General features: G+C 73.3%; 50 protein-coding genes and 2 tRNA genes (1 of these 52 cut by a window edge). 27 read left to right on the top strand and 25 right to left on the bottom strand.

What is annotated here, in order from left to right:
* Positions 1–33: the 5' end (the start) of a LacI family DNA-binding transcriptional regulator gene (locus ACIO3O_RS19115; RefSeq protein WP_401747090.1), read on the bottom strand. It extends 1,047 nt beyond the left edge of the window; only the first 33 of its 1,080 coding nucleotides appear in the window; its start codon is at positions 31–33; its stop codon lies beyond the left edge, outside the window.
* A gap of 186 nt (positions 34–219) precedes the next feature.
* Between ACIO3O_RS19115 and ACIO3O_RS19110 the strand changes: the two genes are divergently transcribed.
* From ACIO3O_RS19110 to ACIO3O_RS19090, 5 genes are all read left to right on the top strand, one after another.
* Complete coding sequence (locus ACIO3O_RS19110) at positions 220–1,569, top strand: ABC transporter substrate-binding protein (protein WP_401747088.1); 1,350 nt, start codon at positions 220–222, stop codon at positions 1,567–1,569.
* A 66-nt stretch (positions 1,570–1,635) separates the two neighbouring features.
* Entirely contained in the window at positions 1,636–2,634 is a 999-nt protein-coding gene (locus tag ACIO3O_RS19105) for a carbohydrate ABC transporter permease (RefSeq protein WP_401747086.1), read from the top strand.
* A complete protein-coding gene (locus tag ACIO3O_RS19100) occupies positions 2,634–3,533 on the top strand; it encodes a carbohydrate ABC transporter permease (RefSeq protein ID WP_401747083.1) in 900 nt (299 codons plus the stop codon). The genes ACIO3O_RS19105 and ACIO3O_RS19100 overlap by 1 nt, the downstream gene beginning before the upstream one ends.
* 45 nt (positions 3,534–3,578) lie before the next feature.
* Positions 3,579–4,988 carry a GH1 family beta-glucosidase gene (locus ACIO3O_RS19095; protein WP_401747080.1) on the top strand — a complete coding sequence of 470 codons (1,410 nt, stop codon included), beginning with the start codon at positions 3,579–3,581 and terminating at the stop codon, positions 4,986–4,988.
* 561 nt (positions 4,989–5,549) lie between these two features.
* Positions 5,550–5,987, top strand: a complete 438-nt coding sequence (locus tag ACIO3O_RS19090) for an SRPBCC family protein (RefSeq protein ID WP_401747077.1) — start codon at positions 5,550–5,552, stop codon at positions 5,985–5,987.
* A gap of 68 nt (positions 5,988–6,055) precedes the next feature.
* On the opposite strand, the gene ACIO3O_RS19085 is transcribed toward ACIO3O_RS19090, so the two are convergent.
* Both ACIO3O_RS19085 and ACIO3O_RS19080 read right to left on the bottom strand, forming a co-directional pair.
* A complete protein-coding gene (locus tag ACIO3O_RS19085) occupies positions 6,056–7,480 on the bottom strand; it encodes an ATP-binding protein (protein ID WP_401747074.1) in 1,425 nt (474 codons plus the stop codon).
* Positions 7,477–8,166, bottom strand: a complete 690-nt coding sequence (locus ACIO3O_RS19080; protein WP_401747072.1) for a response regulator transcription factor — start codon at positions 8,164–8,166, stop codon at positions 7,477–7,479. Before ACIO3O_RS19080 ends, ACIO3O_RS19085 begins: the two co-directional genes overlap by 4 nt.
* A gap of 123 nt (positions 8,167–8,289) precedes the next feature.
* Here ACIO3O_RS19080 and ACIO3O_RS19075 point away from each other — a divergent pair, with 123 nt between their 5' ends.
* Positions 8,290–8,835 carry a hypothetical protein gene (locus tag ACIO3O_RS19075; protein ID WP_401747069.1) on the top strand — a complete coding sequence of 182 codons (546 nt, stop codon included), beginning with the start codon at positions 8,290–8,292 and terminating at the stop codon, positions 8,833–8,835.
* Positions 8,836–8,895: 60 nt separating this feature from the next.
* Here the strand turns inward: ACIO3O_RS19075 and ACIO3O_RS19070 are convergent, their stop codons facing one another.
* A complete protein-coding gene (locus ACIO3O_RS19070; RefSeq protein WP_401747158.1) occupies positions 8,896–9,756 on the bottom strand; it encodes a spermidine synthase in 861 nt (286 codons plus the stop codon).
* 233 nt (positions 9,757–9,989) lie between these two features.
* A complete protein-coding gene (locus tag ACIO3O_RS19065; RefSeq protein ID WP_401747066.1) occupies positions 9,990–10,508 on the bottom strand; it encodes a hypothetical protein in 519 nt (172 codons plus the stop codon).
* A 266-nt stretch (positions 10,509–10,774) separates the two neighbouring features.
* Here ACIO3O_RS19065 and ACIO3O_RS19060 point away from each other — a divergent pair, with 266 nt between their 5' ends.
* Entirely contained in the window at positions 10,775–12,232 is a 1,458-nt protein-coding gene (locus ACIO3O_RS19060; protein ID WP_401747063.1) for a tetratricopeptide repeat protein, read from the top strand.
* 19 nt (positions 12,233–12,251) lie between these two features.
* Here ACIO3O_RS19060 and ACIO3O_RS19055 read toward each other — a convergent pair whose 3' ends face one another.
* Complete coding sequence (locus tag ACIO3O_RS19055; protein WP_401747062.1) at positions 12,252–12,854, bottom strand: histidine phosphatase family protein; 603 nt, start codon at positions 12,852–12,854, stop codon at positions 12,252–12,254.
* 139 nt (positions 12,855–12,993) lie between these two features.
* On the opposite strand from ACIO3O_RS19055, the gene ACIO3O_RS19050 reads away from it, so the two are divergent.
* The 6 genes from ACIO3O_RS19050 (at position 12,994) to ACIO3O_RS19025 (ending at position 19,341) form a co-directional block, all read left to right on the top strand.
* Entirely contained in the window at positions 12,994–14,154 is a 1,161-nt protein-coding gene (locus ACIO3O_RS19050; RefSeq protein ID WP_401747059.1) for a hypothetical protein, read from the top strand.
* A 663-nt stretch (positions 14,155–14,817) separates the two neighbouring features.
* Positions 14,818–16,425 carry a hypothetical protein gene (locus ACIO3O_RS19045; protein WP_401747057.1) on the top strand — a complete coding sequence of 536 codons (1,608 nt, stop codon included), beginning with the start codon at positions 14,818–14,820 and terminating at the stop codon, positions 16,423–16,425.
* Between the two features lie 67 nt (positions 16,426–16,492).
* Complete coding sequence (locus tag ACIO3O_RS19040) at positions 16,493–17,851, top strand: AAA family ATPase (RefSeq protein ID WP_401747055.1); 1,359 nt, start codon at positions 16,493–16,495, stop codon at positions 17,849–17,851.
* Positions 17,852–18,227: 376 nt separating this feature from the next.
* Positions 18,228–18,569, top strand: coding sequence for a hypothetical protein (locus ACIO3O_RS19035; protein WP_401747052.1), 342 nt, complete (start codon positions 18,228–18,230; stop codon positions 18,567–18,569).
* Positions 18,570–18,713: 144 nt separating this feature from the next.
* A complete protein-coding gene (locus tag ACIO3O_RS19030) occupies positions 18,714–19,277 on the top strand; it encodes a bifunctional DNA primase/polymerase (protein ID WP_401747050.1) in 564 nt (187 codons plus the stop codon).
* A tRNA-Lys gene (locus ACIO3O_RS19025) sits at positions 19,268–19,341 on the top strand. The genes ACIO3O_RS19030 and ACIO3O_RS19025 overlap by 10 nt, the downstream gene beginning before the upstream one ends.
* A 64-nt stretch (positions 19,342–19,405) precedes the next feature.
* On the opposite strand, the gene ACIO3O_RS19020 is transcribed toward ACIO3O_RS19025, so the two are convergent.
* Entirely contained in the window at positions 19,406–20,641 is a 1,236-nt protein-coding gene (locus ACIO3O_RS19020) for a M6 family metalloprotease domain-containing protein (protein ID WP_401747155.1), read from the bottom strand.
* Positions 20,642–21,347: 706 nt separating this feature from the next.
* On the opposite strand from ACIO3O_RS19020, the gene ACIO3O_RS19015 reads away from it, so the two are divergent.
* On the top strand, positions 21,348–23,084 hold the full coding sequence (locus ACIO3O_RS19015) for a putative bifunctional diguanylate cyclase/phosphodiesterase (RefSeq protein ID WP_401747152.1): 1,737 nt from the start codon (positions 21,348–21,350) through the stop codon (positions 23,082–23,084).
* On the opposite strand, the gene ACIO3O_RS19010 is transcribed toward ACIO3O_RS19015, so the two are convergent.
* The 4 genes from ACIO3O_RS19010 to ACIO3O_RS18995 form a co-directional block, all read right to left on the bottom strand.
* Entirely contained in the window at positions 23,081–24,160 is a 1,080-nt protein-coding gene (locus ACIO3O_RS19010; RefSeq protein ID WP_401747048.1) for an LLM class flavin-dependent oxidoreductase, read from the bottom strand. The two genes, ACIO3O_RS19015 and ACIO3O_RS19010, sit on opposite strands and share 4 nt — an antisense overlap.
* 702 nt (positions 24,161–24,862) lie before the next feature.
* Positions 24,863–26,314 (bottom strand): serine hydrolase domain-containing protein, encoded by a 1,452-nt coding sequence (locus ACIO3O_RS19005; RefSeq protein WP_401747045.1) that lies wholly within the window; start codon positions 26,312–26,314, stop codon positions 24,863–24,865.
* A gap of 166 nt (positions 26,315–26,480) precedes the next feature.
* The gene (locus tag ACIO3O_RS19000) at positions 26,481–27,197 is read right to left on the bottom strand and encodes an aspartate/glutamate racemase family protein (protein ID WP_401747044.1); all 717 of its coding nucleotides are present in this window, start codon (positions 27,195–27,197) and stop codon (positions 26,481–26,483) included.
* Position 27,198: 1 nt separating this feature from the next.
* Positions 27,199–28,104: a decarboxylase gene (locus ACIO3O_RS18995; RefSeq protein ID WP_401747042.1), complete on the bottom strand. Its 906-nt coding sequence runs from the start codon at positions 28,102–28,104 to the stop codon at positions 27,199–27,201.
* Positions 28,105–28,210: 106 nt separating this feature from the next.
* Here ACIO3O_RS18995 and ACIO3O_RS18990 point away from each other — a divergent pair, with 106 nt between their 5' ends.
* Positions 28,211–29,197, top strand: a complete 987-nt coding sequence (locus tag ACIO3O_RS18990; protein WP_401747039.1) for a D-2-hydroxyacid dehydrogenase — start codon at positions 28,211–28,213, stop codon at positions 29,195–29,197.
* Positions 29,190–30,587 carry an amidase gene (locus ACIO3O_RS18985; RefSeq protein WP_401747036.1) on the top strand — a complete coding sequence of 466 codons (1,398 nt, stop codon included), beginning with the start codon at positions 29,190–29,192 and terminating at the stop codon, positions 30,585–30,587. Before ACIO3O_RS18990 ends, ACIO3O_RS18985 begins: the two co-directional genes overlap by 8 nt.
* Positions 30,588–30,621: 34 nt before the next feature.
* Here ACIO3O_RS18985 and ACIO3O_RS18980 read toward each other — a convergent pair whose 3' ends face one another.
* Positions 30,622–31,632 (bottom strand): D-alanyl-D-alanine carboxypeptidase family protein, encoded by a 1,011-nt coding sequence (locus ACIO3O_RS18980; protein WP_401747033.1) that lies wholly within the window; start codon positions 31,630–31,632, stop codon positions 30,622–30,624.
* A gap of 150 nt (positions 31,633–31,782) precedes the next feature.
* On the bottom strand, positions 31,783–32,199 hold the full coding sequence (locus ACIO3O_RS18975) for a hypothetical protein (protein WP_401747030.1): 417 nt from the start codon (positions 32,197–32,199) through the stop codon (positions 31,783–31,785).
* Between the two features lie 154 nt (positions 32,200–32,353).
* Here ACIO3O_RS18975 and ACIO3O_RS18970 point away from each other — a divergent pair, with 154 nt between their 5' ends.
* Entirely contained in the window at positions 32,354–33,097 is a 744-nt protein-coding gene (locus tag ACIO3O_RS18970) for a class I SAM-dependent methyltransferase (protein WP_401747029.1), read from the top strand.
* A 230-nt stretch (positions 33,098–33,327) separates the two neighbouring features.
* Here the strand turns inward: ACIO3O_RS18970 and ACIO3O_RS18965 are convergent, their stop codons facing one another.
* Both ACIO3O_RS18965 and ACIO3O_RS18960 read right to left on the bottom strand, forming a co-directional pair.
* Positions 33,328–33,918, bottom strand: a complete 591-nt coding sequence (locus ACIO3O_RS18965; RefSeq protein ID WP_401747026.1) for a hypothetical protein — start codon at positions 33,916–33,918, stop codon at positions 33,328–33,330.
* Positions 33,919–34,029: 111 nt separating this feature from the next.
* Positions 34,030–34,530 carry a DUF3830 family protein gene (locus ACIO3O_RS18960; RefSeq protein ID WP_401747023.1) on the bottom strand — a complete coding sequence of 167 codons (501 nt, stop codon included), beginning with the start codon at positions 34,528–34,530 and terminating at the stop codon, positions 34,030–34,032.
* 105 nt (positions 34,531–34,635) lie between these two features.
* Here ACIO3O_RS18960 and ehuB point away from each other — a divergent pair, with 105 nt between their 5' ends.
* The 6 genes from ehuB to ACIO3O_RS18930 all read left to right on the top strand — a co-directional run bounded on the left by ehuB (position 34,636) and on the right by ACIO3O_RS18930 (position 38,852).
* Positions 34,636–35,556, top strand: coding sequence for an ectoine/hydroxyectoine ABC transporter substrate-binding protein EhuB (gene ehuB / locus ACIO3O_RS18955; protein WP_401747020.1), 921 nt, complete (start codon positions 34,636–34,638; stop codon positions 35,554–35,556).
* On the top strand, positions 35,553–36,236 hold the full coding sequence (gene ehuC, locus ACIO3O_RS18950) for an ectoine/hydroxyectoine ABC transporter permease subunit EhuC (protein WP_401747017.1): 684 nt from the start codon (positions 35,553–35,555) through the stop codon (positions 36,234–36,236). Before ehuB ends, ehuC begins: the two co-directional genes overlap by 4 nt.
* A gap of 31 nt (positions 36,237–36,267) precedes the next feature.
* Positions 36,268–36,924 (top strand): ectoine/hydroxyectoine ABC transporter permease subunit EhuD, encoded by a 657-nt coding sequence (gene ehuD / locus ACIO3O_RS18945; protein WP_401747016.1) that lies wholly within the window; start codon positions 36,268–36,270, stop codon positions 36,922–36,924.
* Positions 36,914–37,699: an amino acid ABC transporter ATP-binding protein gene (locus ACIO3O_RS18940; protein WP_401747013.1), complete on the top strand. Its 786-nt coding sequence runs from the start codon at positions 36,914–36,916 to the stop codon at positions 37,697–37,699. The genes ehuD and ACIO3O_RS18940 overlap by 11 nt, the downstream gene beginning before the upstream one ends.
* A 214-nt stretch (positions 37,700–37,913) precedes the next feature.
* The gene (locus tag ACIO3O_RS18935; RefSeq protein WP_401747010.1) at positions 37,914–38,687 is read left to right on the top strand and encodes an IclR family transcriptional regulator C-terminal domain-containing protein; all 774 of its coding nucleotides are present in this window, start codon (positions 37,914–37,916) and stop codon (positions 38,685–38,687) included.
* A gap of 91 nt (positions 38,688–38,778) precedes the next feature.
* Positions 38,779–38,852: transfer RNA gene (locus ACIO3O_RS18930), tRNA-Lys, on the top strand.
* Between the two features lie 111 nt (positions 38,853–38,963).
* Here the strand turns inward: ACIO3O_RS18930 and ACIO3O_RS18925 are convergent.
* The 7 genes from ACIO3O_RS18925 to ACIO3O_RS18895 all read right to left on the bottom strand — a co-directional run bounded on the left by ACIO3O_RS18925 (position 38,964) and on the right by ACIO3O_RS18895 (position 46,709).
* Positions 38,964–39,173 (bottom strand): DUF6059 family protein, encoded by a 210-nt coding sequence (locus ACIO3O_RS18925; RefSeq protein WP_401747007.1) that lies wholly within the window; start codon positions 39,171–39,173, stop codon positions 38,964–38,966.
* Complete coding sequence (locus tag ACIO3O_RS18920; protein ID WP_401747005.1) at positions 39,170–40,972, bottom strand: acyltransferase domain-containing protein; 1,803 nt, start codon at positions 40,970–40,972, stop codon at positions 39,170–39,172. The genes ACIO3O_RS18925 and ACIO3O_RS18920 overlap by 4 nt, the downstream gene beginning before the upstream one ends.
* A 115-nt stretch (positions 40,973–41,087) precedes the next feature.
* A complete protein-coding gene (locus ACIO3O_RS18915) occupies positions 41,088–41,363 on the bottom strand; it encodes an acyl carrier protein (RefSeq protein ID WP_401747002.1) in 276 nt (91 codons plus the stop codon).
* An 80-nt stretch (positions 41,364–41,443) separates the two neighbouring features.
* Positions 41,444–42,652, bottom strand: a complete 1,209-nt coding sequence (locus ACIO3O_RS18910) for a ketosynthase chain-length factor (RefSeq protein WP_401747000.1) — start codon at positions 42,650–42,652, stop codon at positions 41,444–41,446.
* Positions 42,649–43,914 (bottom strand): beta-ketoacyl-[acyl-carrier-protein] synthase family protein, encoded by a 1,266-nt coding sequence (locus ACIO3O_RS18905; protein WP_401746998.1) that lies wholly within the window; start codon positions 43,912–43,914, stop codon positions 42,649–42,651. Before ACIO3O_RS18905 ends, ACIO3O_RS18910 begins: the two co-directional genes overlap by 4 nt.
* A gap of 260 nt (positions 43,915–44,174) precedes the next feature.
* A complete protein-coding gene (locus tag ACIO3O_RS18900) occupies positions 44,175–45,824 on the bottom strand; it encodes an acyl-CoA carboxylase subunit beta (RefSeq protein ID WP_401746995.1) in 1,650 nt (549 codons plus the stop codon).
* Between the two features lie 84 nt (positions 45,825–45,908).
* Positions 45,909–46,709 (bottom strand): BTAD domain-containing putative transcriptional regulator, encoded by an 801-nt coding sequence (locus ACIO3O_RS18895; protein WP_401746993.1) that lies wholly within the window; start codon positions 46,707–46,709, stop codon positions 45,909–45,911.
* 211 nt (positions 46,710–46,920) lie between these two features.
* Here ACIO3O_RS18895 and ACIO3O_RS18890 point away from each other — a divergent pair, with 211 nt between their 5' ends.
* The 4 genes from ACIO3O_RS18890 (at position 46,921) to ACIO3O_RS18875 (ending at position 51,672) form a co-directional block, all read left to right on the top strand.
* Positions 46,921–47,229: a hypothetical protein gene (locus ACIO3O_RS18890; protein WP_401746990.1), complete on the top strand. Its 309-nt coding sequence runs from the start codon at positions 46,921–46,923 to the stop codon at positions 47,227–47,229.
* 80 nt (positions 47,230–47,309) lie between these two features.
* Positions 47,310–49,622, top strand: coding sequence for a TOMM precursor leader peptide-binding protein (locus ACIO3O_RS18885; RefSeq protein ID WP_401747149.1), 2,313 nt, complete (start codon positions 47,310–47,312; stop codon positions 49,620–49,622).
* 79 nt (positions 49,623–49,701) lie between these two features.
* The gene (locus ACIO3O_RS18880; protein WP_401746988.1) at positions 49,702–50,997 is read left to right on the top strand and encodes a sensor histidine kinase; all 1,296 of its coding nucleotides are present in this window, start codon (positions 49,702–49,704) and stop codon (positions 50,995–50,997) included.
* Between the two features lie 60 nt (positions 50,998–51,057).
* Positions 51,058–51,672 carry a DNA-binding response regulator gene (locus ACIO3O_RS18875; protein ID WP_401746985.1) on the top strand — a complete coding sequence of 205 codons (615 nt, stop codon included), beginning with the start codon at positions 51,058–51,060 and terminating at the stop codon, positions 51,670–51,672.
* Between the two features lie 26 nt (positions 51,673–51,698).
* Here the strand turns inward: ACIO3O_RS18875 and ACIO3O_RS18870 are convergent, their stop codons facing one another.
* The 3 genes from ACIO3O_RS18870 to ACIO3O_RS18860 all read right to left on the bottom strand — a co-directional run.
* On the bottom strand, positions 51,699–52,520 hold the full coding sequence (locus ACIO3O_RS18870; RefSeq protein WP_401746984.1) for a 4'-phosphopantetheinyl transferase family protein: 822 nt from the start codon (positions 52,518–52,520) through the stop codon (positions 51,699–51,701).
* Between the two features lie 4 nt (positions 52,521–52,524).
* Positions 52,525–53,778, bottom strand: a complete 1,254-nt coding sequence (locus tag ACIO3O_RS18865; protein ID WP_401746982.1) for an acyltransferase domain-containing protein — start codon at positions 53,776–53,778, stop codon at positions 52,525–52,527.
* A 143-nt stretch (positions 53,779–53,921) separates the two neighbouring features.
* Positions 53,922–55,750, bottom strand: a 1,829-nt coding sequence (locus tag ACIO3O_RS18860; RefSeq protein ID WP_401746980.1) for an acyl-CoA dehydrogenase, incomplete at its 5' end; no start/stop codon positions are given.

The raw sequence follows: 55,750 nt of genomic DNA, 5'->3' as shown, positions 1-55,750 counted from the left end.
CGTGCTCCGGCCGCCCGTTTCCCGTATCGCCATTGAATCGACCCCTCCCGACCGTTCCGCGCGTGTGGACGCTCCATGGTCGGACGCGTCCACATGCTGATGACGCCAAGTCTCGCTGTCCGGTGCCTTGACACCCCTGCGGGGAGCCGCGAACCTTCAACACATCACTCGTGGGAGCGCTCCCACCGTACCTGACCCATCGGGCTTCAGGAGGTCGCTATGCAGATCAAGCTTGTGCGCAGGACCCGTTCGAAGAGCGCCGTCGCGCTGTCCGCCACCGCCGCGCTGCTCTGCGGCGCCCTGCTGTCCGGCTGTGCGTCGGACGATCCGCCGGAGGGCGGGGGCGCCACCGGTGGCACGGCCGCCGGGCAGAAGGGGAAGACCGTACTGAAGGTCGGGGTCTTCGGGGCCTTCGGCATGAAGGAGGCCGGGCTCTTCGACGCGTACATGAAGGCCCACCCCGACGTCGTCATCGAGCAGAACTCGATCGAGCGCAACGAGAACTACTACCCGCAGCTCCTGAACCACCTGACCAGCGGCAGCGGGCTCTCCGACATCCAGGCCGTCGAGGTCAACAACATCGCCGAGATCACGGCCACCCAGTCGGCCCGGCTGATGGACCTGGGGAAGGTCCAGGGCGTCACGAAGGACGCGTTCCTGCCGTGGAAGTGGGCGCAGGGGACGGCCAAGGACGGCAAGACGGTCGGGCTGGGCACGGACGTCGGGCCGACGGGGATCTGCTACCGCAAGGACCTCTTCCAGAAGGCCGGGCTGCCGACCGAGCGCGGGGCGGTCGGCAAGCTGTGGGCCGGGGACTGGAAGAAGTACCTGGCGGTCGGCAAGCAGTACCAGGCGAAGGCGCCGGACGGCACGAAGTTCCTCGACTCGGCGTCCGGGCTGCTGGCCGCGGTGATGGGCGGAACCGAGAAGCGGTTCTACGACGCCGACGGCAAGGTCATTTACAAGTCGAACCCGGCGGTGAAGGAGGCCTGGGACATCGCGGCCGAATCCGCGACGTCCGGGCTGACCGCCAAGCACCAGCAGTTCCAGAAGGGCTGGGACCAGGGCTTCGCCAACGGCCAGTTCGCCACCGTGTCCTGCCCGCCGTGGATGCTCGGCTACATCCAGGACAAGGCGGGGGCCGCGGGCAAGGGCAAGTGGGACGTGGCCGCCGCGCCGAAGCCCTCCAACTGGGGCGGCGCCTTCCTGACCGTCCCGGAGGCCGGGAAGAACAAGGCGGAGGCCGCGAAGCTGGCCGCCTGGCTGACCGCGCCCGCCCAGCAGGCCACCCTGTTCGCCAAGCGCGGCAGCTTCCCGAGCGCCCAGACGGCGTACGCCGACCCGGTGGTGTCCGGGGCGAAGCACGAGTACTTCGGGGGCGCGCCCATCGGGGAGATCTTCTCCGCCGCCGCGAAGGGGGTGCCGGTGCAGATCCTCGGCCCGAAGGACCTCGTCATCAACACCAATATGGCGGACATCGGGATGCTTCAGGTCGACCAGAAGGGCAAGTCGCCCGAGGATGGCTGGAACGCGGCCGTGAAGGCGATCGACAACGCCCTCGACCAGTGAGCGGGTGGGACACGTGGGACTGACGGGCCGGACGGGACGGACGGGCGAGCGGGGAGGGTACGCCGCATGAGCAGCGTGAGCAGTGAGTCCGTCCCGGCCGCCCCGGCGGGTGACGCGGGAAAGGCAGCCGCAGGGGAGCGGCCGGGGTGGCGCAGTCGGCGGCACCGCTGGGACGTGAGGTTCAGCCCGTACGCCTTCGTGGCACCGTTCTTTGTCTTCTTCCTGGCCTTCGGGCTCTTCCCGCTCCTCTACACCGGGTGGGCGTCGCTCCATCAGGTGGAGCTGACGGCGCCGACCGACATGAACTGGGTGGGCCTGCGGAACTTCAGCCGTCTGATGAGCGACGAGTTCTTCTGGAACGCACTCAGGAACACCGTCACCATCGGGCTGCTGTCCACCGTCCCGCAGCTGCTCATCGCACTGGGCATCGCGCACCTGCTGAACTTCAAGCTGCGCGGCTCGTCCTTCTTCCGGGTCGCCGCCCTGACTCCGTACGCCACGTCGGTGGCGGCGGCGACCCTCGTCTTCGTGCTCCTCTTCGGACGCGACTACGGAATGATCAACTGGGCGCTGGGGGTCGTCGGGCTCGACCCGGTGGACTGGCAGAACGGCACCTGGACCTCGCAGCTCGCGGTGTCCACGATCGTCATCTGGCGGTGGACCGGCTACAACGCGCTGATCTACCTGGCGGCCATGCAGGCCGTCCCGCACGACCTGTACGAGTCGGCGGAGCTGGACGGGGCGTCGCGCTGGCAGCAGTTCCGGCACGTGACGATCCCGTCGCTGCGGCCGACGATCCTGTTCACGGTGGTCGTCTCGACGATCGGCGCGACGCAGCTGTTCGGCGAACCGCTGCTGTTCAGCGGCAGCGCGGGGGCGACCGGCGGCTCGGAGCACCAGTTCCAGACGCTGGGGCTCTACCTGTACGAGCAGGGGTGGGTGAACCTCCACCTCGGGCGGGCCTCGGCCATCGCCTGGACGATGTTCCTGATCCTGCTGCTGATCGGGCTGGTGAACTGGCTGATCTCCCGCCGGCTGGCCAAGAGTGCGGAGGGGCGCGGCTGATGAGCACAGTGACCGTACGGAAGCGACCCCCGGCCCCGGCTGCGGCGAAGGCGGGGCGCGGGGTGCGCCGGGCCGGTAAGCAGCGGCACGGCGGGAGGATCACGTACGCGATCCTGATCGTGTTCACGGTCGGCTCGCTGTTCCCGCTGGTGTGGACGGCGATCGCCGCCTCCCGCAACAACACCCGGCTGGCGCAGACGCCGCCGCCGTTCTGGTTCGGCGGGAACCTCTTCAAGAACCTCGAAATCGCCTGGACCGACGCCAACATGGGCGTGGCGCTGCTCAACACCCTGGTGGTGGCGACCACGGTGGCGGCGGGGACGGTGCTGTTCTCGACCTTCGCCGGGTTCGCCTTCGCCAAGCTGCGGTTCCGGTTCAAGAACGCACTGCTGCTGCTGGTGATCGGCACGATGATGGTGCCGCCGCAGCTCAGCGTCGTACCGCTGTACATGATGGTCGCCAAACTGTCGTGGACCGATCAGCTCCAGTCGGTGATCCTGCCGACGCTGGTGGGCGCCTTCGGGGTGTTCTTCATGCGGCAGTACCTGATGGAGGCGCTGCCCACCGAGCTGATCGAGGCGGCGCGCGTCGACGGGGCGAGCAGCCTGCGGATCATGTGGCACGTCGTGTTCCCGGCGGCGCGGCCCGCAATGGCGGTGCTGGGGATGCTCACCTTCGTCATGGCGTGGAACGACTTCTTCTGGCCGATCATCGCGCTCACCCAGAACGGCAACCCGACCGTGCAGGTCGCGTTGACCGGGCTCGGGCGCGGGTACATCCCCGACCAGTCCGTCATCATGGCGGGCGCGTTGCTGGGGACGCTGCCGCTGCTGATCGCGTTCGTCGTCTTCGGCAAGCAGATCGTCGGCGGAATCATGCAGGGCGCGGTCAAGGGCTGACCTCCCGGCCGCGTCAACACCCTTTGTCTTCACCGGAGTTGAATCATGTCTTCTGGCAGCTTTCCGCCCGGCTTCCTGTGGGGGTCCGCGACCGCCGCCTACCAGGTCGAGGGGGCGGCGACGGAGGACGGCCGCACGCCCTCCATCTGGGACCGCTTCGCGCACACCCCCGGCCGCACCGAGAACGGCGACACCGGCGACGTGGCCTGCGACCACTACCACCGGCGGGCCGAGGACGTCGCGATGATGGCGGACCTGGGCCTGGGCGCGTACCGCTTCTCCGTCTCCTGGCCGCGTGTCCAGCCCACCGGCCGGGGCCCGGCCGTGCAGCGCGGGCTGGACTTCTACCGCGCCCTGGTCGACGACCTTCTCGACCACGGGATCACCCCGGCCGTCACCCTCTACCACTGGGACCTCCCCCAGGAGCTGGAGGACGCGGGCGGCTGGCCGCAGCGGGACACCGCGTACCGGTTCGCGGAGTACGCGGACCTGGTGGCCGAGGCGCTGGACGACCGGGTGGAGCTGTGGACCACGCTCAACGAGCCCTGGTGCAGCGCCTTCCTCGGGTACGCCTCCGGGGTGCACGCCCCCGGCCGCACCGACCCCGTCGCCGCCCTGCGCGCCGCCCACCACCTCAACCTCGCGCACGGGCTGGGCACCCAGGTGCTGCGGGCCCGCCTTCCCGCGAAGGCGAAGATCGGGATCAGCCTGAACCCCAGCGTCGTACGCCCGCTGGACCCGTCGTCGGAGGCGGACAGGGACGCGGCCCGCCGCATCGACGCCCTCGCCAACCGGGTCTTCACGGGCCCGCTGCTGCACGGGGCGTACCCCGAGGACCTCCTCGCGGACACCGCACGCCTGACCGACTGGTCGTTCATCGGCCGCGGCGACGAGAAGCTGGCCCGGCAGCGCCTCGACTGGCTGGGCATCAACTACTACACCCCGGCCGTCGTCTCGCACGCCCCGGGCGACGACGTCCCGCGCTCGGACGGGCACGGCGCCAGTGACCACTCCCCCTGGCCGGGCGCGGACTCCGTCGCCTTCCACCAGCCGCCGGGCGAGCGGACGGCGATGGGCTGGTCCGTCGACCCGTCGGGGCTGTACGAACTCCTCGTCCAGTACGGGCAGATGGCGCCGGGCGTCCCGCTCTACGTCACCGAGAACGGGGCGGCGTACGACGACAAGCCGGGGGCCGACGGTACGGTCGACGACCAGGAGCGCATCGCCTATCTGCACGGCCATCTGGACGCCGTGCAGCGGGCGTTGGCGGTCGGCGCGGACGTGCGCGGGTACTTCCTGTGGTCGTTGATGGACAACTTCGAGTGGGCGTACGGGTACGGCAAGCGCTTCGGCGCGGTGCATGTGGACTTCGCGACGCAGCGGAGGACGCCGAAGGCGAGTGCGCGGTGGTACGAGGGGGTGGCGAGGGCGGGGGCGCTGCAGCCGCTGGGGTGAACTCCCTTGCGCGCACGCCACCTTGCCGGCCTGAACCCCCTTGCACGTACGGCCCCCTTGCTCCGCCTCTTACCGCCCCGCCCCGTGGGCTCCGCCCCCCTTCCCCCCTTCCCCGTAGCCCCCTTGGGCGGCGGGGCCGCCCCCCGGGGGCGGAACGGGCGGGCAAGGGGGCGGCCCCTCCCGCTCCCGGCCCACCCGGGTACCGCCCCTTGGCAAGCGCCTGCGCCGGGTACGCGTCCGAAGGGGCCCCGGCCCGCCCCCGTACCGGACGCTTCAGCCCGTGCCGCTCAGGCAGAGAGGCCCCGAACCCGCCCCTTTCCCTAAAGCGCTCGCCGCGCGGCGATTGCACGGGTCCGTGCAGGTGAGTGGGTGGCTGGTCGCGCAGTTCCCCGCGCCCCTGACGGGGCGCGGTGACGGTCATGTCGAACTGCTGGCGGCGGGTGCGGCCGCCTCGTCCAGGGCCCCCGCGGCCGCCGTCCGCCGGTGCGGGGATCAGGCCGGGCAATGCGGGTAGGCGGCACGGCGAAGAGAGCACAACCCGTACCAAGGAGGAAGCGCACCATGTCGTCTTCGATCGTCGAGACCATTGACGTCAACGCCCCGGTGGCGGACAGCTGGGCGCTGTGGAGCGACGTGACCCAGTGGCCCACCTTCCTCTCCCACGTGCACCGCGTCGACCCGGTGGACGCGCGGACGTTCACCTGGTGGCTGAGCCTGCCAGGCGCCGACAAGGCGTTCACCGCGGAGCTGACGGAGGTGGTGGCGGAGGACCGGATCGCGTGGCACACGACGGCGGGGGTGCGGCACGCGGGCGTGGTCACCTTCCACCGGCTGAGCGACACGACGAGCCGGGTGGCGCTGCAGATCGAGTACGAGCCGCAGGGCTTCGTGGAGTACCTCGGCGCTCTCACCAACCTCGACAAGACGCTGGCCAACTACGACCTGGGCCAGTTCAAGCGGAGGGTGGAGGAGACGGCGGCGGCCCGCATCAGGCCGTAGCGACGGGGCGGGTGCCAGGCACGTCAGGCCGGGCCGGGCGAGGCCGGTCCGGGGCCCGGCCGGCGTCCTCAGCGCGGCTGCGGAGTGCCCCGGCGCAGCCGGGAGGCCCGGCGGACCACCCGGTGGCCCCGCTTCGGGCTCCGCGCGGAGCGCCCCCCGTTCAGCGCCAGCCACATGCGGATCTCGGTGCCTCCGAGGACGGACCGCCCTATCCGCACGTCGCCCCCCGTCGACTCCGCCACCCGGCGCACGATGTCCAGGCCCAGGCCCGTCGACCCCGCCCGGTCGCCCTTGTTGCCCCGGGCGAGTGCCGCCTCGGGGTCCGTGATGCCGGGGCCCGCGTCCGACACCAGCAGGATCACCGCGTCGTCCCCGCTGTGGACGTCCAGGGAGAAGGGCGTGCCCTCGGGCGTGTGCCGGAAGATGTTGCCGAGGAGCGCGTCCAGTGCCGCCGTGAGGTCGGGCCGCGCCACGGGGATGCGTACCGGGCGGTCCACGCCCGCGAGCCGCACCTCGCGGCCCTCGTCCTCCGCCAGCGCCGACCAGAACGCCATGCGTTCGCGGATGACTTCGGAGGCGTCGCAGCCCGCGCTCGCTCCCGCCCCGGTGGCGGGCAGCGTCTGCGGCCGGTGTTCGCGGGCGGTGCGGATGATGGTGTCGACCTCCCGCTCCAGCTGCTCGACGGCGGCCCGCGTCTGGTCGGCCGCCGGGCCGTCCCCGAGGGAGGCCGCGTTCAGCCGGAGCACGGTGAGGGGGGTGCGCAGGCGGTGCGAGAGATCAGCCGCCAACTCCCGTTCGTTCTCCAGGAGTTGTACGACCTGGTCAGCCATGGAGTTGAAGGCGACGGCCGCCGACTTGAGTTCCGTCGGTCCCTCCTCCGGCACCCGCGCCCCCAGCTTCCCCTCCCCCAGGTCCTGTGCCGCGCCCGCGAGCCGCTGGGCGGGCTGGACCATCCGTACGCCGAGCCTGTCCGCGACCGCCACCGAGCCGACGATCAGCGCGAGACCCACCCCCGCCAGCACCAGCCACGCGGTGGCGACCCCGTTGCTGACGTCCGACTCGGGAACGAAGACCTCGACGACGGCGATGTTGCCGCTGGCGAGGGCCGTCGGCTGGAGGAGGACCGAGCCGCCGGGGACGGCCGCCGTGTAGGCGCGGCCGATGCGGCGGGTGGCGGCGACGTCCTCGGCGGTGGAGCGGCTGGTGCCGATCTCCTGCGCGGGGCGCACCGCGTGGCCCGCCTCCCGCACCTCCGGGATGTGCAGGGCCATCCACCCCTTGCTGCCGGGTTCGGTGATGGCCATCGCCCGTTCCAGCGGCTCGCGTTCGATGGTGATGGACAGGGTCGGGCCGATGGACGCGGCCTGCCGCTCGGCGCCCGAGAAGGCGCGGTCGCCCGCCATCTCCCGGATCACCAGCCCCAGCGGCACCGCGAAGGCGACCACGACCATGGCGGTGACGGCCAGGCAGACCTTCACCAGGGCCCACCTCACGCGGGGGGCTCCAGCTTGACGCCCACACCCCGAAGGGTGTGCAGATAGCGGGGGTTGGCGGCGGTTTCACCCAATTTGCGACGCAGCCAGGACAGATGCACGTCAATAGTCTGGTCGTCGCCGTAGCTCTGCTGCCAGACCTCGGCGAGGAGTTCCTTGCGCGGTACGACGACCCCGGGCCGCCCGGCGAGGAAGGTCAGCAGGTCGAACTCGCGCCGGGTCAGGTCCAGTCGTACGCCGTCCAACTCGGCCTGTCGCCGGAGCGGGTCGATGGCCAGACCGCCGACCCGGATCACGCTGGGCGCGGGCTCGGCGCTCGTGGCCGAACGGGACCTGCGCAGCACGGCGGCCATCCGGGCGGACAGGTGCTCGACCGAGAAAGGTTTCGTCAGGTAGTCGTCCGCGCCGTCGTTCAACAGCCGTACGATCTCGGCCTCGTCGTCCCGCGCGGTCGCGATGATCACCGGTACGTCGGTGATGGAGCGCAGCATCTTGAGCGCTTCGGCCCCGTCCAGGTCGGGCAGTCCGAGGTCCAGTACGACCACGTCGAAGCGGAAATGAGCGACCTCGCGCAACGCCTCCAGGGCCGTTCCGACGCTCCGCACGGTGTGGGACGCCTCGGTCAGGTGCCGGATGAGGGCGGAGCGTACGAACTGGTCGTCCTCGACCACGAGCACACTTGCCATGGGCCGCACCGTACGCCATTCGGGTCCGTCGGACGCCCCCAGGGACCACGCCCGCGACCGCCTCGTGACCCGGCGCGGAGCCCCCTGACACGGCCGGGTGACGCGTGGTGCAGGATGACACGGATGCGACGAGGACTCATGCACACCGGGGCATGGCTGCTGGCCACCGGTGCCGCGGTCACCCTGTCGTGGTGGGGCGTGCACACGGTGATGTCCGGTACGGCGTACGACCCGCCACGCGCCCTGCCGATCCCCAGCACCGCCCCCGAGCGCGGCAGCCTGGCGGAGGTGGCGACCCCGCAGTCCTCCTCCACGCACCGCCCCTCGGAGCCGCCCGCGACCACGCGGCCACCGGCCCGGCCCCCCGAGCGCCGCGACCCGGCCCCCGACCGGCCGAGCGACAAGCCCGCCCGGCAGCCCGCCCCACCGCCCTCCTCGCCGCCCTCCGGCCGTCTGAAGCCGGTGAACACGGACGCGGGGCGGGTGGTGTTCTCGATGGGCGAGGACGCGGCGAAGCTGGTGTCGGCGGTGCCCAACGCGGGATGGGCGATGCAGGTGTGGAAGAACCCGTCGTGGATTCGGGTGGAGTACACGGCGGGTGCGGCACGGCTGACGGTGTTCTGCACGTGGCACGACCATCCGCCGATGGTGGAGATCACCAAGTCCTAGCCGTACGGGGTGACGGCGCGCCGCCGGAGGCTTGACGTCCGCCTCAGGACACGGCTCGCGTCACGTGAAGACGGACGACGGCGGTACGGGTGAGGGCTGGGCGCTCGCGTCCACGACCGGCGCTGCCCCTCCGGTGAAGTCGGCCAGGTCCCGCCCGTGTTCGACGCGCCCCGGGTGGGGGTCGGTGGCGACCCGCCGGGTCCACTCGGCGACGGGCAGCGCCAGCTCGGAGGCGAGCAGCACCACGTTCCCGAACCGCTTGCCGCGCAGCACGGCCGGGTCGGCGGCGAGCGCGAGCTGCGGAAAAACAGCGGCGGCGGTGGCGATCTGCCCCCGCAGATGGGCGAGCGGCGGCCCGTCGGCCAGATTCGCGGCATAGTGCCCGCCGGGCTTCAGCACCCGCCGCACCTCCCCCAGAAACTCCGTACTCGTCAGATGCGCGGGCGTACGGGCCCCGCTGAAGACGTCGGCGACGACCAGGTCCGCCCACCCCTCCGGCACCTTGGCGAGCCCTTCCCGCGCATCCACCCCACGCACCCGAATGCGCGCACCCGGGTCCAACGGAAGCTCCCTGCGCACCAGCTGGGCCAACGGAACGTCGATCTCCACGACCTGCTGGGTGGAACGGGGCCGGGTGGCCGCGACGTACCGCGCCATCGTGAAGGCGCCGCCGCCCAGGTGGAGGACCTGGAGGGGCTGCTTGGCGGGGGCGATCAGGTCGACGATGTGACCGAGGCGTCGCTGGTAGGCGAAGCCGAGGTGGGTGGGGTCGTCGAGGTCGACGTGCGACTGGGGGGCGCCGTCCAGGAGCAGGGTCCAGGCGCGGTCCCGGTCCCGGTCGGGTATGAGCTCGGCGAGCCCACCGTCCACGGTCTCGACAAGCGCCTCGGGGGCACCCCCACGGACCCGGGACTTCGGGATGTTCTTCTTGGCCACACCCCCAGTATCGACCGTACGCCCAGGCAACGCGCCCCGTCAGGGGCGCGGGGAACTGCGCGACCAGCCACGACGCACCCGCACGGAACCGTCCACAGCCTCGCGGCCACGCGGCGGCAGCCGCACATGGGCACAGTGGTGAAGGGGCGGGGCTGGGGACCCCTCGCCCCGGCGGGGCAAGGCCGAACGCACCCGACACCGGGAAGCGCGACCAGGTGTCACCGACATCGATCAGCGGCCTCAATGAGCCGGGCCGCCTCCCCCAGGGCCCGCCGCAAAGCCGTCGGATCGGTGACCGGAACGGTATCGGTCGGCGGAAGCAGCCACCCCGTCCCCGTAACGGGCGGCTCGGGGGTCGGCTCCGGCACCGCGTCCTGGGCCGCACCCGGCCCCCCCGGCTCCGGAATGTCCAGCGAAACCCCCCGCCCCAGCGTCTGCGTACACGCACTCCCCGGCATGTCCCACCCGTCCGCCGTCCCCGGCGGCACCAGGAAGCCGACCGTGTCGCACGGCCCGTCGTGCAGCACCGGCCCCACCGCCCCGGACACCGCCGACCCCCGGCGCAGGATGTCCACCGCCTCCAGCCCCTGCCGCGCGGGCACGGTCACCAGGTCGAGCGGCTCGGCCTCGGGCGCCTCGCTGGACTGCGGGCTCGGCCAGTGCTGCGCCGTCGCGTGCGAGGCGACCGTGCGCCCCTCGCATCCTTCTGCGGTCCCACCCGAAACAGCGGTCTCCATGCCGGCCTCCAACAAGGGAACCCTCCTCGTTCGAGAGGGAGCCGCACCCCCTCCGTTCCCTGTCAACGCGGCGACGGCGTCAACGGCTACGGCAACGCGCCGCCGCAAAGGATGGCAGTTCATGGCAGATCGTGGATGAGATATCCGGTTTGTAGGCAAACTCCGCGTGGTGGCGTCGTCACAGCCGGTACGTTCATGCCCCGTCCGGGGCGTGCGCATCCGTCCCGGAGAGCACCACAGCACCATCCGCCAGAGAGGGCTTGGCCATGGCGTCGTCACCAGCGAATCATCGGCCTGTCGCATCCGCCCGCCCCGGGCCCGACCCCCGACGGGGTGAACCCAACCTCGTCTTCCGGGCCCTGCGGGGACACCGCTCACCCGGTGAGTTCGCCGCGGCGGTGCGGCGCGCGGCCCGGGAGATCGGCGAGCAGGTGGCGTGCGACGCCCGGTACATCGGGCGGGTGGAGGCGGGCGAGATCCGCTGCCCGAACTACGCGTACGAGCGGGTGTTCCTGCACATGTTCCCGGGTCTGACACTGACGGACCTGGGGTTCACGGCCCGGGAGTCGGTACGCGGACGAGGGGCGCGCGGGGGTGTGACCACGCCCTCCCCGCACTCCGGTACGCCTGTCGCGGCCCCGGAGGTTCCCGGTGCGCGCACACCCCACATGTCCCATACCGACGAGGAGAGCGACGTGCTGCGTCGCGCATTCATTTCGCACGGGTCCAGCGCGGTGGCCACGACCGCCGCCCTCGGACCGCTGGGGGCCCTCGGGCCGCTCGACCGGGCCCGGGCGGCCACGGACAGAGACCCCGCCCGGGTCGGCACGGCCGAGGCCGCCGCCGTCGAGGAGGCGGTCCGGCAGATCCGTCTGCTGGACGACCGGCACGGCGCCGACGCCCTCTACCGGCACGCGGGCAAGCCCCTCCAGGCGGCGTACGCCCTGCTGGACGCGGGCACGGTACGGCGCACGGTCTCCGACCGGCTGCACACCGGGACCGGTGAACTCGCCCTGTCCGTGGGCTGGTTGGCGCACGACTCGGGCCGCTTCGAGGAGGCCCGCTCGCACTACGCGGAGGCCCTCGCGACGGCCCGGGTGGCGGGGGACGCGGCGCTGGAGGCGCACGCCTTCTGCAACACGTCCTTCCTGGCCAGGGACGCGGGGCGGCCCCGGGAGGCGCTGCGGGCGGCCCAGGCGGGGCAGCGGGCGGCGCGCGGGCTCGGCTCGATGCGGCTGATGTCGCTGCTCACGCTGCGGGAGGCGGCGGGGTGGGCGGCGCTGGGGGACCGTACGGGCTGTGTGGAGGCTCTCGTACGGGCGAAGTCGCTGTTCCAGTGCGGGGCGTCGGAGAGCGACCCGGAGTGGATGAGCTTCTTCGGGGCGGCCGAACTGGCGGGCCTGGAGGCGCAGTGCTGGTCGGCGCTGGGCGACTGGCGCAGGGCGGCGCGTTTCGCGCACCGGGCGGCCGCCCTCCAGGACCCGCACTTCGCCCGCAACCTGGCGCTCTACAGTGCGGAGCTGGCCGACGACCTGGCCAGGTCGGGGGTGCCGGACGAGGCGGCGGCCGTCGGCCAGAAGGTGCTGGACCTGCTGGAACAGGTCCAGTCCTCCCGTGTTCACACGATGCTGGCGCAGACGATCAGGACGCTGCTGCCGCACCGGCGCTCCCCGGCGATCGGGGCGTTCCTGACCCGGCACGCGAACAGCGTGCGGCGGATCTGAGGAGGGGGCGGGCCGGGGCTCAGCGCCGGGCGTCCAGGTGGCCGGTGTCGTTCCAGCGCTCGACGGCGGGCTCTCCGTACGCCCAGCCCAGCACGGACAGGGACGTCGGGTCCAGCCGGATGTGCGCGCCGAAGCCGATGCCCAGGCCCAGCCAGCGGGCGCCCAGCGAGCGCAGGACGTGGCCGTGGGCGAAGACCAGGACGTCGCGGTCGGCGGAGCGGGCCCAGGCGATCACCTCGTCGACGCGTGCGGTGACGTCGGCGAGGGTCTCGCCGTCGGGGGCGCCGTTGCGCCAGATCATCCAGCCGGGCTGCCGGGCCTGGATCTCGTCCGGGGTGAGGCCCTCGTAGGCGCCGTAGTCCCACTCCATGAGGGCGTCGCAGTTCTCGGCGCGGTCGCCGAAGCCCGCGATCTCGCAGGTCTCGCGGGCGCGCAGCAGGGGGCTGGTGCGGACCTCGACGTCCGGCAGGCCGTGCCAGGGGGCGCGGTGCAGTCGCTCGCCGAGCACCTTCGCGCCGTGGCGGCCCTCGTCGAGCAGCGGGATGTCGGTCCGGCCGGTGTGCCTGCCGGACAGCGACCACTCCGTCTGACCGTGCCGGGCCAACAGGATGCGGGGTGCCATGGCGTTCTCTCCCTGTGTGCGGCGTACGGGCGTTTTGCGGCGTACGAGCCGGAATCGGACCGGCCTGTTCCATCATCGCGCACGGGGTGAAAAGGCGGATGCGGGGGTGTTGTCAGTGGCGGGTGGGAGACTTCCGAGGGTGAACGCAACCCTGGGCAGCGGACCCGATCCCCAGCCTCCGCACGCACGTGGTGAAACGGCCGTTCCGGATGCGGTTCCGGACGCGGTTCCGGTACGTCAGCGGCTTGCCGAGCTGAGAGGCCCGGCCGTCGCACCGCACCCCATGGACGCCCGCGCACTGGCGGCGCTGGCGGCGAACCCGGGGTGCGAGCGGCGGGCGCTGCTGGACGGGGCGGGGGTGAACAAGGCGGTGCTGGCACAGGCGTTGGGCTCCCCGGCGGCCTACGGGCAGTCGCAGTTCGCCTTCATGCGCGGGAACGCCTTCGAGGCGCGGGTGAAGTCCGACGGCGGCAGCGAGCTGCTGCGGCTGCTGGGCGCCCCGGACCCGGCGGCGGCCCGCACCCCGGACGTGTCGGCGGCCGGGCCCGAGGGGCGGACGGCCCGCACCGCGCTGGCCCTGCGGGAGGCGACGGCGGAGAAGGCGTGGACGCTGCTGGACCATCCGATGCTGGCGCTGGAGGTGGCGGGGACGCCCGCCTATCTGGAGCCGGACGCGGTGGTCGTCCACCCGGACGGACGCTGGACCGTCATCGAGATCAAGTCCTTCCCGATGCTGGACGGTTCGGCCGACCCGGCGAAGGTGGGGGCCGCGGCCCGGCAGGCGGCGGTGTACGTGCTGGCGCTGGAGCGGGTGGCGGAGCAGGTCCCGGGGGCGGAGGTCGGGCACGGGGTGCTGCTGGTGTGCCCGAAGGACTTCTCGAACCTGCCGACCGGGTCGATGGTCGACGTGCGCAAGCAACGGTCGGTGACGCTGCGGCAGTTGCGGCGGATGCGGGGTGTGGCGGAGCTGGCGTCCGCCCTTCCGCCGGGGACCACCTTCGACCCGTCCTGTGCGCCGTCGGAGCTGGTGGCGGCGGTCGAGGCGGTGGGGGCCGCCTACGCCCCCGAGTGCCTGTCGGCGTGCGAGCTGGCCTTCCACTGCCGGGGCCGGGCCCGCGAGGCCGGGGCGGTGGAGACCCTGGGGCGGGGTGTACGGGGCGAACTGGGCGGCCTGACCACGGTCGAGGCGGTGCTGGACGCGGCCGAGGGCCGCACCGGCGACCCCTGCGACCCGACGGTCGCCGCCCTGCGCCGCGCGGCGGCGCTGCGGGCCGAGGCCCTGAGGGGAGCGGGAGTATGAACCCCCGACCCCGGCTGCGCGCCCCATCCCCCTCGAACTCCACCCGACCCCCCTCGGGCTCCGCCCCATCCCCCTCGAACTCCACCCGATCCCCCTCGGGCTCCGCCCCATCCCCCTCGAACTCCACCCGATCCCCCTCGGGCTCCGCCCCATCCCCCTCGGGCTCCGCCCGAGCCCCCTTGGGCTTCGCCCCACGCCACCCCACTCCCTTGGGCTCCGCCCCACGCCGCCTCGTCCCCTCGGGCGGCGGGGCCGCCTCGCTTCCCCTCCCTAGCCCCCTTGGGCGGCGGGGCCGCCTTCCCCCCGCTTCCCTCGCCCCCTTGGGCGGCGGGGCCGCCCCCCGGGGGCGGGACGGGCGGGCAAGGGGGCGGCCCCTCCCGCTCCCGGCCCACCCGGGTACCGCCCCTGGCCCAGCACCTGCGCCGGACGCGCGTCCAGAGGGGCCCCGGCCCGCCCCCGTACCGGACGCGTCAGCCCCGCCCGGCTCAGGCAGAGAGGCCCCGGACCCGCCCCTTTCCCTAAAGCGCTCGCCGCGCGGCCGTTGCACGGTTCCGTGCAGATCCGTCGTGGCTGGGCGCGCAGTTCCCCGCGCCCCTGACGGGGCGTCCCTGTAGGGGCGTTGGACCGTATTCGTATCGACTAGGAACCAGGCACCGCACCCCCATGTCGCTCATCAGCACCCTTGCCCGGCTGGAAGCCACCCGCAGTGGGCGGGCCCAGCCGCTGGCCACCGTCCGGCACCGGCATCTGTCCCAGCGGCCCATGGTCGTCGTCCCGTTGACCACCGCGGGTGAGGCCGGAGCCCCCCTCGGGGCGCTGGTCGGCACCGACCGGGAGCGGCCCCGGCTGCTCGCCGTGCCGCAGCCGCGTGACCGGGAGCTGCGGTTCGCGTTCCTGGCCGAGCTGGCCGAGACCGTACTGCCGTATCTGGACGCGTACGCCGACGACGTCGAGCCCGCCGAGCGCAACGAGACCGACCCCGAGACCAAGAAGCGGGTCAAGGTGGAGGTCGAGCTGTGCCGGGACGCGCCGCAGCTCGTCGTGCCGAGCCGGGCGGGCATCGCGTACGTGCGGCTGCTCGGGCGGTCGATGCGGTTTCGGCGCACCGCCGAGCAGGACCCGGACACCCCGTATCCCGCGCCGCCGCACATCCCGCTGCTCGGGCGCTGGCTGACGCACTACGGGGAGCGGGCCCGGGTGCCGGGCGCTTCGCTGCTGCTGTCCGCCACCGATCTCCTCGGCCAGCACTGGGCGACCGGGCAGAGCAACCTGGAGGACCAGCACCTGGGGGCGCTGCTGGCGTGGATCGACCCGCCGCAGGGGGCGGGCAGCGGGGCCGAGGCGGCGCTGCGGGCCGAGAGCGGGCGGGACGCGGCGGGGCAACTGGTGTGCCCGCCGGCCGGGCCCGCCACCGATCCGGCCTTCGACAACGCCCTGCTGGCCCCCGCCATCGACGCCTACGACCTGGCCCGGCAGCGGCTGGCCGCCGCCGAGGACGGCGAGGTGGCCGACGCCCGGCTCGGCGAGCTGACCGCCGCCGAGCGCCGCATCCGGGAGCTGCTGGACGCGCAGCTGCGGCCGACCTGGGACGCGGTGTGGCAGGCGCTGGACGTGATGCGGGAGCTGCCCGAGGGGGTGCGGGCGGGCGAGCGCTGGACGCGGGACCGGTGGTCGTACACCTCGCACCGGGACCGGGTGCGCGCCGGTGAGCCGCCGCAGCCCCGGCAGGACAGTGCGGTGGGCGCCGCCCAGAAGCTGGCCTCGCGGGAGACCGAGCAGGCCAGGCTGGAGGCCCAGGAGGCGCTGGACGATCCGCTGGTGATGGCGGCGCGGCGGCTGGCCGGGGAGGCGTTCGTGAGTGAGGTGGTCCACGTGGAGATGGCGTGGAGCGAGGGGAAGCGGCCCAGCCCCCGGCCGCTCGTGACGGTCAGCACCGACGACCTGCCGCAGCTCGGCGGCGGGGAGAAGGTGCACCGGTCCCTGGAGGGGAAGTCGCAGAGCGCGGAGTTCGTGGAGCGGACGGACGCCGGGCTGCTCGTGCTGCGCGTCGTCAACGGGATGGGGCGTGCGAAGGAGCCCGCACCGGGTTCCGTGCCGGAGGTCGGGGACCGGATCTGCTGGACGCTGTTCGAGCACGAGGCGCGGGGTGGGGCGCAGTTGCCGGATCCGGAGGAGACGCCGTGGACCCACGGCGGGCCGCCGGACGCGGCCCCCGACGGCGTCCTCCTGCCGGAACGCCCCGATCCGGTGACCCCGGAGGACCTCCTGTGACCGCCCGCACGCGGTGGGACGGCATGCCGTCCGGCCGAGCCCTTCCCGTACCTCCCGAGGACAAGCCGTGAACCACTCCCCCGACTCCTTCGACCGCACCGGATTCGACCCCGGGGCCGAGGCCGCGCGTGCCACCGCCGAGATCCTGCACGACACCCTGCACGGCACCCACCGGGGCGTGGTCGTGGACTCGCCGCCCGGCGCGGGCAAGTCCACGCTCGTCGTGCGCGCCGCCCTCGAACTGGCCGACGCCGGGCGGCCGTTGATGGTCGTCGCGCAGACCAACGCCCAGGTCGACGACCTCGTCCTGCGGCTCGCCGAGAAGCGGCCCGAGCTGCCGGTGGGGCGGCTGCACAGCTCCGACGCGGACCCGTACGACAAGGCGCTGGACGACCTCCCCCAGGTGAAGAAGTCCGCGAAGGCGGCGGACCTGGCCGGGCTGGACGTCGTCATCTCCACGGCGGCGAAGTGGGCGCACGTCAAGGGGGTCGAGCCGTGGCGGCACGCGATCGTGGACGAGGCGTACCAGATGCGGTCGGACGCGCTGCTGGCCGTGGCGAGCCTCTTCGAGCGGGCCCTGTTCGTGGGCGACCCGGGGCAGCTCGACCCGTTCTCGATCGTCGGCGCCGAGCAGTGGGCGGGCCTCTCCTACGACCCGTCCGCGAGCGCAGTCTCCACGCTCCTCGCGCACAACCCGGAGCTGCCGCAGCACCGGCTGCCGGTGTCCTGGCGGCTGCCCGCGTCGGCCGCGCCGCTGGTCTCGGACGCGTTCTACCCGTACACGCCCTTCCGCAGCGGTACGGGCCCGGACGACCGGCGGCTGACCTTCGCGGTGGCGTCGGACGGGTCGGCGGTGGACCGGGTGGTCGACGAGGCGGCGCACTCCGGGTGGGGGCTCCTGGAGCTGCCCGCCCGGCACACCCCGCGCACGGACCCGGAGGCGGTGGGGGCCGTCGCCGCTGTCGTACGCCGCCTCCTGGACCGGGGCGGGGCCGCGCTCAGCGAACGCTCCGAGAAGCCCACCCCGCTCACGGCGGACCGCATCGCGGTCGGCACCGCGCACCGCGACCAGGCGGCGGCGGTACGGGCGGCGCTGGCCCGGGTCGGGGTGACGGGGGTCGCGGTGGACACCGCGAACCGGCTCCAGGGGCGGGAGTTCGATGTCACGGTCGTCCTGCACCCGCTGTCGGGCCGCCCGGACGCGACGGCCTTCCACCTGGAGACGGGCCGCCTGTGCGTACTGGCCTCCCGCCACCGGCACGCGTGCATCGTGGTGTGCCGGGAGGGCGTGACGGACCTGCTGGACGAACACCCGTCGACGGAGCCGGTGCAGCTGGGGGTAACGGTGAAGTTCCCGGACGGGTGGGAGGCCAACCACTCCGTGCTGGCGCACCTGGGCGAGCACCGAGTGCCGTGGGCACCCTGAGGCGGCCGGACGCGCACGCCGTGACGGTGACCGCCGGACGGAGTCCGGCACGCCGCCGGAGGCGGCCAATGAACGCAGCCCCGATGGGTGGGAGGCCAACCACTCCGTGCTGGCGCACCTGGGCGAGCACCGGGTGCCGTGGGCACCCTGAAGCGGCCGGACGCGCACGCCGCGACGGTGACCGCCGGACGGAGTCCGGCACGCCGCCGGAGGCGGCCAATGAACGCAGCCCCGATGGGTGGGAGGCCAACCACTCCGTGCTGGCGCACCTGGGCGAGCACCGAGTGCCGTGGGCACCCTGAGGCGTACTTGCGCGCATCCGGACAATGGAGGGTGGCCGTCCGACCTCTGGGCGGCCTGAATTGGGAGGAAGCACATGGCGGAAACCGAGCGGACCGAGCGGCGGCTGCGCCCCGCACCGCTGCTCTTCGAGCCTGCCGATGCGGCCGCCGACCCCGAGCACTTCTTCGACCTGGAGTCGATCGAGGACCCCAAGGAGCTGCTGGCCCGGGCCACCGAGCTGACGCACGCGTTCCGGGCCGCGACGGACCGGGCCGTGGAGTTCCAGGCGGTGGCGGCGGCCCAGCTCGCGGACCCGAAGCGGTTCGACCGGCTGCTGGTGGGGGACATCGCCGAGCGGGCGGGGTGGACCGAGGACTACGCCGCGAAGATGGTGGAGTTCGGGCGGGGGCTGCTGCGGGACGAGCCCGCGAAGTAGGGACCGTACCGATAAGGGAACACATGTGCGGGGCATATGCCTCCGCCTCGTGCGGGCGGGCAAGATACGCCCCCGGCCGACCCCCTGTCCCCGTTTCCGGTAACTCGTGGGAGCGGCGCGCTTACCGCCAGTACACCTGGGTGCATGACCACTCACGCCCCCGCCCCCGCCTCCCCGCCCCTCGACCGCGTCACCTCCGCCGGGGCCGCCTGGCTCGTGTCCGCTTCGGCGTATCCGCGCAGCACCCTGGCCACCTGGGAGACCCGGCCCGGCGCCCCGGCCGTGCTGCCCTGCGGGAGCGTCTTCGACGTGGTGAACGTGCCCGCCGTCTTCGGGCGGCGCATGCTGGACGCCCTGTGGGCGGAGGGGCCGGGATCGGGGCCCGTGGCCGGGCAGCGGGGCCGGATGCTGCTGTTCGCCGCCCCCGGGACCGCCCAGCGGCTGCCCGCACTGCTGGAGTGGGAGCGGCGGGCGGACGCGGTGCCGCCGCTGCTGTGCCACGGGGCGGGCGACGCGGTGACCGTGCCCGCGCTGCGGCCCAAGGCCGCGGAGCAGGGGCCGCGCTGGGTGGTCGCGCCCGACGTGCGGCACCCCTGGCTGCCGGGTCCGGAGGTGCTGTTCTGGGCCTGTGTGCGGGCCTCGCGGTTATCGATTTTTCCTCCCGCCGATCAGGGTGCTAATGTCTACGACGTCAGCAGGCGCCGCTAGCTCAGTTGGTTAGAGCAGCTGACTCTTAATCAGCGGGTCCGGGGTTCGAGTCCCTGGCGGCGCACCGACAGAAAAGTCCCCCCGGCTTCGGCCGGGGGGACTTTTTCGTACCGTGCACAAGCACCGGCTCAGCCCGTCGTGACCTGCACCGTCCAGCCGCCCGAGCCCGTCCGTTCGGCCACCTCCACCTTCGCCCCCTCCTTCACCACGGTGAAGGTCTCGCCGACGTCCAGCGGCGCGTCCGCGAGCGGCGGGTAGACCGAGCTGTCCCAGCAGGCCTCGGTGCGGGGGTGGGTGTCGACGACCTCGATGGGGCCGCCGCCGGACGCGGTGCCGTTGCGCACCCGGTAGATCAGGACGCCCTCGGAGCAGGCGCCCCGGTCGTTGCCGGTGGTGCCGCGCGCCTCGATGGCGAGAGCGGTGTTCTCTCCCGTACGCACGACCGCCAGGCGGGCGTTGCCGCGCTGGCCGCCGGTGGGGGGCGGGGCGGACAGCGGGTCGAGGGTGAAGCGGCTGGTGGTGCCCCACGGGACGCACTGGACCTGGTCGGCGTCGAGCCACCCCAGCTTCCACTTGTGCCAGCCGAGGGGGTCGGGGGCGAGCCCGAACTGGCTGCCCATGAGGTCCCAGTCCCCCACGTGCGTGTCCCAGTCGCCCTTGCCGTCGGAGGGGCGGTGGTAGAGGTCGGGCAGGTCGAAGACGTGGCCGGTCTCGTGGGCGAGGACGTTGCGGTCCGGCGGGTGCTTCTCGAAGACGGTGACGACGCGGCGGATGTCGGCGCCGTCGGCGCGCAGCGGGGTGTCGAAGTTGACCACCTTCGTCGCGTCGGAGTCGACACCCGGGGCGTCCGGGTCGGCGACCAGGTAGACGACGTCGTACTGCGAGAAGTCGACCCGCGCGTCGGCCGCGGCGATGGCGTCCCGCAGATAGGCGGTGCGCCGCTCGGCGCTCCAGTCCCGCTGTATCGCGTACGAGGTGGAGGCGGCCGGCATCCGGACCCAGTCCAGCAGCGGGTGCGGCCGCAGCTCGAACCTGCCGTACGAGGCGCGGCGGAAGAAGTCACTGGTGGCGGGGAAGTGGTCGGAGGCCAGCTCGTCGGGGGTGAGGAGGGGGTCGGAGTCAGGGAAGGACAGGAAGACCATCACCGCGTCGACGGCCTTGACGGGGCGGGGGTAGTTCTCGTTCCAGGTGTCGACGCCGAGGGAGTGGTGCGCGGAGGTGCGCGGCAGGGCGCACAGCCCGGACGGCTGGCCGGCGGCGGCCGCGGGCCCGGCGACGAGCCCGGTGGCGGCGAGTGCGGCCAGCGCGGTCAGCAGGGCCGCCGAACTCCGCAGCCGGAACCGCGACCACCCGCCGGGCAGCACGGACCGGCCCGCCGCATCCCGCGCCCGCCCCGGGCTCCCCCGGCCGGAGCCCTCGCCTGCGCCGGGCGTCAACTCGTCCTGCACATCGACCTCCGGGCCCTCCGCAGCGGAATTCGGAACACCTCACCCACAATGTGGGGTTTTGGAGGGGTATGCCCTGTTCCAGTGCGCCACTCGGGTGCCCGGGGCAACCTGCGGCGACACCCCGTGTCCTCACGGAAAGTCACAAGCGGTCAGGAGTGCGGCAGGTCAAGGCACACCCGTGCAGAAACGATCGGCCGGGGTGGGCGGGGCGGGCGCCGGGCCCGTACCGGAGCGGGATTCGGCAGTGACAGAGCTGGATCGGCTGTCGCGCCAGCCTCTATGATCGGCACACTTTCCCGCGTGGGAATCCGCTCCAGGGCAGCGGATTCCCCCTCAGGTCCCCTCCCCCGATCCTTCTCCGATCCCCCTCCGATCCCCCCACAGGAACGCCGACATCAGGACCCCCGACATCACGCGACGACACCTGTACGACTCAATCGCCCTGCGGGAGCACACGGTGAGCGGAATCCCCGAAGAGTCCGGCCCCGGCCCCGACTTCGCCCCTTCCGCCCCCTCCGTCCCGCCGTCCGTGACGGAGAGTGAGGGCGCGGGTGTGCCGGTGGACGATCCGGAGGGGCTGCTCGGCCTTTCCGCCGCGCACGGTTCGCCCACCGCGCACGGCCTGCCCGCCGAGCCGCATCCGCGGGACGACGCCGGGGCCCGCGACTACCGGGCCGCCTTCCGGGCCGCGCAGCTCGCGATGGCCCTGGTCACCCCCGGCGGGACGGTCGTCGCCGCGAACGCCGCGCTCGGCGCCCTGCTCGGCGCCGACCCCGCGCAGCTCGCCGGGACGGAGGCCGCCGAGCTGGTGGACCTGGCCTCGGACGCCCGCACCTGGCACGCGTACCGGGAGATCCTGAACGGCCGCCGCTCCCGGTTCCGCTGCACACGCCGCCTCAAGCACCACGACGGGCACGCCCTGTGGGTGGAGGTCGCGCTGGCACCCGTACCGGACAGCGAGAACGTCCTGCTGTCGGTCTCCGACATCAGCGACTGGCGGGAGCTGCAAGCACGCCTCCGCCACCTCCAGATGCACGATCCGGTGACCCGGCTGCCCAACCGGGCGCTGTTCTTCGAGCGGCTGGCGGCGGCGCTGGAGGCGTCGACGTACGAGCGCGGCGGGACCGGGCGGATCGGGCTCTGCTATCTGGACCTGGACGGCTTCAAGGCGGTCAACGACACGCTGGGCCACCGGGTCGGCGACCGGCTGCTGACGGCCGTCGCGACCCGGCTCACCCGGTGCGCCGAGCAGAGCGGGTACGGGCCCGGGGGCGGCCACCTGGTGGCGCGCCTCGGCGGTGACGAGTTCGCGCTGCTGGTGGAGGACTCGACGGGTACCGAACAGCTGAGCGAGCTGGCGCAGACGGTCCTGACGGCCCTCCAGCAGCCGTTCGACCTGGCCGGGCAGCGGCTGTCGGTGTCGGCGTCGATCGGGGTGGTGGAGCGGCCCGCGGTCGGCACGACGGCCACCGGGCTGATGCAGGCGGCGGACACGACGCTGTACTGGGCGAAGGCGGACGGCAAGGGCCGCTGGACGCTCTTCGACCCGGAGCGCAACGCGCACCGGATGACCCGCCAGGCCCTGTCCTCGACGCTGCGCCCGGCGCTGGAGCGGGGCGAATTCGTCCTGGAGTACCAGCCGTTGGTGGACCTGGAGGGCGGGCACGTCCGGGGGGTGGAGGCCCTGGTGCGGTGGCGTCACCCGCAGTTCGGGACGCTCGCGCCGAATCGGTTCATCGGAATTGCGGAAGAGGACGGGTCCATCGTCCACCTGGGCCGATGGGTGCTGCGCACGGCGTGCCGCCAGGCGAGGCAGTGGCAGCTCGACCACCCGGACGCGGAGCCGCTGTTCGTGTCGGTGAACGTGGCGGTGCGGCAGGTCTGGGACTCGGACCTGGTGGCGGACGTGGCGGAGATCCTGGCGGAGACCGGCCTCGAACCCCGGCTGCTCCAGCTGGAGTTGACGGAGTCCGCCGTGATGGGCTCGGCGGGCCGTCCGCTCCAGGCGCTCCAGGCACTCAGCGACATGGGCGTGCTCATCGCCATCGACGACTTCGGCACCGGCTACTCGAACCTGGCCTACCTGAGCCGCCTGCCGGTGTCCGTCCTCAAACTCGACGGCTCCTTCGTCCGGGGCTTCCAGGACGAGGCGCACCCCAACCCCGCCGACGAGACGATCGTCGAGGCCCTGGTGCAGCTCGCGCACCGCCTGGGCCTCACCGTCACCGCGGAGTGCGTGGAGACGGCGGGCCAGGCGGCACGGCTGCGCAGCATCGGCTGCGACACGGGCCAGGGCTGGCTGTACTCGCGCCCGGCGGCCCCGGACCGGATCGCGGCGATGCTGGTGGCGCGGGGTTAGCCGGCGACCGTCGGCAGCCCGTAGGCGTCGGCGATCAGCTCGTACGAACGCAGGCGGACGCTGCCCGTGTGGGCGTTGGCGGTGAGCATCAGCTCGTCGGCGCCGGTGCGCTTGGCGAGGTCGTCCAGGCCGGTGCGGACGGCGTCGGGGGTGCCGTGGACGACGTTCCCCAGCCAGGAGTCGACGAACTCCCGCTCCAGTGAGCTGAATTCATACGCGGCGGCCTCGTCCGGCGTCGGGATGAGACCGGGCCTGCCGGTGCGCAGCCGGAGCATGTTGAGCGCGCCGGTGAGGACCTGACGGCGGGCCTCCTCCTCGGTCTCGGTGGCGAGGGCGGCGACGCCGATGACGGCGTACGGGGCGTCCAGGGCCTCGGAGGGCCGGAAGGACTCGCGGTAGAGGTCGAGGGCCGGGATGGTGTTCTGCGCGGAGAAGTGGTGCGCGAAGGCGAAGGGCAGGCCGAGGGTTCCGGCGAGGCGGGCGCTGAAGCCGGAGCTGCCGAGGAGCCAGACCTGCGGGGTGTTGCTGTGCCCCTGGACGGGGCCCGGGACGGCGTGGATGCGGGAGTAGGGGTGCCCGTCCGGGAAGTCGTCCTCCAGGAACCGGGTCAACTCGGCCAGCTGCCGCGGGAATTCATCGGCGCCCTCGTGCAGGTTCTCGGTACGTCGCAGGGCGGCGGCGGTGGCGCCGTCGGTGCCGGGGGCGCGGCCGAGGCCCAGATCAACCCTTCCCGGAGCCATGGCCTCCAGCGTGCCGAACTGCTCCGCGATGACGAGCGGGGCGTGATTGGGCAGCATGACGCCGCCGGACCCGAGGCGGATGCGCTCGGTGTGGGCGGCGAGGTGGGCCAGGATCACGGCCGGGGAGGAACTGGCGACTCCGGGCATGGAGTGGTGCTCGGCGACCCAGTACCGGTGGAATCCGCGGGCCTCGGCGAGCCGGGCGATGTCGACGCTGGTGCGGAGGGAGGCGGTGGGGGTACTGCCGACGCCGACGGTCGCGAGGTCGAGGACGGAGAGGGGGGTGGGGGCGGAGCCCTGTGCGGTGGCGCGGATGGGGTGGGGGGCGGTTTCCACCGGGGTTCCTCCTGCGGAGTGCGGGGCGATTCGTTCGAACGTCGTCCTGCCACAACAGGAGGGGGGCTCCGGATATTCCCCACCCGGCCCCCTCGGACTCCGCCACGCCGGGCGCGCCCGTCAGGGGCGCGGGGCTGTGCTGCACGTGCGGCCCCGCCGCGCGGGCGCGCCCTTCAGGGGCGCGGGGAACTGCGCGCCCAGCCACGACGCACCCGCACGGACCCGTGCAATGGCTGCGCGGCGAGCGCTTTAGGGAAGGGGCGGGTCCGGGGCCTCTCCTGCCCGAGCCGGGCGGAGCTGTGCGTCCGGTACGGGGGTGGGCCGGGGCCCCTTTGGACGTGTGCCCGGCACTGGGGCGGGCCAAGGGGCGGCACCGGGCTGAGCCGGGAGCGGGAGGGGCCGCCCCCTTGCCCGCCCGTCCCGCCCCCGGGGGGCGGCCCCGCCGCCCAAGGGAGCTAGGGGAAGAGGGGGAAGGCGGCCCCGCCGCCCAAGGGGGCTGGGGGAAGGGGAAGAGGGAGGGCGGTCCCGCCGCCCAAGGGGGCTGGGGGGAAGAGGGGAGGGCGAGGGCGGTCCCGCCGCCCAAGGGGGCGAGGGGGAAGAGGGGAGGGCGAGGGCGGTCCCGGCGCCCAAGGGAGCTGGGGGGGAAGCGGGGGAAGGCGGTCCCGGCGCCCGAGGGGGCGGGGGGGATCCGCCGGGTCGTCGCTAACCCAGCGGAGCGACGCGCGGAGCGGCCCGCATGCCGACGTAGACGCACTCCGTCCCGTCCGACAGTTCCGCGAAGACGACCGGCATGTAGTCCTCGCTGAAGGACGCCCCCGCCCCCGTCCCCGCGAACACCTTGTCCGTGACCGGCACGAGCGTCACCGACAGCGGCGGTGAGAAGTCCGCCATGCCGTCGACGAACTCGTAGCGGAGGTGGCCCTCGGTGACGGTCAGGACCACACCGGCCCGGCGGTAGACGCCGACCAGCGGGGCCCAGTCCACCTCCACCGGCTCGGCCGGCGGCGCGAAGGGCTCCGGCATCGTCACGTCCGCGTACTCCGCGAGGAGTTCCCGCATCAGGGCCGCGTAGAGGAGGCGCGCGCTGCCGCCGTTGGTGAGCAGGGCGACCGCGACGCCGGCGGAGGGGACCACACGGAGGTAGGAGTACTGCCCGAGGGACGCGCCGTCGTGGCCGTACCCGGGTGTGCCGTTCCAGTCGTACAGGGTCCAGCCGAGACCCCAGCCGTCCGAGCTGACCGTCCACTTGTCGGGGACGTCCGTCTCGCGGTGCTGCATCGCGGCGACCGTGGCGGGGGAAAGGATGCGGGTGCCGTCCTCGGCGACACCCCCGTCGAGGTGCAGGCGGGCGAGGCGGACCACGTCCGGGGCGCTGGCGATGACCCGCCCGTACGGTCCCGCCGAGCGCGGCATCATGTCCCAGGCGGGGGCCGGGTCGGGCAGCTCGCCGGGCTCGCCGAGGTGTCCCATCGCGGCCCGGAAGGCGAGGGCCTCCTCGGGGAGGGTCATGGTGTGCGTCGCCCCGAGCGGGGTGAGGAGCCGGGTCTTCAGGGCCTCGTCCCAGGTCTGGCCGGTGAGGACTTCGACGATGCGGCCCAGCACGTTGTAGCCGAAGCTGCTGTACGAGACGGCCGTGCCCGGCGGGCAGTCGAGGGCCACTCCCGCCCCGGCCTCCAGGTACAGCGCCAGGCAGTCGTCGCCGCGCCCGCTGTCGTGGGTGAAGTCGCAGGTCAACCCGCTGGTGTGGGAGAGGAGTTGGCGGGTGGTGATCCGCTTGGTGGCCTCGGTGTCGGCGGTGGCGAAGTCCGGGAGGACGGTGCTGACGGGCGCGTCGATGTCGAGTTCGCCGGAGTCGGCGAGCCGCATCACCAAGGTGGCGGTGTAGAGCTTGGCGATCGAGCCCAGCTGGAAGACGGAGTCGGTGGTCGTCTCGACGCCGGTGCCCCGGTGGAGCAGGCCGCCGGCCAGCTCGTGGACGGTGCCGTCGACGAGTACGGCGAGGGAGACGCCGGGGATGTGGTGGGCCTCGCGGAGTTCGTCCAACCGGGCCTGCCAGCGGTCGAGTTCGAAGGTGCGGCCGGTCGAGTCCTGGGTGCCCCGGGCACCTTCGGCCTTCCCCTCGCCCTGCTGGTTCCAGCTCGTGTTCTCGGTCATGCCAACCCCCTGGTCGCGGGCGGGGCTCCTGTCGCCCCGCCCCCCTCTGCGAACACTGTACGCATGACGGAACAGTGTGCGCAAGAGGGAACGTCGTGCGCATCGGAGTACGGGAAAGGGCGGCCCGGAGGACGACTCGCCCTCCGGAACCGCCCTTCGTCTCCTGCTACGCGGCGAACAGCCGCCCCAGGCCCGGGGCCCGGACCCTGCGCTCCGCCAGGCGCAGGCCCTCCCAGACGGTGACCTGGTTCGCGGAGAGGACCGGCTTGCCCAACTCCCGCTCCAGGTCGGCGAGGTGGGCCGCCGTGTGCAGGGCCGTGTCCGGGAGGAGGACGGCCTCCGCGTCCGGGTGGTCGCCCGCCCGGGCCAGGGCGAGGACCTCCTCGCGGCCCCAGGTGCCCACCTCGGCCGCCGTGATGATGCCGCTGGCCCGGGTGGAGACGACCTCCGCCCCGGCCGCCTTGAGGAAGGCGGCGAAGAGCTCGGAGACGTCCGCCGGGTAGGTGGCCGCGACGGCGACCCGGGTCGCGCCCAGCTCCCGCAGCGCGCCCGCGAAGGCGAAGGAGGTCGAGGAGGCGGGCAGCCCGGCCGCCGAGGCGAGGCCGCGGACCTGCTCGCGGGCGCCCTCCCAGCCGTACACGAAGCTGGCGCTCGTACAGGCCCAGACGACGGCCTCCGCGCCCGCGAGGCGCAGTTCCTCCACGCCCGCCGCGAGGCGGTCCGGGGAGCCCATCTCCAGGAGCGCGTCGACCCGGTGGGCGTCGGTGCCGATGTCCGTGTGGACGAGCGGGAGGCGGACGTCGGGGGCGGCGAGCATCATCTCCATGCGCGGGTAGTCGTCCTCGGCGGAGTGGCCGGGGTAGAGGAATCCGATCGCGGTCATGTCAGGTCAGGCCTTCCTGCTCGGGGAACGGCGGGAGCGGCGGCGGGAGGAGCGGAGGGTTCGTCTCCGGGGCCAGGGTCAGCGGCGCGACCGGTGGCAGGACCGGTGGCAGGACCGACGACGGCAGGACCGGCGGCGGGCTCTGTTGCGTGTCCATCAGCAGCCGCTGGTAGGGGCCGACCGCCTCCGCGCCGAGCCGCCGCAGCGCGGACCACAGGGTGACCTGGTTCGCAGAGAGGACCGGCATGCGCAGTTCCGCCTCCAGTTGCGGGATCACGTCGTAGGTCGGGAGGTTGGTGCAGCTGATGAACAGGCAGTCGGCCGCGCCGACCACCGCCCGCCGCGCCATGTCCACCACGTCCCGATACGGCACCTTCCAGATGTGCCGGGTCAGGCCGAGGAACTCCCGGCCGGTGATCACGATGCCCGCCTGTGCCAGGTACTCCTCCAGGGACCGCGTCACCGACTCCGTGTACGGGGTGACCACCGCGACCCGGCGGGCGCCCAGCGCACCGAGCGCCTCCAGGAGCGCGCCCGAGGTGGTCACCGAGGGGAGACCGCCGGACGGGGAATCGGGCTCGGTGGCCCCGGCCCGGGACATCGCCTCGCACATGGCGCGTTCCCCGGCGAGCCCGCCGACAAAACTGCCCGAGGTGCAGGCGTACGCGACGACTTGGGGTTCGACGGCGATGAGGGCCCGGACCGCCTCGCGGAGCGTCTGGTGCTCGCTGACGAGCCGGGCGAGGTCGAGGCTGACCTCGACGGGGACGAAGGGCGTGCGGGTGAGGTGGAGGGAGATGCCGTCGGGCACCCACCGCCAGAGCTCCCGGTCGAGCGCGAAGTCGAACGGGGCCACTACGCCCACGCCGCGTTGCGGCTGTGGCCCGCCGAGAAAGTCGATGTCCAATGCGGCCCCCAGATACGGGTGTTGACGACCGTAGAGTGCGGGTACGAGTGTGGTCAATCCGTACGCCATCCGTGTAAGTCAGACGTGACGAAATGGTTTCTCCGCCATGACAGATGTGAACGATGTGACCGGCGCGCCCGGTGCGCGCGATGTGACCCTTCTTGTCCTGGACGCCGAGCCGCTGCCACGGCTGGGCAGCCTCACCGGGCGGACCCGCATTCTGCACGGTGACGAGTCGACGATCGAGAGTCAACTCCCCGAGGCGGACGTGCTGTTGGTGTGGGACTTCCTCTCGGACGCGGTACGGCGCGCATGGCCGGGCCCCGGCGCACGCCCGCGCTGGGTGCACACCGCGAGCGCCGGGGTGGACCACCTGATGTGCCCGGAGCTGACCGCCTCCGACACCGTCGTGACCAACGCGCGCGGCATCTTCGAGACGCCGATAGCCGAGTATGTGGCGGGCCTGGTCCTGGCTGCGGCGAAGGACTTCCACGGCACCAACGAACTGCAACGACAACGGCGTTGGCAGCACCGGGAGACCCGCCGGGTGGCCGGGACCCGGGCGGTGGTGGTCGGTTCGGGCCCGATCGGGCGGGCCGTCGCCGCCACGCTGGAGGGTCTCGGGGTGAAGGTGGCGCTGACGGGGCGCACGGCCCGCGCAGGGGTGCACGGACCCGAGGACCTCATGCCTCTGCTCGCGGGCGCGGACTGGGTGGTGGCGGCGGCGCCGCTGACCGGTGCGACGCGGGGCATGTTCGACGCGCGGGCCTTCGACGCGATGAGCCCGAGCGCGTACTTCATCAACGTCGGCCGCGGTCAGCTCGTCGTCGAGGACGATCTCCTGGCGGCCCTGCGCAAACGCTGGATCGGCGGGGCCGCGCTCGACGTCTTCGAGCAGGAGCCGCTGCCGCCCGAGAGCCCGCTGTGGGACGTGCCCGGGCTGATCGTCTCGCCGCACATGAGCGGGGACGTGGTGGGCTGGCGCGACGAACTGTCCGCGCAGTTCCTGGAGTTGTACGACCTGTGGGCCGCCGGAAAGCCACTTCCGAATGTAGTCGACAAGAATGTTGGGTACGTCCCCCTGCATGACTGAGCCGACAGCACTGACCGCGTTCACCGCCCACCAGCTGCTCGCCGCCTACGAGAAGGGCGAGTTGTCGCCCGTCGAGGCCGCCCGGGCCGTCCTGGACCGGGCCGAGGAGATCCAGCCGACGCTCAACGCCTTCGTGTCGATCGACCGGGAGGGCGCCCTCGATCAGGCGCGCGCCGCGGAGGAGCGGTGGCGCAGGCGGGAGCCGCAGGGGCTGCTCGACGGTGTGCCGGTGACGGTCAAGGACCTCCTCCTCACCCGGGGCACGCCGACACTGCGCGGCTCGTACTCCATATCCGCTCAGGGGAGTTGGGACGAGGACTCCCCGTCGGTGGCCCGGCTGCGCGAGCACGGGGCGGTCCTCGTCGGCAAGACGACCACCCCGGAATTCGGCTGGAAAGGTGTCACCGACTCCCCCCGCTTCGGGATCACCCGCAACCCGCACGATCCGACCCGTACCTCCGGAGGCTCCAGCGGCGGCAGCGCGGCGGCGGTCGCGGCCGGGGCGGGGCCGCTGTCGGTCGGCACGGACGGGGGCGGTTCGGTCCGCATCCCGGCGTCCTTCTGCGGCGTCTTCGGCATGAAGCCCACCTACGGCCGCATCCCGCTCTACCCGTCCTCCCCCTTCGGGACGCTCGCGCACGCCGGGCCGATGACACGGGACGCGGCGGACGCGGCGCTGATGCTGGACGTGATGGCCGGGGAGGCCGACCACCGGGACTGGTCGCAGTCGCCGGTCACGGACGACGGCGTACGGTCCGGGCTGAACGACGGCGTACGGGGCCTGCGCATCGCCTACTCCCCCACGCTCGGCGGGCAGGTCAACGTCCACCCCGAGGTGGCGGCCCGGGTGCGGGACGCGGTCTCGGCCCTGGTCTCGCTCGGCGCGTACGTGGAGGAGGCGGACCCGGACTTCGCGGACCCGGTGGAGGCGTTCCACACGCTGTGGTTCAGCGGGGCGGCCCGGGTGGCGCAGGGCCTGAACCGGGAACAGCGGGAAGCCCTCGACCCGGGGCTGCGGGAGATCGTCGGGGCGGGGGCGCGGATGAGCGCCCTGGACTACCTCGCGGCGGTGGACGCGCGGATGGAGCTGGGCCGCCGGATGGGCGCCTTCCACCGGACGTACGACGTCCTGGTCACCCCGACCCTGCCGGTCACGGCCTTCGAGGCGGGGGCGGAGGTGCCGCGCAGCCTCGGGATGCGCAGGTGGACGGGGTGGACGCCGTTCACGTACCCCTTCAACCTCACCCAGCAGCCCGCCGCGTCCGTCCCCTGCGGGACGGACGCGGCGGGCCTGCCGGTGGGCGTGCAACTGGTGGCGGCCCGCCACCGGGACGCCCTGGTCCTGCGGGTGGCGCAGGCGCTGTACGGGGCGGGGGTGGCGGGGGCCTGAGGGGGCGTCACGCGCCGGGGCCCCCGGGGGGCGGTCAGAGCTTGAAGCCGTGGTCCAGGAGCTTGCCCGCGTCCTTGGCGCGGTTCACGTCGGAAGAGGAGGCGAGGAGGGTTCCGTACAGCGTCTTCGAGCCGCGCTTGGTGGCGAAGACCAGGCAGTACTTGGCGGAGGGGCCGGAACCGGTCTTGATGCCGAGGGTGCCCTGGTAGCTGGCGAGGAGGGGGTTGGTGTTGGCCCACTTCATGTCGCGGTGGCCGCCCGTCTTGGTGAGCGTGCGCTGCGTCGTCGACCTGGTGGACACCACCTTGCGGAAGGTGGCGTTCTTCATCGCGCCGACGGCCAGCTTCGTGAGGTCGCGGGCCGTGGAGTAGTTGCCGTTGCCGCCGCCTCCGTCGAAGGAGTCGAAGTGGGTGTTCTTCAGGCCGAGCGAGCGGGCGTTGGCGTTCATCGCGGAGATGAAGGACTGCACGCGGTCGTCGCGGCTCTGGCCCTTGCCGAAGGTGTCCGCGAGGGCGTACGCCGCGTCGCAGCCGGAGGGGAGCATCAGCCCGTACAGGAGCTGGCGGACGGTGACCTTGTCGCCGACGATCAGGCGGGCCGAGGAGGCGGTGTTCTTGACGATGTAGTCGCTGTACGCCTTCTGGATCGTGACCTTGGCGTCGAGGTTGAGGCCCTTGGACTCCAGGACCACCTTCGCCGTCATGATCTTGGTGGTGGAGCCGGTGGGGAGCCGGGTGTCGGCGGCCTTGGCGTAGAGGGTCTTCCCCGTGCCCGCGTTCATCAGGAAGGCGCCCTTGGCGGTGACGGTGGGGGCCTTGGGGGCCATCGGGACCCGTGGGGCCGCCGGGACTCCGGCCGCGAGGGCCGGGGCGGGCGCGGCCTGTGCGGGGGCCGCCGCGAGTCCGGCGGCCAGCACCGAACCGGCGGTGGCGGCCGTCACGGCGAGCGTCGAGGCGCGGCGGGCGGCGGAGGGGTGGGGGGCCCACGGCTGCGGATTCCTTACGTCCCGAAATCGGCCGGGTGCGTCGTTCGTTCCGTTCTTCATGGTCTTCACGGTGATACTCCAAATGCCCATGTCGTGCGGCCACATGAGGATGTCGCCTACCCCGCCTGACGAATGAGCGGGCACAGGGGCACGGGTTCCGCCGAGATTTCCCACCGCGCGGTCACCTTCGCGGGCGACGGGGGGACCTGTTCAGGCCACGGCGGGAGTACGTCGACGGCTGCCGCGGACGGCCATGAAGATGCCCGCGGGGAGCAGCACCAGACCGGTCAGCCCCTGCGGGAGCCAGGCGCTCTTGCCGGGGACGACGGCCGTGTCCGCACCGGGCCCGTCCACGAACACGGCGACGGGCTCCCGCGGAATCGCCTCGAAGGTCGTGTCGACCTTCAGGTACGGGATGTAGAAGGTGCGGTCCGCCGGATGGAAGGAGCCGACGCACTCGTACGCGGGGTCATCCTTGTCGGAGGTGTCGGAGACCTGGCAGCTGGTCTCGACGAGCGAGCCCTCGATTCCGGTCAGCTGGGTGTGCAGCCGCAGGGCCGCGATGACCAGCAGGACCGCCCCGCCGCAGATCGCCAGCAGGATTCTCCACGCACGACCGACCGACACTGTTCCCCCGATTGATTCACCAATTCCCCACACCTGGGTGGGCCTGCGCAGATTAGCCGCCGGACCCCCTCAAGCGGAATGGGTTTCCGGTGATCTTCCGAACGGCCTGAGAAGGTCTGTTCCCCGGCACCTCCTTCGTGCTGCGATGCGCCCCATGAACCACATCGTGCGCGAGGGGTACCAGGGCACCGGACCAGGGGCGATCACCCCGGACGGGTGTGCCGTCGAGTTGTACAAGCGGATCGCGGTCAGGGACGAGCCGCAGTGGATCGCCCGGGCGATCGGCGAGCGCCCCCGGGGGCTGCGGCTGCTCGAACTCGGCTCCGGGGTGGGCCGGCTGACCCGGCCGCTCATCGAGATGGGCCTGGAGGTGACCGCCGTCGACGAGTCCGCCGAGATGCTGGCGGCGGTACGGGAGAGCCTTCCCGGCGTACGGACGGTGCGCAGCCCGATCGAGACGCTGGAGCTGGGCGGGGACCGGGGCGTCGAACGCTTCGACGTGGTGCTGCTCGCGTCGTTCCTGGTGCACGCGGGGTCGGTGGGGGTACGGGAGGGGATGCTGCGGGCCTGTCGGCGGCATGTGGCCGAGGACGGTGTCGTGCTGATTCAGCGGGAGTCGGCGGAGCAGCACGACAATCTGCCGTACGAGCGGCACATGGAGGGTGAAGGGGTCGTCCGGATCGCGTCGTCGACGCCGGCGGTGGGGGTGGGGCGGCCGGGGGCGCGGACGGTGGTGGCGGAGTACTACTACCCCGACGCGAAGTGGACACAGACGTTTCTGTCGTGCCCGCTGACGGACGGGGAGTTCGAGGCGGCGCTCGGGGAGGCGGGGCTGGGGCTGGACGGGTACATGGACCCGGCGAAGACGTGGGCCAGGGCGGTGCCGGTCGGCCCGTAGCGGGGGCTGGGCCAGGTGCGGCACCGGGCGGGGCCGGGAGCGGGAGGGGCCGCCCCCTTGCCCGCCCGTCCCGCCCCCGGGGGGCGGCCCCGCCGCCCAAGGGGGCTAGGTGGAAGGGGGATGGCTGCCCGGAGGGCATGCCATCAGGGGCGCGGGGAACTGCGCGACCAGCCACGACGCACCCGCACGGAACCCTTCGCCCTCGACACGCCCGCACGCCTCCGGCACGGTCAGCAGGACCCCTCCAGCCGCGCCAGCACCCGCTGTGCCTTCCGGCGCGAGCGGCGCACGGTGAACCAGGCCGCAACCTGCAAGCCCGCCAACGCGATCCAGTAGCCCCCCGATCCCCAGTCCCCGTCCAGGACCTGAAGGGCGGCGCTCACCAGGAAGAGGGTGGCCGCCACCGGGTACCCCCACTTCGCCATGCGTGCGTTCTGCGTGCTCCGCCGAACCAGTACCCCCATCGCCCTGCGCGCCCGCGCCGACTCCGGAATGCGTTCCTTCGCCAGCCGGCGGGCCAGCACCGGCACCGCCTCGGGCGGCACCCCCATCTCGTCGGCCCACGTGCGCCGCAGCCGGAACCCGCCCCAGGCCCACGCACCCCACAGGAACGCGACCCCGGCACCGATCCCCACCGCGTACGCGACGTCCAGGAACAGGACAGCCAGCACGACGGCCACGATGCCGAACACCGCCACGATCCCCAGCATGGCCCACACGCTGTCGCTCCACCGGCGCTCGGCCTGCCAGTCGAAGCCCAGGTCGGATCTGTCCTCGGGGGCAGCGGAAGCAGCGGGTGCATCGGGGCGCGGGGTGGACATCGCGGGCTCCTCCAGGGGCGGTCGGCGACACATCGCACACCGCTGAACTCCCGTGCGGCAGCGTGGAGTTCGGGTGCCCACACCCCCGTACCGCATGCACCCCGAAAGAACTCACGCCCGGCGGAAGCTCAGCGTCTCCCCCACCGCGCCCGCCCGCCACAGGTCCTGGCAGGCGTCCGCCATGCGGTCGAGTCCGTCGACGACCGCACCCCAGACGATGCCGGGGACCCAGCCCTGGTCGCCGTTGAGGAGGAGGTTGTTGCGTTCGTAGAAGAGGGCGAGGTCGACGATGGTGGGGCGGTCCTGGCGGACGTGGTCGGCGGAGTAGCCGTGGGAGCCGGTGGCGAGCTGGGTGCCCGCGAAGGAGAAGTAGCAGAGGTCGCCGGGGATGGGGGTGACGGTGGGGTTCTCCAGCGGGGGTTCCGCGTCCGCGAAGGCGGGGAAGAGGGCGTAGATCTCGTTGCGGGCGTACTTCGCGTGGTAGACGTCGCCGCCGAGCGGAAGCGCGTCCCACACGGACTGACAGGTGATCGGGGCCAGCTCGTCGAGGAGTTTCGCGGTGCAGTGCACACCGCGCTTGTCGAGTGATATGTCCACGAATCGGTCGGTCATCTTCCCATCGTGCGCAGGAGTTCACTCCCGTCAAGAGGGCATCTGGCGCCCCTGGGGCCGGAATTGACTGGAGTGGAAGGTGAACTCCTGGGTAGCCGCGCGCCCATGGCTCCTACGCATAGCGAGAGAAGACCGCACACAGCCGGACCACACACAGTCAGACCCCACCTGGCCAGGCGCACCCTGTTGCGGGGCGGGGCGGCGGCGCTGGGCGCGGCGGGGGCGCTCGGGGCCGCCGGGTGCAGCAGGGTGCCGACCGGGGACACGCTCGCCCGGCTGAAGTCGCAGGGGATCGTACGGCTGGGAATCGCCGGTGAGGCGCCGTACGGGTACATCAACGACCAGGGGGAGTTCACCGGCGAGGCCGTCGAGCTGGCGAAGGTGATCTTCGGGCGGCTGGGCGTGGGGAAGGTGCAGCCGGTGGCGACGGACTTCTCGTCGCTGATCCCGGGCCTCAACTCCCAGCAGTTCGACTGCGTGTCCGCCGGGATGTACATCAACAAGGACCGCTGCGCGCAGGTCGTCTTCGCCGATCCGGAGTACCAGATGCTGGACTCCTTCCTGGTCAAGAAGGGCAACCCGCTGGGGTTGACGTCGTACCAGGACGTGAAGGCGAAGAAGGCGAGGATCGCCACCGGCACCGGCTACGCGGAGATCGACTACGCGGTCGCCGCCGGCATCCCGGAGAAGGAGATCGTGATCCTCCAGGACCCCGTCGCCGGGCTGAACGCGGTGGAGGCGGGCCGGGTGGACGTCTTCGCGGGGACGGCGCTGACCGGCCGCGAGGTGGTGCGCAACAGCGCGAGGGTCGAGGCCACGGCGCCCTTCGCGCCGCTCGTCGACGGCAAGAAGAAGATCGACGGCGGCGGTTTCGCGTTCCGCAGGCTGGACGCCGAGCTGCGCGACGCCTTCAACGTGGAGATCCACACGATGAAGCAGAGCGGGGAGCTGTTCCGCATCCTGAAGCCCTTCGGCTTCACGGCGTCGGAGATGACCACGCTCACGGCCGAGGAGCTGTGCCGATGAGCGGGGGTCTGTGGCAGCACTGGATTCTGCCCGGCATCTGGACGACCGTCCAACTCACCGTTTACTCCGCCCTGTTGGCGACGGTGGTTGCCTTCGGCATCGGGATGGCGCGCACCCACCGGCTGTGGGTCGTGCGCTTCCTCGCGGGCGTCTACACGGAGGTCTTCCGGGGGACATCGGCGCTGGTGCTGATGTTCTGGCTGTTCTTCGTCGTGCCGGGCCTGATCGGCTGGGCGTTCGTGCCGATGTGGGCCGCCGTGCTGGCGCTGGGCCTGTCGTACGGTGCGTACGGGGCGGAGGTCGTCCGGGGCGCGCTCGCCTCGGTCGCGCCCGCGCAGCGCGAGGCGGGGGTCGCGCTGAGCTTCACGCCGTGGCAGCGGATGCGGCTGATCCTGCTGCCGCAGGCGGTGCCGGAGATGATCCCGCCGTTCAGCAACCTGCTGGTCGAGCTGCTCAAGGGGACGGCGCTGGTGTCGCTGCTCGGCATCGGCGACGTGTCGTTCGCCGCGTACCTGGTGCGCCTGGCCACCCAGGAGAGCGCGCAGATCTACTCGGTCACCCTCGTCATCTACTTCCTGATCGCGTTCGTGCTGACGCGCGGCATGAAGGCCGTGGAGCGCAGGGCGAAGGCCGGGATCGGGATCGACGTGAAGGCGCAGATCTCCGGGGGGACGCGATGAACGGGCACGGAGACACCTCCGGGGGGACGCGATGAACGGGAACTGGGACTGGTCCGCGGTGGCGGACTTCATGCCGCGCTTCTGGGACGGGGTGCTGCTCACCCTCCAGGTGCTGGCGCTGGGCTCGCTGCTGTCGTTCTCGCTGGGCCTGGTGTGGGCCTTCGGGCTGCGCTCGGCCTCGCGGCTCGTGCGGTGGCCGGTGAACGTCGTCACCGAGTTCATCCGCAACACCCCGCTGCTGGTGCAGCTCTTCTTCCTCTTCTTCGTGCTGCCGGAGTGGGGCGTGCAGTTCTCGGCGCTCACCACCGGCACCGTCGCGATCGGGCTGCACTACTCGACGTACACCGCACAGGTCTACAAGGCGGGCATCGACGCGGTGCCCGTGGGCCAGTGGGAGGCGGCGACCGCGCTGAGCCTGCCCACGCACCGGACCTGGTTCGCGGTGATCCTGCCGCAGGCGATCCGCCGCATCGTGCCCGCGCTCGGCAACTACGTGGTCTCGATGCTGAAGGACACGCCGCTGCTCGCCGGGATCAGCGTGCTGGAGATGCTCCAGCAGGCCCGCCTGGAGAGCGCGTCGACCTTCCAGTACACCGAGCCGCTGACCGTCGTCGGCGTCGCCTTCATCCTCATCGCCTATCCGGCGTCCCTTCTGCTGCGAGCCCTGGAGCGTCGCCTTGTCCGCTGACAACGCCATCCCGACCCCCGAAGTCCCCGCCACGGCCGACGAGTTGATCAGATTCGACAACGTCACCAAGCGGTTCGGGAAGAACACCGTCCTGGACAACCTGTGCTTCTCGGTCCGGCCGGGCAAGCACGTGACCCTGATCGGGCCCTCGGGCTCCGGCAAGACCACGATCCTGCGGCTGCTGATGACGCTGATGAAGCCCGAGGAGGGCACCATCCACGTGGGCGGGCAGCAGCTCTTCCCCGCGCAGGGCGAGAAGCAGCTCCGCGAGATCCGCAAGAACATCGGGATGGTCTTCCAGCAGTTCAACCTCTTCCCGAACATGACCGTGCTGCGCAACATCACCGAGGCCCCGGTGCGGGTGCTCGGCCTGTCCAAGGACGAGGCCGAGCAGCGGGCCCGCGACCTGCTCGACCTGGTGGGCCTGGGCGAGCGGGCCGACGCCAAGCCGACCCAGCTCTCCGGCGGCCAGCAGCAGCGGGTGGCGATCGCCCGGGCACTGGCGATGCGCCCGCAGGTGCTCCTGCTGGACGAGGTGACCTCGGCCCTCGACCCGGAGCTGGTCGCGGGCGTCCTGGACGTGCTGCGCGACATCGCCCGCACCACCGACATCACCATGCTCTGTGTGACCCACGAGATGAACTTCGCCCGGGACATCTCGGACGACGTCCTGATGTTCGACTCGGGCCGGGTGATCGAGTCGGGCCCGCCGGAGAAGATCTTCGGCGCTCCGGAGCACGAGCGGACGCGGGAGTTCCTGGGCGCGGTGCTCTAGCCGCCTCCCCCGGAGAATTGTGATCTGCCTCCGGCATATGCCAGGAGCGGTGCCCCGCAGGTCACGGGGGCGGCACCCTCATGCCCCCGGAAGTCAATTTGTCAACCCCCGCCCCGCCGGCGGGGGTTGACGGCTATCGTGGCGCGTGACGACGCACGATCGACGCAGCCGCAGCCGACCCGCAGTCATGCCTCATCCGCCGTAGGGGGACACCGTGGCGCTGAAGCCCGAGCCGACCACGCCGCAGCAGCCGCCGCAGCGCCAGGTCCAGCACGCACTGCGCGTACTGGAGACGGTCTCCCGGCACAGCGGCGGCGTCACCGCCGACCGCATCGCCCGCGAGTCGGCGCTCACCCCCGCCGAGCTGCGCCCCCTGCTGCTGATGCTCCGCCGCGAGGGGTACGTGGAGCAGCTCGCCGACGGGGCGTACGTCACCGGCGAGGCCCTCGACCTGGTCGGCGCCCCCGGCACCACCCGCCGCGAGCTCGTCCAGCAGCGCCTCCAGGAGACCCTGGACCAGCTGCGCGACTCGGTCGGCGCGGCCATATACCTGGGCCGGTACGTCGACGGCGAGATCAAGGTGACCCAGGTCGCCGAGGGCCCGCTCACCCCCAAGGTCAACGAGTGGGTCGACTTCCGCTCCTCGGCGCACGCCAGCGCGGTCGGCAAGTGCCTGCTGACCCAGCTGGACCGGGACGGCCGCCGCGACCACCTCTCCCGCCACAAGACGGCCCGCCTGACCTCCCGCACGATCACCAGCGAACGCGTCCTGTTCTCCAAGCTGGACGCCCAGCCGCCGACCGTCCCGGTCCTGGACCTCCAGGAGTACGCGCTGGGCACGGTGTGCGCGGCGGTCCCGCTGACGGCGGGCGCGGCCGTGGGCTGCCTGGCCCTGTCCCTCCCCCTGGAACACGCGCACCGCCTGCGCCAGGCGGCGGACGCGCTGAACCGCCGGGCGACCCCGATGGCGCTCTCGCTCTCCCTCTAGCTCCCGTCGGCCCGGAATTGCGGGCCCGCCGGCGCTCGCGCGGTCCGTGGTCGCGAGCACCCCCTCGGACCAGGTACGATTGAGGAGTCAAGCGCCGCTAGCTCAGTTGGTTAGAGCAGCTGACTCTTAATCAGCGGGTCCGGGGTTCGAGTCCCTGGCGGCGCACTTGATCACCTCGAAGGGCGACACCGAGATTTCGGTGTCGCCCTTCGTCGTACGTACGGAACGTCGTACGTACGGAACGTCGTACGTACGGAACGTCCAGGGGCGGAACGTCTAGGCGTCCCCGGCCAGCTGGCGCTCCCAGGCGCGCTCCGACGCGCTGAGCGGCACCTCGGGGCACCGGCGCTCCGGGTGGCCGGGCGCGGGTCCCGCCGGTTCCGGTGTCGCGTGCGGGTCGGCGGGCGGAACGTACACGTACAGCAGGCCCGCCGGGAGCAGCCAGTCGCACAGGAACGTGTCCAGTGCGCGACGCCACGGCCTCACGCGAGTGCCAGGGTGCGGTCCTGGGCGTCGTCGGCGCTCCAGGACCACAGAGCGCCCACCGCGCCCGGCCTCGGGGCGTGGCCCTCGGTCCACAGGCGGGCCGCCGCCCCCAGCACCGACTGCCGGTCGGCCTCCGGGGTGCCGGGCCTGGCGGGCAGCAGCGGGACCGCCGCGCTCGCCCCCAGCCGCACCGCGCGGTGGCGGCGGGCGAACGCGGTCAGCGTCTGCCGGGGTCCCGCCTCCACCAGCAGCATGTCGTCGACCGCGAGCAGCGACTCCAGGGCCGCCTCGAAGAGGACGGTGTCGGTGACCTGGCGGGCCCAGAAGCGCGGGCTGGTCGCCTCCTCCTCCGTCATCAGGGCGCCGGTGTACCCGGAGTACAGGGGCAGCCGGGGGGCGCGCAGCGGAATGTCGCGGTACGTCTCCTCCAGCGCGTCCGAGGCGGGCGCCATCGCCGGGGAGTGGAAGGGGCTGGTCGCGGGCACCGGCACCACGGTGAAGCCGTCGGCGCGGAGTCTGGCCTCGACGGCCGCGAGCGGCGCGGAGGAACCGGCGAGCATCGTCTGCCGGCGGGCGTTGACGGCGGCCACCGCCACGTCGGCGCCCAGGTAGGGGCGCAGCCGCTCCGCACCCTCGGCGACCGCGAGCATGCCGCCGGCCGGTATCCGGACGGCCTCGCGGACCCGGGCGCGCACCATCGCGACGGCGTCCTGGAGTTCCATCACCCCGGCCAGGGTGGCCGCCACCAGTTCGCCCGCGCTGTGGCCGAGCAGGGCGGCCGGGCGGATCCCCCAGCCCATGACGGTGCGGGCCAGCGCGTAGTCGACGGCGAACAGCAGGGGCTGGGCGCGGCGGACGTCGTCGATCGGGACGACCGGGTCCCCCTCGGCCAGCCAGTCGGACCGGATCGCGGGCCCCTCCTCGCCGAAGTGGTCCAGCGCGGCGTCGAACGCTGCGGTGAAGACGGGTTCGCGGCCGTGGAGTCCGGCCGCCATGGCCAGGTGCTGGGAGCCCTGGCCCGGCAGCAGCAGGGCCACCGGGCGGGGGCTGCGGTGGGTGACCGTCTTCGCGCGGTGCACCGAGGTCTGGGCGAGTGCGGCCACGGTGACCGCGGCGGCGCGCACCGGGCCGGGGCCCGAGCCGCAGGGCAGGACGGTGGGCAGGGAGGGGAACGCCTCCTCGTGCACTCCCCCGAGCAACGGCAGCAGTTCCGCCCGCACCCGGGCCTCGTCGGCGGCGTCGCGGCCGGACCACAGCAGCAGCCGGTGGGCGTCCGGGGACGTGCGGCGGCCCCCGTACCGCAGGGGGCGCAGCGGCGGCGTGCCGTCGCCCGGCGCGGCGTCGGACAGGGCAGAGAGGGCGGGGAGGTCCAGGACGCCGATGACCGGGGACGCGTCGGCGACGGCCTCGGCGGCGCGGCACACCGCGTACACGGTGATCGCGTCCGGTTCGGGCTCGCCGAACGCGGCGACCAGGGCGAGGTCGGCGGTGCGGTCGTGGAGGTCGTGGTGTGCGTGCCGCAGGGCGGCGGCGGGGGTCTCGGCGGTGCGCACCTCGAAGCCCTCGTGCGGGCAGGGGACCGGTGCGGCGGGGCCGCCCAGGTAGACGAGGGTGCGGGTGGGCAGGTCGGCGGGGCTGCGGCCGAACGCGCGCAGCACGGCGGAGACGGCGGCGGGGGTGCCGGACGCGGGGGTCGCGGACGCGGGGGCGGGGCTCCGGGTCGGCGGCCCCTGCGGGGTGGCGGGTCCGGGGCTGACGACCAGCCGCCGGGTCACCGCGCTGTGCTGGGTGAGGGACATCTGGGCTCCTCGGGGCTGATGCGGAGGGTTGATGCGGGAGGGCTGATGCTGGGGAGAGAGAGCAGCCGCCCCGGGACGGGGGGCTCCGGGGCGGCTGCGGTCGGGGGGGGTTGGGTCAGGCGGCGCGGGCCGCGGAGTCGGTGTTGATCAGGGCGAGCAGGGCGCCGGGGGTCTCGGCGTCGACGATGGCGTCGTCCGGGATGGCGATGCCGTACTCGCGCTGGATCTGGCCGATCACCTGGAGCAGGGCCAGCGAGTCGTAGCCGAGGTCGATGAAGGGGGTGTCCAGGACGTCGCCGTCCAGGTCGACGCCCTCCTCCTCGCCCGCGCTCTCGCGCAGCATGCGGGTCAGGTCGGCCAGGGTCACGGTGGTGGACGCGGTGGTGGACATGAGCTGCCTTTCGGTTGGGTGGGAGCGTACGAAATCGGGCGTACGGGATCGGGGGCGGCCGGGATCAGGGGCGTGCGGGATCAGGGAGCGCGCAGGACCAGGGCGGCGTTGAAGCCGCCGTGGCCGCGTGCCAGGACCAGGGCGGTGCGCGGTGCGCTCTCCCGGGGGCCGTCGACGACCAGGTCGAGTCCCGGGAGCGGGTCGCCGGTGACGACGGTGGGCGGGATCACGCCGTCGCGCAGGGCGAGCAGGGCGGTCGCCACGTCGAGGGACGCGCCGCCCGCCAGCAGACGGCCGGTGAGCGACTTGGGGGCGGTGACCGGCACCCCGTGGGGGCCGAAGAGGGCGATCAGGGTCGCGGCCTCCGCCGCGTCGAGGGCGGGCACCCCGGACGCGTCGGCGAAGACCACGTCGACGTCGGCGGGGGTGAGACCCGCGTCCTTCAGGGCGTTCTCCGCGGCCCGGCGCAGCCCCTTGGGCCGGTCGGAGCCGGGTGCCGGGTCGAGGGTGGCCGCGTACCCGGCGATCTCGCCGTAGATCCGGTCGGCGCCCCGGGCGCGGGCCGACGCGGCGTCCTCGGTGATGAGGATCGCGCCGCCCTCGCCGGGCACGTAGCCCCGGGCGGACGTGGACAGCGGGGAGTACGCGGTGGCCGGGTCGGGGTCGGTGGACAGCAGCCCGGAGGCGATCTGCGGGACCCAGCCCCAGGGGCAGAGCATCGCGTCGACACCGCCCGCGACGACCGCCGGGCAGCCCCTGCGGATGTGCCGGCGGGCCTGGCCGAGGGCGTCGAGGCCGCCGGCCTGCTCGGTCAGGAGCACACCGCTGGGGCCGCGCATCGCGTGCCGGATGGATATCTGGCCGGTGTTCACCGCGTAGAACCAGGCGAAGGACTGGTAGGCGCTGACGTACTCCTTGCCCTTGCTCCACAGGTTCTGCAGTTCGCGCTGGCCGAACTCGACGGCGCCGCCGGAGGCCGAGGTGACGACGCCGATGCCGTACTCGGGCAGCGACTCGGGGTCCAGTCCGGCGTCCGCGACGGCCCAGTCGGTGGCGGTGAGGGCGAGGCGGGTCATGTGGTCGGTCTGCGGCAGCAGCCGGGAGGGGATGTGGTCCTCGGCAACGTAGCCGGGAACCTCCCCGCCGACGGTGGACGGGTAGGAGGAGACGTCGAAGCGGGTGACGGTGTCCAGTCCCGACGTGCCGGTGAGGGCGGCCTTCCAGTAGTCCTCGGTGCCCAGGCCGTTGGGGGCGGTGATGCCGAGTCCGGTGACGACGGTGGCGGTCATGCCGCGCTCCTCTCCGGTCGGGCCAGCAGCATCGCGCTCTGGAAGCCGCCGAAGCCGCTGCCCACGCTCAGCACGGTGTCGGTCTTCTGCTCGCGGGCCGTCAACGGGATGTAGTCGAGGTCGAGTTCGGGGTCGGGTTCGTGCAGGTTCGCGGTCGGCGGCAGCACGCCGTGTTCCATCGCGAGGGCGCAGGCGGCGATCTCCAGGGAGCCGATCGCGCCGAGCGAGTGCCCGATCATCGACTTGATGGAGCTGATCGGGGTGGCGTAGGCGTGCGCGCCGAGGCTGCGCTTGAAGGCCCCGGTCTCGTGACGGTCGTTCATCTTGGTGCCGGAGCCGTGCGCGTTGATGTAGTCGATGGCGGTGGGGTTCAGGCGGGCCTCGGCGAGGGCGGCGTCGATGGCGGTGGCCATCTCGATGCCGTCGGGCTTGAGGCCGGTCATGTGGAAGGCGTTGGCGCGGGAGGCGAAACCGGCGATCTCGGCGTAGATGTGCGCGCCGCGGGCCCTGGCCGCCTCGTACTCCTCCAGGACGAGGATCGCCGCGCCCTCGCCGAGCACCAGGCCGCTGCGGGTCCGGTCGAAGGGGCGGCAGGCGCTCTCGGGGGTGTCGTTGCGGGGGGTGGTGGCGTGGATGGCGTCGAAGCAGGCCGAGGTGATCGGGGAGATCGGGGCCTCGGTGGCACCGGCGATCATGATGTCGGCGGTGCCCTCGCGGATGAGTTCCACGGCGTGGCCCAGCGAGTCCAGGCCCGAGGTGCAGCCGGTGGAGACGACCGCGGCCGGGCCCTCGGCGCCCGCCGCCCGGCCGACCTCGGCGGCCATCGAGCTGGGGACGAAGTGGTCGTACAACTGGGGTACGGCGTAGGTGTGGTCGACGTTCCACAGGCGGCCGCCGTCACTGGTGACGACGTACTCGCGCTCCAGGCTGGTGGTGCAGCCCACCGCGCTGCCCAGCGAGGTGCCGATGCGGCCCGGGTCGACGGCGGCGAAGTCCAGGCCGCTGTCGGCGACGGCCTCGCGGGTGGAGACGACGGCGAACTGGGCGGCCCGGTCCAGGCGGCGGATCTCCTGCGGGGTGAGGCCCGCGGCCTCCGGGTCGAAGTCGCACTCGGCGGCGACCTGGGAACGGAACGGCGAGGGGTCGTAGAAGGAGATCCGCCGGCTGGCGGTGCGTCCCGCGGTGAGCAGGTCCCAGTACTCCTTGACCCCGACCCCGCCGGGGGCCACCACGCCGAGGCCGGTGATGACGACTCTGCGCATGGCGGCTACCTCGTCTTCCTGTCGAAACGGGTGCGGGACACTCTGCTCTCTCCTCTGTTCGGTGCGGACCCGGCGGCCGTCGTGCGCGGTGCGGGCCGGTGCGGCGGCCGGGACGGTTCAGGGTCTGGGCCTCCCCGTCCCGGCCGTCCGTTCCGGCCGGACGCCCGCTTGTGGCGTGCCGCCGTGCGCCGGTGCCGGTATGGAACGTCCGCCCCCTCGACGGCCGCTCGCGTCCGCGTGGACAGCCCCCGAGGGGCGGGTCAGGCAGGGGCGTTGCCGTGTTTGCGGGCGGGCACCCGGGCCTTCTTGGTGCGCAGGGCGGCCAGCGAGCGGATCAGTACCGAGCGGGTCTCGCCGGGGTCGATGACGTCGTCGACGAGGCCGCGTTCGGCGGCGTAGTAGGGGTGCATCAGCTCGGTCCGGTACTCCTTGATGCGTTGCTGCCGTACGGACTCGGGGTCGTCGGACGCGGCGATCTCACGGCGGAAGATGACGTTCGCGGCGCCCTCGGCGCCCATCACGGCGATCTCGTTGGTGGGCCAGGCGAAGGACAGGTCGGCGCCGATGGAGCGGGAGTCCATGACGATGTACGCGCCGCCGTACGCCTTGCGCAGCACCAGGGAGATGCGGGGCACGGTGGCGTTGCAGTAGGCGTACAGGAGTTTCGCGCCGTGCCGGATGATGCCGCCGTGCTCCTGGTCGACGCCGGGCAGGAAGCCGGGCACGTCGACGAGGGTGACCAGGGGGATGTTGAAGGCGTCGCAGGTGGAGACGAAGCGGGCGGCCTTCTCCGAGGCGTGGATGTCGAGGACTCCGGCGAGCGCGCCGGGCTGGTTGGCGACGATGCCGACGGTCTGCCCGTCGAGGCGGGCGAGCGAGCACACGATGTTGCGGGCCCACCCCTCGTGGACCTCGAAGTGGTCGCCGTCGTCGACGATCTCCGCGATCACGTCCCGGATGTCGTAGGCCCGGGTGGGGTCGGCCGGAACCAGGGAGGTCAGGGCGTCGGTGCGGCGGTCGGCGGGGTCCTGGCAGGGTTCGGCGGGCGGCAGCTCGCGGTTGTTGGCGGGCAGCAGCGACAGCAGGTGGCGCACGTCCTCCAGGCAGTCGCGTTCGTCGTCGTACGTGAAGTGGCTGACCCCGGACACCGTGCCGTGGACGTCGGCGCCGCCGAGGCCGTTGTGGGTGATCTCCTCGCCGGTGACGGCCCGTACGACGTCGGGGCCCGTGATGAACATCTGGGCGCTCTCGCGGACCATGAACACGAAGTCGGTGAGGGCGGGGCTGTAGGCGGCGCCGCCCGCGCAGGGGCCGAGCATCACGGAGATCTGCGGCAGCACTCCGGAGGCGGCGACGTTGCGGCGGAAGATGCCGCCGTATCCGGCGAGCGCGGTGACGCCCTCCTGGATGCGGGCGCCCGCACCGTCGTTGAGGGAGACCAGCGGGGCCCCGGCCGCCTCGGCGAGGTCCATCACCTTGTGCACCTTGGCGGCGTGCGCCTCGCCGAGGGCGCCGGCGAAGACCCGGAAGTCGTGGGCGTACGCGAAGACGGTGCGGCCGTGCACCTGGCCCCAGCCGATGACGACGCCGTCGCCGTGCGGCTTGCGGGCCTCCAGGCCGAAGCCGGTGGCGCGGTGCCTGCGCAGGGGTTCGATCTCGGTGAAGGTGCCCTCGTCGAAGAGGAGGGCGAGGCGTTCGTGGGCGGTGAGTTTGTTCTTGGCGTGCTGGCGGCGGGTGGCTTCGGGGTCGGGGCCCCGGCCCACCTCCTCCTTGAGCCGGCGCAGTTCGGCCGTGGCGGAGTGCAGGTCGGGGGCGGGGGCCGCGGCCGGGGCGGGGGCGGGCACCGGGGACGGTGCGGGGGTGGGGCTGGGGGTGGGGGATGCGGGCCGGTGGTCGTCGAGGATCGTCATCGGCGCACCGTAGGAACACCGCCTAGAGCGCCGCTCAGGGGCGCGGGGAACGGGGAACGGGGAACGGGCCTCCGCGGTGCGGCCTCAGCCGACGACCGCGGACAGGTCTCCCTGGTCGAGCGCGGGGTCCGCGTTGAGGACGGCGCGGTGCAGTCGCTGGATGCGCCCCGAGGGCTCCAGGCCGAGCTCCTCCACCAGGGCGTCGCGCAGCCGCTGGTACTCCTCCAGTGCCCGCCACGATCCGCCGGAGCGGTGCAGTGCCGTCATCAGGAGCGCGCAGAAGTTCTCGTGCATGGGGTGACGGGCCATCAGCACCCGCAGTTCGGGGATGATCTCGTTGTGCCGGCCGAGCAGCAGGTCGGACTCCAGGCGCAGTTCGAGGGTGGCCATCCGGCCCTCCTCCAGGCGCAGCACCTCCAGCTCCAGCACCCCGCCGATCCGGACGTCGACCATGGCGGAGCCCTCCCACAGGTCGAGTCCGCGGCCGAGCAGTGCGGAGGCGGCCGCGTGGTCGCCCGCGGCGTGCGCGGCCCGCCCGGAGGCGGCCAGCCGGTCGAACTCCTGGCAGTCGACCTGGCCCGGCTGGACCTGGAGGAGGTAGCCGCCGTACCGGGTGACCAGGACGTCCTTGGCCTGGCGGGCCGGGTCGCCGTCCAGGGCGGCGGCGATCTTGCGGCGGAGCTGGAGGACGTACGTCTGGAGCGTGGTGGCGGCGCTGCGGGGGATGCGTTCGCCCCAGATCTCCTCCATGAGGGTGGGCACCGTCACCACGCGGTCGGCCTGGAGTGCCAGCAGAGCCAGGATCTGGCGTGGCTTGGCCGCGGTGGGCACCACGGAGATGCCCTGCTCCTCGGCGACGAGCGGTCCGAGGACCTTGATGTCCATTGCTGTTGCCCCTCTCTGGCCCGGTACGGGTGCCGAGTCGGTAGGAGGGATGCTTCCAGCCGCCGGGCGCGCGGCCCAGTGAGGTGGTCATGAGGAGGGATGTGAATCTCTCATGCCCGAACGGTGATCGTCGCACTGGGCCTGCGGGGCGGCCGGGCTCAGAATCCTGTCCAGCGAGAGCACGACTCGACCACGACTCCAGGAGATCCCGATGAGTCCCACCGTTTCCTCCGCCCCCGCCCCGGCGGCCCCGTCCACCGCGACGGCCTCGTACGACGAGCGCTTCGCGCTGCTGCTGGCCAGGACCGGGCTGGACGCGGAACTGGGGGCCCGGTTCGCCGAGACCCCCGGGGCCGTGCTCGACCAGTACGGTCTCGGGACGGCCGCCGCCCCCAGACCCGCCGCCGTGCTGACGGTCGAGGAGCTGGACGGCCACGACGCCGCCGCGATGCTGCCGCCGACCTGGCGCTGCCGGACGGACGCGCCGAAGCCGGTCAAGACGCCCGTCGAGTCGCAGTGAGCACCCCGCTCGTCACCGGTTCCCCGCAGCGCCGTCCGGTGGAGCCGCAACGCCGTCCGGTGGAGCCCGAGCGCCGTCCGGTGGAGCCCGAGCGCCCCGCCCCGGCGGCGGGGGCCGAACGCCCGGTCGGATTCAAGCGGCACCTGCGGGTCGAACCGGTGCCGGGCGAGGGGGTGTACGTGCTCGCCGACACAGGGGTCAGGGTGCTCGACGGCGCGGCCGCCGAGGCCCTGGCGCCCCTGCTGGACGGCACCCGCACCCTGCCCGAGGTGGTGCGCGACGCCTGCGCGGTGCTGCCCGCCGCCGAGGCCGGCCAGGGTCTGGCGGCGCTGGGCCGGGCCGGGCTGCTGGGCACGCGCGGCCCGGACGACGGGGCCGGGGCGGCGCACGCCTACTGGGACGCGGCGGGCATCGACGGTTCCGCGGCGGTCGAGGCGCTCGCCGCCACGGTGGTGGACGTCGTCGCGGTCGGCGCGGCGGACACCGCCGCGGCCCGGGCCGCCTGCCGGGCGGCCGGGCTGGTGCTCGCCGCCCCCGGCGGGCCGGCCGACCTGACGCTGGTGCTGTGCGAGGACTACCTGCGTCCCGAACTCGCGGAGGTCGACGCCGCACACCGGGCGGCCGGGCGCACCTGGCTGCCCGCCCGGACCACCGGCGCCGAGGTGTGGGTGGGCCCCTTCTTCGGGCCCGCCTCCCCCGACGTCCCCGAACCCGCCTGCTGGGAGTGCCTGGCGCACCGGCTGCGGGCGCACCGCAGCTCGCAGAACCCGGTGCGCCGGGTGCTGGGGCTGGCCGGTCCGGTCCCGCTGCCCCCGGTCGCGCTGCCGTCGACGGCCGCGCTGGGCGTGCAGCTGGCGGTGCTGGAGCTCGCCAAGTGGGCGGCGGGGCTGCGCCGTCCGGGACAGTCGGCGGTGACCGTCCTCGACACCCTGACGCTGAGCAGTACGCCGCATCCGGTGCGCCGCAGGCCGCAGTGCCCCCGCTGCGGGGACCCCTCGCTGGTGGCGCGCCGGGTGAACTCCCCCTTCGTACCCGCCTCCCGGCCCAAGCACGGCGCCCAGGGCGGCAATCACCGGGCGCTTCCCCTGGAGGAGGTGTACGCCCGCCACCGTCACCTCGTCTCGCCGGTCACCGGTGCGGTGTCGGCCGTGCGCCCGGCCGCGGCGACCCCCGACGGCCTGTACCACTACGTGTCGGGGCGCAACCTCGCCCTCGGCGGCCGGGACCTGGCGGGCCTGCGGTCGGGGCTGCGCAGCCACAGCGGCGGGAAGGGCGTGAGCGCGCGGGAGGCCGAGGTCGGCGCCCTGTGCGAGGCGCTGGAGCGGTACTCGGGCACCCGGCAGGGCGACGAACCGGTGGTGCGCGACAGCCTGCGGGGGCTGGGCGGCGCGGCCCTGCACCCCAACTCCTGCCAGCTGTACGCCACCGCGCAGTTCGCCGACCGGGCCCGCTGGAACCAGCGGTACGCGCACTCGGCGTTCCAGCAGATACCCGAGCCCTTCGATCCGGGCGCCGCGGTGGAGTGGACGCCGGTGTGGTCGCTGACGGCGGGCGGGAGCCGGCTGCTGCCCACCTCGATGCTGTACTTCGGCCCGGGGCCGGACGGTGTCGCGCGCTCCCCGTGGGCGGACTCCAACGGCAATGCCGCCGGGGCGAGTCCGGAGGACGCCCTGGTGCAGGGCTTCCTGGAGCTGGTGGAGCGGGACGCGGTGGCCCTGTGGTGGTACAACCGCACCCGGCGGGCGGCCGTCGACCTGGACGCCTTCGACGAGCCGTGGCTCGCGGCGACGCGCGCCGCCTACGCACGGGCCGGCCGCGAGGTGTGGGCACTGGACGTGACCTCGGACTTCGGGATTCCGGTGGTGGTGGCGCTGTCGCGGCGCACCGACGGCGGTGGACTGCGGCCCGAGGACATCTCGTTCGGCTTCGGGGCGCACTTCGACCCGAGGCTGGCGCTGCGCCGCGCGGTCACCGAGCTGGCCCAACTGCTGCCGCCCACCGACCCGGGAGCGGACCGGGCACAGTACGCCGGGGATCCGGAGGTGTCCCGCTGGTGGGACACCGCGACCCTGGCCGGTGAGCCCCACCTGGTGCCGGACGCGGCCGAGTCGCCGCGCACGCCCGCCTGTTGGGGGTACCGGCCGACGGCCGACCTACGCGAGGACGTGGCGACGGCGACGGAACTGGTGCGGGCGCGGGGCCTGGACCTGCTGGTGCTGGACCAGACGCGGCCCGACATCGGGCTGCCGGTGGTGAAGGCGATCGTGCCGGGGATGCGGCACTTCTGGGCCAGGTTCGCTCCCGGCAGGCTCTTCGACGTACCCGTGGAGCAGGGGCTGTTGACCGTGCCGACGGCCTACCGGGACCTGAATCCGACGCCGCTGTTCGCCTGACGGGTCAGCAGGTCCGTTGCGGAGAGGTGGAGTCCCGGAGGGGTGGGTGAGGTGGGGGATACGTGCATAACATGCGGGCATGTCCCCCACCGAAGACCGAGAAGACGGGCTGATATCCCGCCGGGATCTGCCGGTTCCGCTGCTGGCCCGGGCCTGCACGATCGTGGCGCTGCTGTGCTACAGCACCGTCACGGTCCTCAATGTCATCGCCTGGAACAAGGGCGCCCAGGGCCTGGTGATGTGCGCCCTGTGCATCCTGTGCGTGTTCACCGTGCAGTGCCTGGTGTCGGCCCCCTCGTCGCGGCTGTGGTCCACGCGCACCAAACTGCTCGCCCTCGGGGCCCAGGCGCTGCTGACGTACGTGCCGTTCACCTGGTTCGGCCTCAACTGGGGAAGCATGGAGGGGCCGATGGCGGCCTCGGTGCTTCTGCTGCTGCCCGCCAGGGCCGCGTGGCCGGTGTACGCGCTGGTGCTGGTGGCCGTCCCGGCGTACGCGTTGTCGGCGGGGGCGACGGCGACGGAGTCGGCGTACTACACGACGTCGGCGCTGCTGTGCAGCATCGTCATCTACGGGCTGAGCAGGCTCACCGAGCTGGTGCACGAGGTACACGCCACCCGGGCCCGGATGGCGCGGATGGCGGTGGGCCAGGAACGGCTGCGGTTCGCCCGGGACCTGCACGACCTGCTGGGGTACAGCCTGTCCGTGATCGCGCTCAAGGGCGAGCTGTCGCTGCGGCTGATCGACAACCATCCCGAGCGGGCCCGGCAGGAGACCCGGGCGCTGCTGGAGATCACCCGGCGGGCGCTGGCCGACGTACGGCTGGTGGCCAGCGGGTACCGGGAGATGTCGCTGCGGGACGAACTGGACGCGGCGGCGGCGGTCTTGGAGACGGCGGGCGTCGAGGCCGAGGTGCGCATGGAGTGCGGGCGGCTGCATCCGGTGATCGAGACCGTGCTCGCGACCACGCTGCGCGAGGGGGTGACCAACCTCCTTCGGCACAGCAGGGTCGAGTTCTGTACGATCACAGCCAGTCAGGAGGACGAATCGGTTCTTCTGACACTGGTGAACGACGGGGTCGGCCCCACGACGCCTGCGGGTCCGCACCCGACGCCCCCCGGGTACGGTGGAAGTGGTCCGGACCTGCACGGGGGGAGCGGTCTGCGCAATCTCCGCACCCGGCTGGAGGCCGTCGGCGGCACGCTGGACGCCGGTGCGCACCCGGACGGCCGCTTCACGCTGGTGGCGCGGGCTCCGGTGAAGCCGCCGGAGGGCGCGGACGGGGAGACGGAGGAGTACACGGGGGCGGTCGAGGGGACCGCACGCGAAGGGGAGTTGCCGGAGGCCGGGGGGTCTGCGGTGCGGACCGCCGCTTGACCGGGGCTCGATCGCGGGTCCGGGTGCCGGCGGCCGGTCGGAACAACTGCTGGGGGGCCCATGCTGACGGTGAAGATCCTGCTCGCCGAGGATGTCCACATGATCCGGGGGGCGTTGGTCGCACTGCTGCACCTGGAACCGGACCTGCGGGTGGTGGCCACCGTCGACCGCGGTGACACCATCGTGGCGGCCGCGCTGGAGCACAGACCCGACGTCGCGGTGATCGACATCGACCTGCCGGGCACCGACGGTCTGACCGCGGCCACCGAGCTGCGGATGCGGGTGCCCACCTGCCGTTCGCTGATCCTGACGGCGCTGGGCCGCCCCGGCATCCTGCGCCGGGCGATGACCGCGCAGGTGGACGGCTTCCTGCTGAAGGACTCCCCGCCGGACCAGCTCGCGACGGCGGTGCGCAACGTGGCGGCGGGGCGCCGGGTGGTGGACCCCCAGCTGGCGGTCACCGCCTGGGAGTCGCCCAACAGCCCGCTCTCGCCGCGCGAGCTGGAGGTGCTGCGGCTGGCGGCGCGGGGGGCGGACATCGCGGAGATCGCCGGGTGTCTGTACCTGTCGCAGGGGACGGTACGGAACTACCTGACGGCGATCGTGGCCAAGCTGGGCGCACGCAACCGGATCGACGCGGTCCGGATAGCGGAGGACGCGGGCTGGATCCCGTAGCTCCGCGGCATTCCCCGGCGCGTGGGTCAGCCCTCGCCGAGCAGCGCGTCCAGCAGTCCGTCGTCCAGCACCGTGTCCACCGACAGGTCGGTCAGCTCGCCGAATCCGGTGTCGTGGACGGCCGCACTGACCACGTACTCCCCCACCCCGAAGGTGCCGAAGGTCCAGGCGCCGTGGTCGGCGGTGGTGCCGTCGGGGCGGGTGAGCCGGGCGCCCACGGCCAGCGGCTCGAAGCCGAACTCGGTGAAGCGGAAGCGCAGTCCCTGCCCGAGCGCCTTGCTGTACGCCTCCTTCAGCGTCCACATCCGCACCAGCACGTCGTTGCGCGCCTCGGGCCCCGCCGCGTCCAGCAGCCGCAGTTCGTACGGGGTGCACGCCTGCCGTTCGGAGCCCGTTCCGGCCAGGCGGCGGTCGGCCCGCTCCACGTCCACGCCGATCCGGCCGCGCCGGGTGATGCCCACCACCATGGTCTCCTCGGTGTGGCTGAGGCTCACGTCGATCTGGTCGCAGCCCCTGACGTAGGGCCGCCCGGCCGACTGGTAGGCCAGGTCGACGAGTTCCGGTGCGGAGCCGATGGCCGCGGCGGCGGTGTACCGCAGCAGCAGCCGGGAGGCCAGCAGCCGCTCCCGCATCCGGGGGCGGTCCATGGCCTGGTAGCGCTGCCAGTCCCGGCCGAGGAGTTCCCCGAGGCGGCCGGGGCCGGTGCCGGGCGGCGGCAGCCAGCCGGGCATGCGGCCGTGCACCAGGACGGTGCCGGTGGCCGCGAGTTGCTCGCGCACCAGGTCCCAGCGGGCGTGCGGGCCCGGCGCGTCCAGCGGTGCGCCGAGGACGGCGGACGGCTGTGCCATCGGCTCACGCCCCGGCCAGGAGGGCGGCCAGCGGCCCCGCGTCGAGTGCGGAGATCACTCCGGCCAGGTCGACGGCGTCGCTCCGGGGCCCCTTGCAGACGGGGAAGCAGGGCAGTTCGGCGTCGCCGCCCATCCGCTTGAGGAAGGGGGTCAGGACCACCCTCGGCCCGATCTCGACGACATGGGTGGGGCGCTGCTGGGCGAGCAGGGCGCGGGCCGCGTCGGCGAACCGTACGGGGGCGGTGATCTGCTCGGTCCAGTACGGGGCGTACAGCGGCTCGTTGACCAGTCGGCCGCGCACCGTGGAGTAGAACGGCAGCCGGGGGGCGCCGCCGGGCAGCCGTCGCAGCACGGAGGCGAACTTCGCCTGCATCGGCCGCATCAGCGGCGAGTGGAAGGCGTGCGTGACGGTCAGCCGCCGGGACGCGAGGCCCGCCTCGGCGAGCTTGGCCTCCACCCGGGTCAGCGCGTCGACGGGCCCGGAGAGCACGGTGGCCCGGGAGGCGTTGATCGCCGCGATGCCCACTTCGGGCTCGTCGGCGATGAGGTCGGCGGCCTCGAAGGGGGCGGCGCAGGTGGCCGTCATGCCGCCGCCCGCCGGGAGGTACTGCATGAACGCCCCGCGCAGCGCCACCAGTCGGGCGGCGTCGGGCAGCGTCAGGGCGCCGGCCACGGTGGCGGCGGCGAACTCGCCGATGCCGTGCCCGAGGACGGCGACCGGCTGCACGCCCGCCTCCTGGAGGGTGCGCGCCATGGCGTACTCGACGGCGAACAGGGCGGGCTGGGTGAAGCCGGTGAGGTGGATGCGCGGGTCTCCCGCGAGGATCAGGTCGACGACCGACTCCTTGGTGTACGGGCGCAGTTCCTCGGCGGCCTCGTCCAGGTGGGCGCGGTAGCCGGTGGAGTGCAGGTACAGGCCCGCCGTCATCCCCTCGTGCTGGGAACCCTGCCCGGTGAAGACGAACGCGGCCCGCACCGTGCTCCGGTCGCGGCGCGCGGCGCGGTCCGCCATGCAGCGGGCGAGGGAGTCCACGGTCGGGTACGTCCAGATCTCGCCCGGTTCGATCAGGGGGCCGAACTCCTCCTCGATGTCGCCGTAGAGGCTGAGCGCGGCCACCGAGTCCAGGCCGTGGTCGGTGAGGGGGGCGTCGCCCCGGACGGGGCGGCCGAGGTAGTGCGCGATCCGCTGCGACAGCCACTCGTGATGGGCGTCGGCCGGTGGTTCGCCGCACGGCGGGTACTGCTCGGATGCGGTCATGCGGGGCTTCCTCTCAGGGCGGGACGCGGGGGCGGCACGCGGGGGCGGCGGGGGGCGGGGGCGGCACGCGGGGGCGGCAGGGGGGGGCGGTGGGGTGCAGGGGGCGGCGGGGTGCAGGGGGCGGCGGGGCGCGGGCGTCGTGGTCAGGCGAGCGGGGAGGCGTACAGGTCGAAGCTCCGCCCGCCGTGCAGTCGGCCCAGCACCTCGGCCAGCACCCGCCGCTCGCCGTCGGGGGACCGCTCGGGCAGCGCACGACCGAGCCGCCCGGCCAGGCGGCGCAGCGCGGCGCAGGCCCAGGCGGGGTCGGCCAGGAAGTCGCCGGGCGGGGCGTCGTGGCACCGTTCGCGCCACACGCCGAGCACGGCGGCCGCCGCGAAGACCGGGGTGTACCGGTCGCCGAGACCCAGGTAGCGGGGGCTGGCCAGGGACCTGCGGTCGCCCGGATCGACGGCGGCGAACTCCCGGCGCAGCTCCGCCAGTTCCCCCCGGAAGGTCCTCGCGAGGGCGGCGAGCGCGGGACCGCCGTCGCCGTCCTCGCGGTCCGCGTGCTCCACCAGCATCGCGGCGAGCGGGTCGCCGTCGCCCAGCAGGGCGGCCCGGGACAGGTCCAGCGGCGGCAGGTCCTCGTACAGGCGGAACAGGGCGGCGGGCGCGGGCCGCGAGCGGAACCACGAGGTGCGGGCGAAGTGCGGCAGCTGCGGAAGGATGCTGACCTGGCGGCCCGCGCTGCCCGCGTGGCCCATCGACGTGACGGGCAGGTCCCGCAGCTGCTTGTGGAACATGCCGTACGTGCCGCCCCCGCCGAAGCTCTCCTCGCCGAGCACGGCGGACATCTCGTCCATCGCCTCCGCGACGATCTTCGGGGCGAGGTAGGCGGCGGCCGCCGCGTACACGCTCGTCTCGCGCGGCAGCAGGTGCAGTGCACGGGTCGCCACCAGGGCCATCGCGTCGCTGATCAGCAGGTCCAGGAAGGCGCCGGTCAGTACGGACCTGACGTGGGCCACGTCCAGGGCGCGGCGGCCGTCCGGCCGGGCGCGGACGGCGAAGGCGGCCACGGTGCGCAGGGCGGTGTCCGCGCCGGCCAGCACGATCGACGGGATCAGCCCCCGGATGACCAGCGACGAGCGCAGGCTCAGGGTGTAGCCGTCGCCCGCCTCGGCAACGACCGCCGAGGCGGGCAGGCGCAGTCCCTCGGTGCGCAGGCCGCCGAACTCGGCGCTGCGCATGCCGGTGGTCTCCCGCCGCCCGAGGTCCTCGACGCTGCCCGGCGGGAGGGCGCCCCGGTCGGCCGTGAAGACGGTGTGGCTGCGGCCGCCCGAGCCGTCGCCGGTGCGGGCGAACAGCACCAGGCCGCGGGCCCGGGAGGAGTTGGCGATGCCGGACTTGGCTCCGGTCAGCAGCCAGTCGCCGTCGGGCAGCGGGCGGGCGGTGAACTCGTCGCGGACGAAGTCGTTGCCGTGCGCGGTGCCGTGCCGGGCGACCGCCACCCGCTGCCCGGCCAGCAGCAGGCCGGCGACGGTGCGGCGCTGGGCGGCGGTGCCGCCGGTCCACACCGGGGTGGCGGCGAAGAAACAGTTCAGGCCGTAGCCAAAGCCGAGGGAGGCGTCCCGGCGGAATACCGGGCGCAGCACCCGGCCCAGGACGTCCATCCGGTGCAGCCGCCCGCCGAGCGCGGCGGGCACGAACTCGGCGTTGAGCCCGAACCCGTCCAGCACCTCCTCCGCCCCGCGGGGCAGTTCGCCCCGGGCGTCGGCGGCGAGCAGGGCGGCGGCACCCAGCGGGTTGCCCGGGTCGCCGAGCGGCCCCAGGGCCCGCTCCAGGGTGTCGACGCGGACCTGCGGGGCGTCGGCGGGACCCTGCGGGGCGGGCGGGGCGACGGCGGGACCCTGCGGGGCCGCCGTGGGGCTCTGCGGGGTGTCGACGGGGCCCTGTGCGGCGCCCGTGGGGGCCTGCGCGGCATTGACCCGGTCCT

The organism is Streptomyces sp. NPDC087440, assembly GCF_044744005.1.
In the GTDB taxonomy this organism is placed as follows: domain Bacteria; phylum Actinomycetota; class Actinomycetes; order Streptomycetales; family Streptomycetaceae; genus Streptomyces.
The sequence above is the reverse complement of the archived record's forward strand: the minus strand, read 5'-3'. Positions and strand labels throughout refer to the sequence as shown.

What these genes read in the sequence shown, in the direction of transcription:
- ACIO3O_RS18920 (WP_401747005.1), bottom strand. Translation starts at nt 40,972, where the DNA reads ATGTCCCTCACCCAGCACAGCGCGGTGACCCGGCGGCTGGTCGTCAGC.
- ACIO3O_RS19000 (WP_401747044.1), bottom strand. Translation starts at nt 27,197, where the DNA reads ATGACCGCGATCGGATTCCTCTACCCCGGCCACTCCGCCGAGGACGAC.
- ACIO3O_RS18960 (WP_401747023.1), bottom strand. Translation starts at nt 34,530, where the DNA reads ATGACCGACCGATTCGTGGACATATCACTCGACAAGCGCGGTGTGCAC.
- ACIO3O_RS19005 (WP_401747045.1), bottom strand. Translation starts at nt 26,314, where the DNA reads ATGACCGAGAACACGAGCTGGAACCAGCAGGGCGAGGGGAAGGCCGAA.
- ACIO3O_RS18900 (WP_401746995.1), bottom strand. Translation starts at nt 45,824, where the DNA reads ATGACGATCCTCGACGACCACCGGCCCGCATCCCCCACCCCCAGCCCC.
- ACIO3O_RS19045 (WP_401747057.1), top strand. Translation starts at nt 14,818, where the DNA reads ATGTCGCTCATCAGCACCCTTGCCCGGCTGGAAGCCACCCGCAGTGGG.
- ACIO3O_RS18890 (WP_401746990.1), top strand. Translation starts at nt 46,921, where the DNA reads ATGAGTCCCACCGTTTCCTCCGCCCCCGCCCCGGCGGCCCCGTCCACC.
- ACIO3O_RS19100 (WP_401747083.1), top strand. Translation starts at nt 2,634, where the DNA reads ATGAGCACAGTGACCGTACGGAAGCGACCCCCGGCCCCGGCTGCGGCG.
- ACIO3O_RS18965 (WP_401747026.1), bottom strand. Translation starts at nt 33,918, where the DNA reads ATGTCCACCCCGCGCCCCGATGCACCCGCTGCTTCCGCTGCCCCCGAG.
- ACIO3O_RS18895 (WP_401746993.1), bottom strand. Translation starts at nt 46,709, where the DNA reads ATGGACATCAAGGTCCTCGGACCGCTCGTCGCCGAGGAGCAGGGCATC.
- ACIO3O_RS18985 (WP_401747036.1), top strand. Translation starts at nt 29,190, where the DNA reads ATGACTGAGCCGACAGCACTGACCGCGTTCACCGCCCACCAGCTGCTC.
- ACIO3O_RS18865 (WP_401746982.1), bottom strand. Translation starts at nt 53,778, where the DNA reads ATGACCGCATCCGAGCAGTACCCGCCGTGCGGCGAACCACCGGCCGAC.
- ehuC (WP_401747017.1), top strand. Translation starts at nt 35,553, where the DNA reads ATGAGCGGGGGTCTGTGGCAGCACTGGATTCTGCCCGGCATCTGGACG.
- ACIO3O_RS18970 (WP_401747029.1), top strand. Translation starts at nt 32,354, where the DNA reads ATGAACCACATCGTGCGCGAGGGGTACCAGGGCACCGGACCAGGGGCG.
- ACIO3O_RS19030 (WP_401747050.1), top strand. Translation starts at nt 18,714, where the DNA reads ATGACCACTCACGCCCCCGCCCCCGCCTCCCCGCCCCTCGACCGCGTC.
- ACIO3O_RS18875 (WP_401746985.1), top strand. Translation starts at nt 51,058, where the DNA reads ATGCTGACGGTGAAGATCCTGCTCGCCGAGGATGTCCACATGATCCGG.
- ACIO3O_RS18870 (WP_401746984.1), bottom strand. Translation starts at nt 52,520, where the DNA reads ATGGCACAGCCGTCCGCCGTCCTCGGCGCACCGCTGGACGCGCCGGGC.
- ACIO3O_RS19035 (WP_401747052.1), top strand. Translation starts at nt 18,228, where the DNA reads ATGGCGGAAACCGAGCGGACCGAGCGGCGGCTGCGCCCCGCACCGCTG.
- ACIO3O_RS19105 (WP_401747086.1), top strand. Translation starts at nt 1,636, where the DNA reads ATGAGCAGCGTGAGCAGTGAGTCCGTCCCGGCCGCCCCGGCGGGTGAC.
- ACIO3O_RS18915 (WP_401747002.1), bottom strand. Translation starts at nt 41,363, where the DNA reads ATGTCCACCACCGCGTCCACCACCGTGACCCTGGCCGACCTGACCCGC.
- ACIO3O_RS18905 (WP_401746998.1), bottom strand. Translation starts at nt 43,914, where the DNA reads ATGCGCAGAGTCGTCATCACCGGCCTCGGCGTGGTGGCCCCCGGCGGG.
- ACIO3O_RS19110 (WP_401747088.1), top strand. Translation starts at nt 220, where the DNA reads ATGCAGATCAAGCTTGTGCGCAGGACCCGTTCGAAGAGCGCCGTCGCG.
- ACIO3O_RS19055 (WP_401747062.1), bottom strand. Translation starts at nt 12,854, where the DNA reads ATGGCACCCCGCATCCTGTTGGCCCGGCACGGTCAGACGGAGTGGTCG.
- ACIO3O_RS18990 (WP_401747039.1), top strand. Translation starts at nt 28,211, where the DNA reads ATGACAGATGTGAACGATGTGACCGGCGCGCCCGGTGCGCGCGATGTG.
- ehuB (WP_401747020.1), top strand. Translation starts at nt 34,636, where the DNA reads ATGGCTCCTACGCATAGCGAGAGAAGACCGCACACAGCCGGACCACAC.
- ACIO3O_RS19095 (WP_401747080.1), top strand. Translation starts at nt 3,579, where the DNA reads ATGTCTTCTGGCAGCTTTCCGCCCGGCTTCCTGTGGGGGTCCGCGACC.
- ACIO3O_RS18910 (WP_401747000.1), bottom strand. Translation starts at nt 42,652, where the DNA reads ATGACCGCCACCGTCGTCACCGGACTCGGCATCACCGCCCCCAACGGC.
- ACIO3O_RS19075 (WP_401747069.1), top strand. Translation starts at nt 8,290, where the DNA reads ATGCGACGAGGACTCATGCACACCGGGGCATGGCTGCTGGCCACCGGT.
- ACIO3O_RS19080 (WP_401747072.1), bottom strand. Translation starts at nt 8,166, where the DNA reads ATGGCAAGTGTGCTCGTGGTCGAGGACGACCAGTTCGTACGCTCCGCC.
- ACIO3O_RS19065 (WP_401747066.1), bottom strand. Translation starts at nt 10,508, where the DNA reads ATGGAGACCGCTGTTTCGGGTGGGACCGCAGAAGGATGCGAGGGGCGC.
- ACIO3O_RS18880 (WP_401746988.1), top strand. Translation starts at nt 49,702, where the DNA reads ATGTCCCCCACCGAAGACCGAGAAGACGGGCTGATATCCCGCCGGGAT.
- ACIO3O_RS19060 (WP_401747063.1), top strand. Translation starts at nt 10,775, where the DNA reads ATGGCGTCGTCACCAGCGAATCATCGGCCTGTCGCATCCGCCCGCCCC.
- ehuD (WP_401747016.1), top strand. Translation starts at nt 36,268, where the DNA reads ATGAACGGGAACTGGGACTGGTCCGCGGTGGCGGACTTCATGCCGCGC.
- ACIO3O_RS18980 (WP_401747033.1), bottom strand. Translation starts at nt 31,632, where the DNA reads ATGAAGAACGGAACGAACGACGCACCCGGCCGATTTCGGGACGTAAGG.
- ACIO3O_RS19090 (WP_401747077.1), top strand. Translation starts at nt 5,550, where the DNA reads ATGTCGTCTTCGATCGTCGAGACCATTGACGTCAACGCCCCGGTGGCG.